General features: G+C 46.6%; 45 protein-coding genes and 1 tRNA gene (2 of these 46 cut by a window edge). 24 read left to right on the top strand and 22 right to left on the bottom strand.

Translation table 11 applies throughout. The annotated features are described in order from the left end of the window. From MHN31_RS05760 to MHN31_RS05735, 6 genes are all read left to right on the top strand, one after another. Positions 1-1833, top strand: partial view of a Hint domain-containing protein gene (locus tag MHN31_RS05760; RefSeq protein ID WP_194868189.1) — the 3' portion only. It extends 216 nt beyond the left edge of the window; the window shows 1833 of its 2049 coding nt (coding positions 217-2049); its start codon lies off the left edge, out of view; its stop codon occupies positions 1831-1833. 48 nt (positions 1834-1881) lie between these two features. Beyond that, a complete protein-coding gene (locus MHN31_RS05755; RefSeq protein ID WP_194868190.1) occupies positions 1882-3129 on the top strand; it encodes a hypothetical protein in 1248 nt (415 codons plus the stop codon). Between the two features lie 9 nt (positions 3130-3138). Further along, entirely contained in the window at positions 3139-3996 is an 858-nt protein-coding gene (locus MHN31_RS05750; RefSeq protein ID WP_228553409.1) for a GEVED domain-containing protein, read from the top strand. A gap of 11 nt (positions 3997-4007) precedes the next feature. Further along, the gene (locus tag MHN31_RS05745) at positions 4008-5486 is read left to right on the top strand and encodes an internalin (protein WP_239443710.1); all 1479 of its coding nucleotides are present in this window, start codon (positions 4008-4010) and stop codon (positions 5484-5486) included. 60 nt (positions 5487-5546) lie between these two features. Continuing rightward, positions 5547-6614, top strand: a complete 1068-nt coding sequence (locus MHN31_RS05740; RefSeq protein ID WP_239443709.1) for a hypothetical protein — start codon at positions 5547-5549, stop codon at positions 6612-6614. Positions 6615-6797: 183 nt separating this feature from the next. Next, positions 6798-9326, top strand: coding sequence for a TonB-dependent receptor (locus MHN31_RS05735; protein ID WP_239443708.1), 2529 nt, complete (start codon positions 6798-6800; stop codon positions 9324-9326). 134 nt (positions 9327-9460) lie between these two features. Here the strand turns inward: MHN31_RS05735 and MHN31_RS05730 are convergent, their stop codons facing one another. Further along, entirely contained in the window at positions 9461-10324 is an 864-nt protein-coding gene (locus tag MHN31_RS05730; protein ID WP_239443707.1) for a hypothetical protein, read from the bottom strand. Positions 10325-11013: 689 nt separating this feature from the next. Here MHN31_RS05730 and MHN31_RS05725 point away from each other — a divergent pair. The 7 genes from MHN31_RS05725 to MHN31_RS05695 all read left to right on the top strand — a co-directional run bounded on the left by MHN31_RS05725 (position 11014) and on the right by MHN31_RS05695 (position 20221). Further along, positions 11014-11736 (top strand): hypothetical protein, encoded by a 723-nt coding sequence (locus MHN31_RS05725; protein WP_239443706.1) that lies wholly within the window; start codon positions 11014-11016, stop codon positions 11734-11736. A gap of 11 nt (positions 11737-11747) precedes the next feature. Next, positions 11748-12482, top strand: a complete 735-nt coding sequence (locus MHN31_RS05720) for a zinc-dependent metalloprotease family protein (protein WP_125562563.1) — start codon at positions 11748-11750, stop codon at positions 12480-12482. 805 nt (positions 12483-13287) lie between these two features. Then, positions 13288-14085 (top strand): dermatopontin-like protein, encoded by a 798-nt coding sequence (locus MHN31_RS05715; RefSeq protein WP_125562561.1) that lies wholly within the window; start codon positions 13288-13290, stop codon positions 14083-14085. Positions 14086-14623: 538 nt separating this feature from the next. Further along, positions 14624-15202, top strand: a complete 579-nt coding sequence (locus MHN31_RS05710; protein ID WP_239443705.1) for a TetR/AcrR family transcriptional regulator — start codon at positions 14624-14626, stop codon at positions 15200-15202. 266 nt (positions 15203-15468) lie between these two features. Further along, positions 15469-16068 carry a hypothetical protein gene (locus MHN31_RS05705; protein WP_239443704.1) on the top strand — a complete coding sequence of 200 codons (600 nt, stop codon included), beginning with the start codon at positions 15469-15471 and terminating at the stop codon, positions 16066-16068. Between the two features lie 2 nt (positions 16069-16070). Then, positions 16071-16961, top strand: a complete 891-nt coding sequence (locus MHN31_RS05700; protein ID WP_239443703.1) for a sterol desaturase family protein — start codon at positions 16071-16073, stop codon at positions 16959-16961. A 404-nt stretch (positions 16962-17365) separates the two neighbouring features. Next, entirely contained in the window at positions 17366-20221 is a 2856-nt protein-coding gene (locus tag MHN31_RS05695; RefSeq protein ID WP_239443702.1) for a right-handed parallel beta-helix repeat-containing protein, read from the top strand. Positions 20222-20447: 226 nt separating this feature from the next. Here the strand turns inward: MHN31_RS05695 and MHN31_RS05690 are convergent, their stop codons facing one another. Then, complete coding sequence (locus tag MHN31_RS05690) at positions 20448-20798, bottom strand: hypothetical protein (RefSeq protein WP_194868647.1); 351 nt, start codon at positions 20796-20798, stop codon at positions 20448-20450. 446 nt (positions 20799-21244) lie between these two features. Here MHN31_RS05690 and MHN31_RS05685 point away from each other — a divergent pair, with 446 nt between their 5' ends. Continuing rightward, positions 21245-22780 carry a basic secretory protein-like protein gene (locus MHN31_RS05685; RefSeq protein ID WP_239443701.1) on the top strand — a complete coding sequence of 512 codons (1536 nt, stop codon included), beginning with the start codon at positions 21245-21247 and terminating at the stop codon, positions 22778-22780. A gap of 280 nt (positions 22781-23060) precedes the next feature. Here MHN31_RS05685 and MHN31_RS05680 read toward each other — a convergent pair whose 3' ends face one another. From MHN31_RS05680 to MHN31_RS05655, 6 genes are all read right to left on the bottom strand, one after another. After that, a complete protein-coding gene (locus tag MHN31_RS05680) occupies positions 23061-23510 on the bottom strand; it encodes a hypothetical protein (protein WP_125562547.1) in 450 nt (149 codons plus the stop codon). A 569-nt stretch (positions 23511-24079) separates the two neighbouring features. Further along, a complete protein-coding gene (locus tag MHN31_RS05675; RefSeq protein WP_239443700.1) occupies positions 24080-25351 on the bottom strand; it encodes a HAMP domain-containing sensor histidine kinase in 1272 nt (423 codons plus the stop codon). A 7-nt stretch (positions 25352-25358) separates the two neighbouring features. Beyond that, positions 25359-26054, bottom strand: a complete 696-nt coding sequence (locus MHN31_RS05670) for a response regulator transcription factor (RefSeq protein WP_239443699.1) — start codon at positions 26052-26054, stop codon at positions 25359-25361. A gap of 70 nt (positions 26055-26124) precedes the next feature. Continuing rightward, positions 26125-26544: a hypothetical protein gene (locus MHN31_RS05665; protein WP_239443698.1), complete on the bottom strand. Its 420-nt coding sequence runs from the start codon at positions 26542-26544 to the stop codon at positions 26125-26127. A gap of 543 nt (positions 26545-27087) precedes the next feature. Then, positions 27088-27498, bottom strand: coding sequence for a winged helix-turn-helix domain-containing protein (locus MHN31_RS05660; protein WP_058798786.1), 411 nt, complete (start codon positions 27496-27498; stop codon positions 27088-27090). A gap of 367 nt (positions 27499-27865) precedes the next feature. Beyond that, positions 27866-28984 (bottom strand): type 1 glutamine amidotransferase domain-containing protein, encoded by a 1119-nt coding sequence (locus tag MHN31_RS05655; RefSeq protein WP_239443697.1) that lies wholly within the window; start codon positions 28982-28984, stop codon positions 27866-27868. Positions 28985-29062: 78 nt separating this feature from the next. Here MHN31_RS05655 and MHN31_RS05650 point away from each other — a divergent pair, with 78 nt between their 5' ends. Further along, positions 29063-29533 carry a DUF3293 domain-containing protein gene (locus MHN31_RS05650; RefSeq protein ID WP_239443696.1) on the top strand — a complete coding sequence of 157 codons (471 nt, stop codon included), beginning with the start codon at positions 29063-29065 and terminating at the stop codon, positions 29531-29533. On the opposite strand, the gene MHN31_RS05645 is transcribed toward MHN31_RS05650, so the two are convergent. Both MHN31_RS05645 and MHN31_RS05640 read right to left on the bottom strand, forming a co-directional pair. Then, entirely contained in the window at positions 29530-32331 is a 2802-nt protein-coding gene (locus MHN31_RS05645) for an EAL domain-containing protein (protein ID WP_239443695.1), read from the bottom strand. The genes MHN31_RS05650 and MHN31_RS05645 overlap by 4 nt on opposite strands. A gap of 8 nt (positions 32332-32339) precedes the next feature. Then, on the bottom strand, positions 32340-33275 hold the full coding sequence (locus tag MHN31_RS05640; RefSeq protein ID WP_239443694.1) for a cytochrome c peroxidase: 936 nt from the start codon (positions 33273-33275) through the stop codon (positions 32340-32342). Between the two features lie 237 nt (positions 33276-33512). Between MHN31_RS05640 and MHN31_RS05635 the strand changes: the two genes are divergently transcribed. Next, the gene (locus MHN31_RS05635; protein WP_239443693.1) at positions 33513-35906 is read left to right on the top strand and encodes a response regulator; all 2394 of its coding nucleotides are present in this window, start codon (positions 33513-33515) and stop codon (positions 35904-35906) included. Here MHN31_RS05635 and MHN31_RS05630 read toward each other — a convergent pair. The 3 genes from MHN31_RS05630 to MHN31_RS05620 form a co-directional block, all read right to left on the bottom strand. Next, a complete protein-coding gene (locus MHN31_RS05630) occupies positions 35886-36200 on the bottom strand; it encodes a cupin domain-containing protein (RefSeq protein ID WP_239443692.1) in 315 nt (104 codons plus the stop codon). The genes MHN31_RS05635 and MHN31_RS05630 overlap by 21 nt on opposite strands. A gap of 88 nt (positions 36201-36288) precedes the next feature. Beyond that, a tRNA-Ala gene (locus tag MHN31_RS05625) sits at positions 36289-36364 on the bottom strand. A gap of 161 nt (positions 36365-36525) precedes the next feature. After that, complete coding sequence (locus tag MHN31_RS05620) at positions 36526-37050, bottom strand: NAD(P)H-dependent oxidoreductase (protein WP_239443691.1); 525 nt, start codon at positions 37048-37050, stop codon at positions 36526-36528. A 142-nt stretch (positions 37051-37192) separates the two neighbouring features. Between MHN31_RS05620 and MHN31_RS05615 the strand changes: the two genes are divergently transcribed. The 5 genes from MHN31_RS05615 to MHN31_RS05595 all read left to right on the top strand — a co-directional run bounded on the left by MHN31_RS05615 (position 37193) and on the right by MHN31_RS05595 (position 42514). Beyond that, positions 37193-38113 carry a LysR family transcriptional regulator gene (locus MHN31_RS05615; RefSeq protein WP_239443690.1) on the top strand — a complete coding sequence of 307 codons (921 nt, stop codon included), beginning with the start codon at positions 37193-37195 and terminating at the stop codon, positions 38111-38113. A gap of 199 nt (positions 38114-38312) precedes the next feature. Next, positions 38313-39848, top strand: coding sequence for a YHYH protein (locus MHN31_RS05610; RefSeq protein WP_239443689.1), 1536 nt, complete (start codon positions 38313-38315; stop codon positions 39846-39848). A gap of 16 nt (positions 39849-39864) precedes the next feature. After that, the gene (locus MHN31_RS05605) at positions 39865-40368 is read left to right on the top strand and encodes a hypothetical protein (RefSeq protein WP_194868636.1); all 504 of its coding nucleotides are present in this window, start codon (positions 39865-39867) and stop codon (positions 40366-40368) included. 29 nt (positions 40369-40397) lie between these two features. After that, entirely contained in the window at positions 40398-41837 is a 1440-nt protein-coding gene (locus MHN31_RS05600; RefSeq protein WP_239443688.1) for an ATP-binding protein, read from the top strand. After that, on the top strand, positions 41837-42514 hold the full coding sequence (locus MHN31_RS05595; RefSeq protein WP_239443687.1) for a response regulator: 678 nt from the start codon (positions 41837-41839) through the stop codon (positions 42512-42514). The genes MHN31_RS05600 and MHN31_RS05595 overlap by 1 nt, the downstream gene beginning before the upstream one ends. 14 nt (positions 42515-42528) lie before the next feature. Here the strand turns inward: MHN31_RS05595 and MHN31_RS05590 are convergent, their stop codons facing one another. The 4 genes from MHN31_RS05590 to MHN31_RS05575 form a co-directional block, all read right to left on the bottom strand. Then, entirely contained in the window at positions 42529-43539 is a 1011-nt protein-coding gene (locus MHN31_RS05590; protein WP_239443686.1) for a tetratricopeptide repeat protein, read from the bottom strand. Between the two features lie 65 nt (positions 43540-43604). Continuing rightward, entirely contained in the window at positions 43605-44819 is a 1215-nt protein-coding gene (locus MHN31_RS05585) for a hypothetical protein (RefSeq protein WP_138538451.1), read from the bottom strand. 58 nt (positions 44820-44877) lie between these two features. Further along, positions 44878-46509, bottom strand: coding sequence for a trypsin-like serine protease (locus tag MHN31_RS05580; RefSeq protein ID WP_239443685.1), 1632 nt, complete (start codon positions 46507-46509; stop codon positions 44878-44880). A gap of 373 nt (positions 46510-46882) precedes the next feature. After that, positions 46883-47635 carry a transporter substrate-binding domain-containing protein gene (locus tag MHN31_RS05575; RefSeq protein WP_239443684.1) on the bottom strand — a complete coding sequence of 251 codons (753 nt, stop codon included), beginning with the start codon at positions 47633-47635 and terminating at the stop codon, positions 46883-46885. A gap of 480 nt (positions 47636-48115) precedes the next feature. On the opposite strand from MHN31_RS05575, the gene MHN31_RS05570 reads away from it, so the two are divergent. Continuing rightward, entirely contained in the window at positions 48116-48523 is a 408-nt protein-coding gene (locus tag MHN31_RS05570) for a hypothetical protein (RefSeq protein ID WP_239443683.1), read from the top strand. Positions 48524-48737: 214 nt separating this feature from the next. Continuing rightward, positions 48738-51308, top strand: a complete 2571-nt coding sequence (locus tag MHN31_RS05565) for a reprolysin-like metallopeptidase (RefSeq protein ID WP_275446751.1) — start codon at positions 48738-48740, stop codon at positions 51306-51308. Positions 51309-51374: 66 nt separating this feature from the next. On the opposite strand, the gene MHN31_RS05555 is transcribed toward MHN31_RS05565, so the two are convergent. The 3 genes from MHN31_RS05555 to MHN31_RS05545 form a co-directional block, all read right to left on the bottom strand. Beyond that, positions 51375-52397, bottom strand: coding sequence for a hypothetical protein (locus MHN31_RS05555; protein ID WP_239443682.1), 1023 nt, complete (start codon positions 52395-52397; stop codon positions 51375-51377). A gap of 4 nt (positions 52398-52401) precedes the next feature. Continuing rightward, on the bottom strand, positions 52402-53520 hold the full coding sequence (gene glf, locus MHN31_RS05550; protein WP_239443681.1) for a UDP-galactopyranose mutase: 1119 nt from the start codon (positions 53518-53520) through the stop codon (positions 52402-52404). 276 nt (positions 53521-53796) lie between these two features. Then, positions 53797-54222, bottom strand: a complete 426-nt coding sequence (locus MHN31_RS05545) for a DUF2809 domain-containing protein (protein ID WP_239443680.1) — start codon at positions 54220-54222, stop codon at positions 53797-53799. Between the two features lie 470 nt (positions 54223-54692). Here MHN31_RS05545 and MHN31_RS05540 point away from each other — a divergent pair, with 470 nt between their 5' ends. Next, the gene (locus tag MHN31_RS05540) at positions 54693-55877 is read left to right on the top strand and encodes a cellulase family glycosylhydrolase (protein ID WP_239443679.1); all 1185 of its coding nucleotides are present in this window, start codon (positions 54693-54695) and stop codon (positions 55875-55877) included. A 3-nt stretch (positions 55878-55880) separates the two neighbouring features. Here the strand turns inward: MHN31_RS05540 and MHN31_RS05535 are convergent, their stop codons facing one another. Both MHN31_RS05535 and MHN31_RS05530 read right to left on the bottom strand, forming a co-directional pair. Next, the gene (locus tag MHN31_RS05535) at positions 55881-56252 is read right to left on the bottom strand and encodes a DUF4440 domain-containing protein (RefSeq protein ID WP_239443678.1); all 372 of its coding nucleotides are present in this window, start codon (positions 56250-56252) and stop codon (positions 55881-55883) included. A gap of 106 nt (positions 56253-56358) precedes the next feature. Continuing rightward, a protein-coding gene (locus MHN31_RS05530) for a DPP IV N-terminal domain-containing protein (protein ID WP_239443677.1) crosses the window boundary here: on the bottom strand, positions 56359-57671 show its 3' portion. 976 nt of this gene lie beyond the right edge of the window; the window shows 1313 of its 2289 coding nt (coding positions 977-2289); the start codon falls outside the window, past its right edge; its stop codon occupies positions 56359-56361.

Raw genomic sequence — 57671 nt, 5'->3', positions numbered from 1 at the left:
AATCGTAAAGCCAACCAACCAGCAATGGCCGGTATCATGTCAACGTCGCAGTCCACCGACTGTCAGACAGGCAAGCTGTGCTCATTCTTCAAGCATATGGGCCTTCGCTCAATGACCCGCAAAGATGGTCAGGAATACCTGGTGTTAACCGCGGTCAACAGTGAATTCAGCACTACTTACTACACCTATATCGACCTGACCCTGATGAATGAAAAAGGTGAAGAGCTGGTCATGCCAAGCTTCAACGAGTTTTTTGGCCAGGGCACACCCGACGAACCACAAAAACGCGTAAGCGTTGCTTCCGTTGGTCGTATGGAAGATGTACTGCCCAAGTTGATTAACTCAGAGCGTATTTTCGCTGATGCCTATGTAACCGTGTCATACGAAGGAGCAGATGGCCAGACCGTTACTGAAATTCGGACTTCCGTCATTGAATATTCACCGGAAACTTTGCTGGCTGACCTGGGTGTATACAAAACCAATGGCGCCATGGCGCAAATGGCCACTTTGAACAACGCAGAAGCTGGCTTAGCAACCACTCTGCCTGACGGCTATGCCCGTACCACCACCAGCATTCTGGAAAATGAAATCACACACCCGGTTGACGTCAAAGAGCGTAACGAGGCTGATCCAAGCCTGAACCGCATCAAAGTGTGCCTGAATCGTAAATACGACGACTGCGACTACGAGGCAATGTACGCCCATGGCACACCGAATGACCAGTTAAAGCTCCTTATCCCATTCAGTGGTTTCCGTGAAGTGATGGGTGAAGTCACAAAAATCTACACCCCTGAGTGGAATCAGGTGGCTGTCACCTATGATCCAAATACAGGTGCCGGTACCAAGTCATTAATCAAAGACGCACAGGGCCAACCCATCACCGACAAGCCAGATGGACTGCATTATGGTTCTGAGATTTATATTCAAACACGTGAAGGTGGCGGTGCGTCACGCATCGGAGATGACTACAAAGCGTCTGACGCAATCAATCTGTTCTCTGACTACATCACGCTGCAAAAAGGCGTCAAGAATGTAGGTGGTATTGACTATCCTTATACACGCATGTCCTGGAATATTCCAAGAAATATGGGCGTATTCGGTGATGCTATGTTGTACGGCCGCTACAAAGACGCGCACTGGATCATGAACCTGGCTGTTGAAGTAGAGCAACAACGTGGTCCGCGCGTTATGACACGTCACTTCACCTATGTGATCGGCAGCTCAGATATGCCAGAAAGTAACTGGAAAGACATCAAACATCCACCAATGCAAGTAGTCTATAGCTGTCTGGCCAAAGGTTCATTGATCACGCTGGCCAATGGTAAGCATTTACCCATTGAGCAACTCAGTGTGGGTGATACCGTGCTGGGTGCCAGCCAGTTTGCACCAGATCAGCACATTCCACTTGAGATCGAAGACATTTCAGTTGGGGTTGAGCTGATACCAATGGTTAAGCTGACCACCGCGTCTGGTAAAACACTGCTACTGACCGAATCACATCCCGTTGTCACCGTATCAGGTTTGTCAGCCTGGGCTAACAAAGTAAAAGCGGGTGACCAAATCCGCACCCAAAGTGGTATTGAGATGATCACCGCCATTGAGGAAGTGAAATACAACGACAATGTCTACAACCTCAAGCTAAAACGCACCGATTCAGATGGCACACACGTCACTGGCGAAACCTTTACCATGTTTGCAAACGGCCTACAGGTCGGTGACCTGGCAATGCAAGGAGATAATGAGTTCTCTGACAGTGAGATTACCACTCAGGATGTACTTAACAACCTTCCTGAAGCCTGGCACCAGGATTACTTAAATAGCCTTAAAGACTAAGGTTCAAGCGAATAGAGGCCCTGTGGGCCTCTCATGGAGAGATCAAACATGAACTATGCAAAATTCATTCAAGTCACACTGGCCTGTGCGACTTTGCCTGCGTTTGCCACATCACTCCCTCTGCCGACCAAGCTGAGTGAAATACATGGACAGTCAGCCACATCGAATGTCGTTGACCTGGCACCACTAGGTACAGCCTATCAAAGTAAAGGCGACATCTTGCTGGGGTTAAAGTCAGTGGATGGCCAAACCGTTGAGCACCTTGGTAATACCAACATTGATTTTCGTGTGGGTGTGGACCTGGGCTACGAGCAGGCATTAAAACTGATCGACGGAAAAGTTGACGCGGGCTTCAAATTCCCAGCAGTACGTGTTGATGCTGGTGCCAACTATGCTAAAGACATTAGCGCCGACAGATACACTGGTACCTACACCGTGTATTCATCAGTGAAACCAAAATCCCGGATCCTTATGCCGGTAACCGATGCAGGCTACCAGCCTACACAAGCCGCTTTAGACCTGGCCCAAGCCTATCCGGGTAATAAAGCAGCGAACCTCGGTGATGGGTTTATTCAGGGCTTTGCCTATGGCTCTAATGTGGTGATCAATATGAAAATTGATTATCGCAACGAGAGCGATAAGCGCACCATTGGCGGTTATCTGAGCGTAGACTGGATAGGTAAGGTCAAAGTCGACGGTCAACTTCAGAAACTGGACGATGAGAAGCGTCAGTCAGTCAAAATTACCATCAGTGGCTATCAAAGTGGCGGCGATCCAAACCGTCTGCTGCAAATCATCCCAAATGGGATTATGAGCTGTACTTTGCTTAACCCTGAACCTTGCTTCAACCTGTTTGAATCCGCAGTCAATTATCTAAAGACCGATTATATCAATCAGTTCCAGTCACTTGATGACTACAATGTGACAGACACCTATGTTGCAAGGTACCTGGATTCAGGTTCCAACCTGCAACAATTGATCCCGGCGCAGGGATACGAAGCCATAAACTATCTCACTAAATTAGTGGTCAAAGAGCTGACATCACGCTGGATTGAGGAACGTCTCACCTATCGTCGAGCTAAAAACCTGCAACGCTATTATGCATCTCAGTTTAATGCTGAGCAATTGAATCAACTGTCGGAAATTGAAACAGCGAGTCGGGCTAACGCAAACCTGTTTGCTGACCTGGTCGACTATTGTGAGCGCAACCCAGAGGGCAATTATTGCATCGATTACGAAGCCGCCAACCTGGCTTACTATCGCGATTACAGTGCCTACAGTGATGTTTTGAAGTAAGGATACGCAATGATGAATACGTTATTTAGATTATCTCAGGCTGCTGTGCTTTGTGGCCTCACACTCGCCGCGAGCACTGTATCAGCCAATACGATTGAAGAAGCCAATTTTAACGAACTGGGCGATATGCTAACTGTGGCAGAAGCTAAGGGTCGTTATGACTGGCTGAAAAAATGTTACGACGGGCTACTCGTCGAAATGTGGGAGCAAATGTATGACTCCCGCGAAATCATCAGTAAAGAAGAAAAGCTCAATCAGCTCAAACAACTCTGGCTGTCTGATGCTGCGCTAGCAGCTGGTAATGCGCAATACCCAACCTTCGCCAACGAAGACTTTACGAACCCTTACGGCTGGTATGCCGGCACAAGCCAGGAGCAGGCTTGTACCACTATGCCTCCGGAATACAAAGCGGTTGCACTTAAAACGACCGTGTTAGCAAATAAATATTGCGCCAACAATAGTTACGACAACGAATGGGAATGGATAGAGCAGATTAAAATAGATGACTTTGTTCATGCCTCAGGAAGTACTGCGCATACTCTGGTCTCTGGCAAGGTCCTTAATTTGCGAGCAAATCGCGATGCCAGTGTCGAGATCAAACCGGGTCTTTTGGACCCCAACTACCCAACGCTACTGGCAGCTCGCGTTTGGATTGACTGGAACCACAACGGTCAGTTTGATAGCAATGAACTGGTACACAGCAGCACTACTGGCAATACCGTGAAATTCACCCTATCAGTCCCTGATAACACGCCCGATGGTGTCACTCTGATGCGCGTAGCGCTGGATGCGGGAGGCGGCTCAGACAATGCCTGCACCAACATTCAGTATGGTGAAGTTGAAGACTATATGCTCACAGTTCGTTAAGGAAAGATGATATGAAATCACTCTATTTATCTGTACTTGCAATAGCATTTGCAGGACACAGCATGGCTGATGAGCAAGCTCGTGCTGAAATCTCTAGCTCATCAGTGTCAGGCTCTGTGATCTCAGGCCTGATCAATGATCACGTGGCAATAGGCACTGCCTATGATAGCCAGAAAAAACGCTTTTTAAATGTCCAACCCGTTGCAGGCGTTATTGACGAAAGCTATGGCAATACCGAGCTTAAATTTAAAACCGGCATTGATATGAGCTATGACGATGTGCTCAATACACTCAATGGTAGTGTCGATGTAGATGTAAACTTCCCGGTAGTAAGGGTCTCGGCAGGTGCTTCTTTGGCAAAAGAAATGGCTTCCAGCTCTTACTCAAGCTCGTATACTTTCAGTGCCTCCAGCACGCCGAAAAAGCGCTTGTTTCTGCCTAAAGATCAAAACACGGGTTACGCGTTAAGTGCAGCCGGTCAGGATATCGCGAACAATCATCAAACCAAGCTGCAAACACTGATCGGAGATGAATTTGTCACAGGTATTGAATACGGTGCCAACGTGCTCGTTAACCTGAAGATAGATTACGGTAGTAACCAGGATAAGTCGGACATTGGCGGTTATCTGGATGTTGACTTGTATGGCGGAGTGTTCAACGTCGGTGGTCAGCTCAGATACCTTAAGGATGAAGTCAAATCATCGGTTAAGATCACTGTACGTGCTATCCAGCATGGCGGGGACCCTAAACAGCTCTTGACGATTATCCCCAACAACATTATTACTTGTTCACTTGATAATCCAACGCCTTGTTTTGACATGTTCTATGAGGCTGTGAAGTACGCTAAAAGTGGATTTAATCAGCAGCTTAATTCATTGAGTGATTACAATGTGGTGCGCTACTACACTACTCGCTATGAAAACTCATCGTTGCCTTTACGCGCACTGGTACCTGAGTATCAGATTGTACGCAATGCCACGAAATGGCTGATCAGTGAGCTGGAAGATGACTTCAAACAGGCCATTTTGGATGAGCAACGCGCCCAGAACCTGCTTAACAGCTACTACGCGTATTTACCTGAAGCACAGCGCACAGCCGTCGAGCGGATCAAAGATCTGGCCTACAACAATGCCTGGTTCTTCTTTAACGCCGCTCAATTCTGCCGTGATAACCCTTTTGGTTATGCCTGTGAGAACAAGGTACAGGAAATGAAAACTGCCTGCGAACAACGCGGTAATGCCTGCCCTGCGGCTTACGATGTCACTCAGCTTCAACTACCCAGTAGTGATGAGTTCGACTGGAAGCAATGTGAGCTTGCACGCCAGGAAGCGGTTAGAGCCGGAATGGTCAGTGAAGAAGACAGTGCACGCTTCAGAAACTTACGTTGGGCACCCACTTTCATCGACGTCACAGCGCCCGCCCGTGGGATCCTGAACTGGCGTTTATGTGAGGGCGCATTGACCACTTACGGTACGGCATTTGCGCAATAACCTGCCATACTTAATCGCAATGTGCTTATGCACATTGCGATTTCTATTCAGGGAGCGGATATGAAGAGCTTTTTTACCATACTGGCGCTGAGCTGTACTTTCGCAGCGCATGGCCAGATTTATTACAGTGAGCAAGTCGGGGCAAATGATCTTGGCAGAGCATTTGATCCCGTCATGCACAAAGTTAGCGATGCCTGTCTACAAGGTACACAAGTACAACACTCAGAGCAAAGTGGCAGCCTCGATTACTTCCAACGCGTAGATGAAACCTTTATCAAACGTCGCACGTTTGGGGAGGTACATGGTGGTGTCAATTTATTTATTATCGCGGGCAGTGTATCTACCTCAATGACACACCGAAACGCGACGGATCAACGCACATTGACGTCGCAATTACATCTTAAATTTGAAGAGGGATACAGTACGTTAGAAAACCGCCAAGTAATGCAGGGCGCAGACCTTAAAAACTGTGGCAGCCACTTTGTTTATCAGGTCAACTATGGACGCGATCTGTTCGTCAACACCCGATTACACTTTAGAACAGAGGAAGACTACAAGCGATTTGTCATCAAAATAAAGATCCGTTTGTTGTTCTTTAAAAAAACCATTACCAAGGTCAAAGAAATCGAAAAATATGCCGAAAATGCGGTATTCAGTGTCGATGTCAATTCCAACGGCCCGCTACCCGCTAAACTGCAGCAGCAACTTAATGAGCAACCTACCTACTGCCGGGGCGGCAACATCACTCCTTGTCTGCAAACCCTGGAAAGTCTGGTGGCTTATAGTTTCGACCCGAATGGCCTGATGGTTGATTTAGCTGATTTGGATAAAGTTCCGCGTAGTTTCGTGGTGAAGAGCTATCAGGACTCCGGCCATTACGGCGCAGCTGACTGGCAATCAGTGATGAGCAATACCCTATATGAAGCGAACTGGCGATGGGCTGAACATCAGTATGGTGAAGCAGTCAGGCATCTAGAGCGTACCAAGGCCTTTTTAAGCGTCGCGACTGATGCCGAAAAGCCGGAACTGGAAGCGCAATTTGAGGCCGCTCAATTAGCCCTCAACGATGCCGAAATACTTCGTCAAACCTGTCTGACTTCACCCTGGTTAAGCCAGTGTGGTCAGTAAATCAGACTCCTTTCACTCTGCTTAAGTGGCTAACTCGTTTGGCCACTTTGTCAAAAGTTCCCCTCATACTGAAAAAATCCTATTCGACTTTAGTCCAATCCGATTGCACTCAAAATTGATTTATGTCAACGTCGTGCTCAATAAACAAAAAATAAATAAACAACATCAACAGAGTAGTAAGTGATGACAACAACCATAAAACTTTCGCCAGTTGCACTGGCACTTTTTGCGTGCTCCGCCGCAATGGCAGAACAATCAAACGAACAAAACATCGAGACCATTTCTGTACTGGGCTCTAAAGTTTCAAACCGGACGGCAACCGAGTCCACTTCACCCATTGATATTCTGGATACTGACCAACTCAATAAAGGGGGCTTTACTGAGCTCGGGCAAAGCCTGCAAGCCATCGCACCGTCGTTTAATTTCAGCAGAACTCAGGTTTCTGATGGCTCAGACCTGTTCCGTCCAGCAACATTGAGAGGACTGCAGCCAGACCAAACCCTGGTACTGATCAATGGTAAACGTCGTCATACCCAGGCGATATTTGGCCTATCGGGCACAGTCGGTGCTGGCGCTGCGGGTACAGATATGAACTCTATCCCGATGATGGCATTAAAAAATGTCGAGATCCTAAGAGACGGTGCCGCGGCACGTTATGGTTCTGATGCCATTGCCGGCGTGATCAACTTGTCGCTCAACGACAGTACAGGCGTGACCACGGGATTTGTTCAGGCAGGCTCTACTGGCGAAGGCGATGGTGATACCTATTCACTGGGTCTGAACCGAGGCTTTGAGCTGGGCAGCCAGGGAGGTTTTATCAATGTATCGCTGGAATATCGTGATGCGGATGGAACCAACCGGGCCGAACGCGATACCGGGGGATCCTCTACCATTGCACCGGGCACTTTATCCGATGATGTGCGCTGGAAGCAGGGTAATTCTGATAGTGAGTTTATCTCTGTGTTCTATAACGCTGCGTTGCCTGTAGGCGATAAAGAGCTGTATTCATTTGCCGGCTTCTCAAATCGGACCGCTTTAGGAAACGGCTTTTATCGTGATTTTAACCGTGCAGAGCGCAACGTACCGCAAGTGTATCCGGACGGTTTCCTGCCGAGGATAGACAATGAAGCACAAGACCTGTCGTTTGCAGTCGGCTTAAAAGGCGATATCAATCCAGACTGGGCATTCGATGTATCCAGTGTATACGGCGAAAACCAGTACGACTATTCGTCATCCAACACCATCAATTCATCTTATGCGGCTGAGTACCTGGCGAATAACCCAACAGCTTCAGCGCAAGACATCGCTGATAACGCTGGACCCAGAGGCGGCTACTCTGGTGGCTTCAGGTTCGATCAATGGACCACTAACCTGGATATTAGCGGCATTATTGATATCGAAGGCGGTGAGCCGGTTTACCTGTCTGTAGGTGCAGAGTACCGCAAAGAAAATTATGAAATAGTACCTGGTGAGGTGGCGTCTTATGCGTGCGGCTCATCTAACGCTGACCGCTCGTTTCCTTCAGTGATTGATACAGAAGTGTTTGCCGATTGTGGCTTTCAGGCCTACCAGGGACTCAGACCGGATGCAGCCAACAAAGCAGAGCGTTCAAGTCATGCCCTGTATATTGAAGCTGAAACACTGCTTAATGAAGACTGGCTGATCAGTGCAGCACTGCGCTATGAAGATGTATCAGATTCCAACGATGATACCATCTGGAAACTGGCAACCCGCTATGAACTCACTGAAGACCTGGCAGTGCGCGCTGCAGCATCGACCGGTTTCAGAGCCCCTTCATTACAACAGTCCGGTTATACAGCGTTTACAACAACCTTAGGTGGAGACGGCACGCTGGCAACCTCTTATACAGCAACCGCAGGCTCACCTTTCCCCGCCGCACTGGGCGTAGATGGCCTGAACCTGGAATCTTCAGACAACTATAACCTGGGCCTGGCCTGGGACGTCAGCAGTGATCTCTCCGTTACTTTAGATTTTTATCAGATCAAGATTTACGATCGGATTAACCTGGGTAGCTTCATTGGCGTCGACAGTGATGAACTGGACGCTTTCCCGGCAGCCAACACGGCATTAACCGCGACAGGTGCAGTTCAAGGCAACTTTTTCTCTAACTCATTGGATTCAACCACCCAAGGTGTTGACTTCATCGCTTCTTATTCGACGGCAATCGCCAGTGGAGAGCTGGATATCACCTTTGCTGCTAACAAGAATAAAACAGAAATCGATAAAGTGAACGCTCCACAGGGGATCCCTGAAGGCATCGTCCTTGATCAACAAAGACGCTCATTCCTGACCCATGGTCAGCCAAGAGAACGCGCAACGCTAACCTTTGATTATCAACAGGACGACTGGAATGCTCTGTTGCGCTTTAACTACTTTGGCAAAACCGAGGTCACTTACTTTGCAGGCGGACACATCGAACTGCCTGATTTTCTGTCTCCAACCAACAGCTGGCAGGAAACCAGCGTGGTTGAATCGGCTGTTCTGGTTGACGTTAACATGGGCTATCAGCTAACCGAGCAGATCAATCTGTCTGCCGGTATTGATAACCTGTTCGATGAAACACCAGATGAGCTGGGCGAAGACGAAGTACTGAACTTCATCACCAATGGTGCGATGCGCTACCCACTGCGTGCCTTGCCCTATGGCTTCGATGGCATGACGTATTACGCCAAAGTGAGCTTTAGCTTTTAAACATGAAAAGGGGTGGTCATCACCACCCCTTAGTCTTTTAGCACTGATATGCAGGGGCGCGCTTTGCAGACATCGCTTATGCAGGCTAAAGAATTCTGCATTTACCCATGCTTACCATCACTGAGATGGGCTTATCATCCACCAATATTGGATGAGACCCTCTGGCTCATTTGCATATCTTCCGCAAATTCACTCATACCCGGGCGCTTGTAAAACACTGTGCGGGTGTAATTTGAAATAGCCCAAATCACCCCTTCTCTGTCTACATCAATATTATAAAAGGCACCAAACTTAACTAGTTCACCCTCTTTCAATGTATACACACTCTGCGGGCCGTCATTGCTGCCATACACACTGGCAACGAGATAAACCTGACCGCTTCCTACCGCAATGTCTTTAAGTGTACACAGATTTCCGCACGCAACTGACTGCTGCTCCCAACTTACCCCGTTAAACTTATACAGCCTGTCACTTTCAGTAATCGCCCAAATTACCCCACCCAAAGCAACATCAATTTTAGTAATGACTTCGTTATTGATTCGGTAATGGCCTTCGAAATTTTCCGTTGCATCATTAAATTTCTTTAAAGTACCATCCCCGTTGACACAGTAAACATGATCCACTGTGAATGAGCTCACATCTGTTGCGCCCCAGCAACCCGTCACAGGCTGCCAGTTGTTATCTTGATATCTGAATGCATTACCACTTTCTGAAATACTGAATGTCGCTCCTTCATAGTATGCATAGCCAGGATCTTCTGGCGACGTACCAAAGTGATAATGGAAGTACCCACCAGAAGCCGCCAGCGCTTTTTGTCCATAAGGCAGCGCTTGTTGCTGCCAGGCACCAAATGAGTCGTCTTTTTGCACATAAGGTATGCCCTGATGGTCAATGGCAACACGCACGGGTGAATTGGTATGTCCTTCTGCCAACACCCCTGTCGACGACAAAGTAGTGGTCGCAATGATTAAAGCCTGTGCTATGTGTTTTCTTTTCATTTCCTTACTCCTATAGGTTCAAGCAGACTCAGGTACAAATGAAACCAAAAAGTAGCAATATATTTGCACCCACCATCTAGCCAGTATTATTTTCACAACATTTTTAACAAGTTGAGACTTTTACAACCTTGATTTCAATCAAGAGTAAGAAGCAGTTCCCAAAATTAATACTTACATCAAGATAAGAGGCCATACTGAGAATAAAATATCTCTTGCCGCTACTATTTCAGGGGTTATGATCAGTGGTAATCAGTCAGTGATTGAGACAAATTGCATTAATCACAGATATAATAAAAATGAATAACATATTCCACCAAGCTAGTTTTTAAGCCCATTAATATCTCACATGAGAGTAAATTCCTTGACCCGGGTAAATACTGCTTAACTTCAGCTCGTTAAAAACAGCCACAACAATCGGTACAGATAAATAGGCCGAGCTTCATGGGCATCTTTATAAAAAATAAAAAAGCAATAAATACATGGCATTAGTCAATTCAGCTTGACGCAATAAAGTACTTTCATTGCTTGTTTTTCACGCTGATTTTTGACTAATACTTATTCATTATCGGCAATTATAATTCGTTATATCATAACAAAAAAATCACAAAAAAAGATTTTTGCAACCTAATTGACACATTTGTTAACTTTAATTATATTCACTTTCCTTCCAGCCAACCGAAGAATAAAAAATGAATAAACTGACAATTTCACTTATTTTAATAGGGATATTTATATCATATTGGCTTTTTTCTGGATCTAACCCGGAAATTGCACAAGCCCCCACTGTGCAAAAAGATGCGTTAATAGTGAATAAAAACGTAGTTAAGGCAGATCCTCTAGTTGTTTCAAGTTCACCCAAACCCCAAATAGAAATTGCTTCAAGCACAACAAAAGAAATCACCCAGGACGTGGAGCGAACACCGCTGGATATTGGAGAAATCGCATCAATCTCTGATGACGCCAAAGCAGTATTAATAGAAGCGGGCGTGCTGGTAAAAGATATTAGTGAAGAAGCCTATGTCGAATTCAACCTGGCAGCCATGCAGCAATTGGAAGTTGGAGATACCTTTGATTTAACCATTCCACAGACCACCGAAATGCATCGCGCAGAAGTCACTCAAGTTGATGTATTTCCAAACGGTGACAAAAGTGTTTTTGCAAAAGTAACTGGCTCAGGTAATCGCTTCCATAACTCAGTGATGACAGTGGGCAATGATGCCATTTACGGACAATTCACAGTCCCTTCTGGCAATTATGTATTTGAATCACATGGCAAACATGGCTGGATAGCCGCAAAACGCGATCTATATAAGAATCATGTGGAGCACACGCCTCAAGAGCGTGCGCCTGCAGAAGGGGCTAAAGATCTCTTTTCCCCGCCTATCAACACTCAAACAACAAGTAAGAAGTAAGGAAAATCAATATGAAAAAAGCAATCTTAGCGACGGCGCTCACCTTGGCCTCAGGTTTAACTCAGGCCAACACAATCGATATTGCTATCCTGTATAGTGATGAAGCAGCTGCCAATACATCGAACATCCAAACGAAAATTAACCAGCTGATCTCATTTTCAAATCAGGTTTATAGCCAAAACGAAATTGACTTAAGACTTAACCTGGTTGCTTCAGCTTCTATCGGCAGTGCGCAGGTAACCGCTGACGAAAACTGGTTAAATGCACTGACGGACAGCGCATCCATTGCACAATATCGTGATGCAAATAATGCTGACATGGTTGCATTACTGGGTGTTGGTTCATCTGCAGGCAGCAACCTAATTAGCTGTGGTATCGCCTGGGTTGGTCAGGGCAGCAATGGTAATTTGTACTCGTCTCAGGTCAATAAGATGTACTCCATTACTGCTGTAGACTGCGGTGCAACTACCTTTGTGCATGAGTTAGGACACAATCAGGGTTTAACGCATGCTCGCAGGCAGGGTGACACATCTGGTGGTGTATACAACGATGGCATGGGACATGGTGTATATAATGTATTTACCAGCATCATGGCGTATCCACATGTCTTTGGTAGCGCAACTCAGTATGACTACTTCTCAAACCCTAACTGGACAGCGAACGGCTATCCTTTCGGTGTTGTAGGCGAGTCGTACGCCTGGAAAACAGTGAATGCAACAAAAGACGACATTGCTAACATGAAATAGCAAACAGCCTGCACTATTATCAGGCAAATGAAACGAGAGCGCTCGGCGAGCGCTCTTTTTGTTTTTTGGTTGAAATGCGGTTACAGGCTAACAAGCTATTGCCAGAGATCAACAGGGCTCGTATCTATACGTGATGAAACCGTTTAATATGGCAGAGCAAATGTGTGAAAGACCGTCGAGCATCAACAGGTTCATTTAGATATTCAACGAAGACATCGACCTCTTTGCGAATAAAGCAGGTGGGGCAGTAAAGGCCGACTCTGAGAAGGCTAGTTTAAGTCCACATATTACCAAATAAAGCCACGCTGGCGGACTGCATGGCTTACGTTGGCCGCAACTCCATCTGGGCCAGAATGAACACTCCGAACTCACTCGTATCAAACCACGCATTGAGCATGCCCCACTCCTTTTACTTTCTTCACATCGTCGGATCTTACAAAGCCGCACTTTCTTACTTGTGCCTGATGTCACAGTAGCCTTTGAACAGGATATGCATATAACAAAATAGAATAAGCTTATTCAGTTGTTCACTATTTGCGTACAAGCTATCAAGTTATTAATCAAGATAGCAAAATAAACTGCCTCTCATCGGCACTTATTTGCTTATAAAACAGTCGTCACAAAAATATAAAACCAACTATCCTCAACAAAAAACAATTCCACTTTGCAAAATAAAAACAACCATTGAAATAAAACAGAAATTCAACGTTAATAAAAATAAAATTGACAATTTACCAGCCTAAATATCAAATATATCTCGATTCTAATGAATCACCTTAAATTAAACCTTGAAAGGATTATAAAGATGAAAGTTAGTTCTATTGGAAAAATTGCAACCCTGTTTTTATCTTTCACGACTTTAAGCGCGTTTGCTGCACAAGACGCTGCAAATTATATGGAATATAACCTGGGAGACAGCATCTACAGAATTCCTGCGTCACAGGCTAAAAATGTAGATGAGATTATCGAGTTAATCGATAGCCAAAACGACGTATCTGAATATGGCGTTGTTTCATTAAAAGCTGATGTTCCCAATGCTGCGCTGTCAACATCTGACTTCACAATGCAAGCTGGCGGTACGTTACGCCTGTACAGCACGTTCAACGCTGGTTACCTGAACGATTTCGACGCTGTACTTTCTTATACTTGCCCAAACAATATGTTCATCAAGTCAGTTTCAAGCTACCACGATAACCGCCGCGAAGACCGTCGCTTCAACATTGAATGTGGTAAGTACACGACTTCTGCCGGTGCTCGCCTGTATCGCAAATCTCTAAGCTGGACTGGCTATGTAAATTCATATGACCAGGCTTTCAACTACACCTGCCCTGCTGGTAAGTTCCTGGTAGGTATGTACAGCGTGCACAGCAACAGACACGAAGACCGTGTATTCAAATTTGCCTGTGCTGCTATGGCTGAATCTTCAGCAAGCGGTTTCGCTCTGAGTGCAGAGACTTGCTCAACAGTTGGTCCAACTAACTTCGACCAACCATGGCACCTTGGTTCAAACGGCGCGTTAGTTGGTATGTCAAGCCGCCACAGTAACTCTCACGAAGATCGTGAAACATCAGTGTCTTTCTGTACTTCAGTATCTGACTGGTAATATCCGTCACTTTCGCAGGCATTAAGTAGTAGCCTGCTTTTTATTATAACTTTAAAAATTAATATACATTAAATAGAAAACCTAAAATAAAAAACACAAAAAACCAAACCCATTAAAACATAAAAACCAAAATCATTAAAATACAACAACACCAAAAATCACAGTTCAACAAAATCGACATTTAATGGATATATTATCCTTATTATTCTCAGACATAGGGCCAATAAGGGTAAACAAAACATGATGCCGCTACCAGCGCCCAAATCAACATAGTTAACCAGTACATATAAGGTTGCTCTTCTCGTGCATAGGGATGCCAGAGATAAGCCACCCCCCTTATCAGGTCATAAAGCAGCCACAACAATAATCCAAAACCGAGCCAATAGCTCCAGGGCAAACTCATCAACATCAGATGTTTCCTAAACAGTTAATTTTCAATATGACAATTTACAACATAACTTACCCCGCTGTTAATTGTCAACATGACAATTAACAGCGGGGTTGGTATAGTGGCCGAAATAACGAATGAGGAGAAAGCATGGCCAGACCAAGCATGGCTGCGCAGCGTAAAGAAGAAATACTGGATGCGCTCGAAACCTGTATTTTACAATATGGGATCCAGGCAACATCACTCGAAAGTATCGCCGAGGCGGCAGGAGTGAAACGCACCATTTTACGCCACTACATTGGCAACCGTGATGATATTATATGCGCACTGAGTACCCGATTACGCTCCCGTTACTCGCAGCAATGGCAGCAACTGTTATGCTGGCTACCTTCAAAAAACAAAACAGAATCCATTATAGACGCTCTGTTTACTGTAGGTTCTAGCGAGCGGGTCAATGCAACAATTATAGGAGAGGCGATATTCTCAGAAGCAAAACGCCTGCCGCCCGTTAAGCGAGACCAGGAAGCCATCATGGATGAATTCATCACAATTATCTGCCAGGTTTTGCGCGATGAATACGAACACGCGAGTGACGATAAAATTGAGTTGGTTGCGCATGGAATCTATGCCAACTATCTGCTATCCGAGTCTTTTTTACCTCTTACTCTGGTCGATCAGGTCTACAAACTGAAAGCGACTTCTAAACTACTTTGCACAACACTCACATAACTGTGCCAAATTGTAGTGACACACAATCCATTTCAAGGGTTATACCTGCAACAAACTTGTCTCTGAAACAAATCAAACCGAACTAATTTACCGGGCAGTGATTTGCATACTCTTATCAGGTGATCATTGAAATTTCCAGGGTGCAGCATTGAAGGTTAATATGTTTCGGCCGGCATATCACAAACAAGAGTAAATTTTCACATTGACAATTTAAAGTTCAAAACTTAGGCTATGCTTCATTCATCACCGAGTATTTGGATTTAGATATGAAGCTAGCAAGCTCACTTCTCGTCACTGGTATCATCGCCTGTTCACTCTGGGGCGTTGCCTTATTGCAACCTATGCCCGCCCGGGCCATTTCTTCCGCGCAACATACGCCCACAGATAAAACGCCTTCGGAAACAAGTGCTGTACCAGGGGCCATAACAGAATCAACACAACGCGAGAAGCCACTGGTTGCCCTGAATACACTGGTAATTTCCGGTACTACAGCCGTTATGCCAACCAGTCAGGTACAGCAACTTTGGCAGGACTTTAAGGCAGATACGTCATTGAATCGAAAACTGACAAAGCAGCCCAAAGCTGTTTACGTGTTTTATCGTGACTTTTCGGCAAACTTTGAGCAGTCCACCATAACCATAGGTTACTCTGTAGATACGCTGTCCTCCGTAAACCAGTCAGTAACATTGAGCGCGGCAAGATATGAACGCCTGTTACCCAGAAAAAAATATAGCAATCAGGATATTGCACGTGCCTGGCAAAATATAGATTACCGCCGACCAATCAACAGAGTAATTGAGATCCATCACCTGTCTGAACACAGTGCGATAGTAAGTTCAGAGCTGCTGATAGAATATGGAGATTAGCCATGGAGTATTTAACCTTGCCCCTGTCGGCTGACGACGTCTGGTGGCTGGAAGTCTTTATAGATGAGTGGTTTTTAGTGATTGCACTGAGCTTATTTGTCGTCGAAATGTTTCGCTATGCTTTTAAAAAGCAATTCACTAAAAACTTGCTTGGTGACAGTGTTGCTAACTTTGTGATTTTGGGGCTATTCATGTTACTGGTCGCCCTTGTGGCCCTGACTTATGTTGGTGTGTTTTTCTACGTGTACGATAATTTTAGAATTACAGACTTACCCCTTACTCCCTGGACCATATTGTGCTGTATTGTACTGGCCGATCTGGCTTACTACTGGGAACACCGCTTTTTACATAAAAATGGTTTTGCCTGGGCAACACATACCGTCCATCACAGCTCACCACATTTCAATATTTCGGTTGCCTATCGGCATGGCCCTATGGACTGGTTTTTTCCTTTGTTTTTCTACCTGCCACTTGCACTCATGGGCTTTCATCCGTTTATCATCTTTCTGGCCGAAGTGATCGTGCAGGTTTTTCAGACTTTGTTACACACAGAAACCGTTAAGAAGCTACCAAGGCCACTAGAAGCCATTTTCAATACGCCTTCTCATCACAGAGTACATCATGCTACAAACAAACAGTATCTGGACAAAAACTATGCAGGCATTTTCATAATCTGGGACAGGCTCTTTAGCACCTTTGCCAGAGAAGAGGCAGAAGTAAAATATGGCGTTTTTCCACGAATTAACAGCGTAAACCCGCTTACCGTCTTTTTCAGCGGATATACAAAGTTACTCAGGCAACTCATCCACGCACCAAGCTGGTCATACAGGTTTAAATTACTGATAAAGCCGCCTATCTGGGCATGGCAACAAGAGCAGAAAAGCAAAGAATAATCAAAGACCTGTTAGTGAATCTGTTCAGAGTAATGCCGAAACACAGACTCGCTACCCATACCCCCTTCCTCAGGGCTATGGTCCCCTGAGGAAGCCTTATATTTACTTCATTCGTCAGAGCACCTTACTGTTCGCCTTTATATTTCATAGTCTCATGTAAATAACAGGCAACCCCTACATAAAATTAAAACATACTCCTCTGGCGCTGCTCGTTAATTATCCCAATAAACAATATAAAATATTTATTCTCTACTGTTACTCAGGTATAAAATACACGGCCCAATTGCCAGCTCAGGGCTGATTTTTCAGGGACTGATGAAAACTTTCTTAATTAAAGCTTTTGATTATAGAGGCTTTTCCAGTTCTTGCGGACACATCAAACTTGAATTGAAGGACCTAAAACCATGATACAAAAAATAGTAAAGCTCCTGTTTTTCTCTTCTTGTTTAGTGTTTTTATCAAGCATTAAACAAGCTCAAGCGAGTAATCATTGCGAGTCGCCACAGCCTAGCAGCATTGATAGCAATAATACACTGATCTTACACAGTAATTCTTTTTGGGAAACGCAAAACCTGGGAGACTATGGTGATAATGTTGATGCCATTATTACTGATATGCCAGAAGCACTAAAAAACAACGTAAATATGAGTGACTATAATCGAGCCGAGCAACTGCGCTGGGCCATAAGAGTCGCCAATAACATAACGCCAAGGCCTGCACATACTAAGGTTATGGTTGCCTCCTGTGATTATAATTTCAGTGAACAACACAATGCGCATCCTGACACACCGGTTGATGGTATCCACAACGCATTTCTACCTAAATTGTTTATTAAAGCGGACAATATCACCATTGAAGGGGTGTCAGACCAGCCGACTCCAAGACTCTACTATTCAGGTAAAGGCTTTGATGGTCAACATCACGGAAGAGTTGTGTTGATGGTGCCAAGTAAAACGCAAGGAATTACAATCAAAAATTTGTCATTTGAAGGGGATCACCACTGGAACCATATTCAAAATCCCGCTTATACATTGCATGAAAATAATGACAATCTTTACTTTAATGGCAGAGATCGCCGCCTGTGGTCAGGTATGATCATGATTGGCCTGGCTGGCGGAAGTAATGATGTCACAGTCGATAATGTGTCAATTCAGGATCCAGCACGCTCTGGTATTGCTATTGTGGGTAATGCCACAATCCAAAATTCAGTCATCAAAGGCAGTATTCCACTAGCCCATACAGAGAATATGCTGTCTGAACTGCTCAACGCTTCCGGCGCGCTGTCCGCACATCTCAATATTAACTCAGCAGGTATGGGTTTTCATTCAGGCATTGCTCAACAGTTTAGTTATGGACCAATACATGTCAAAAACAACACCATACAAAACTTTGTAGAAGGGGTTAACGGCAATGGACAAGAATGGGTGATCACCGGTAACACCATAAAAGAAATTGCAGATCATGCAATCTATATTCTAAGCAACATGAAACCTTCGATCATTGAGCACAATAAAATTGAAATGATTTTAAGTGCAGCCATTAAGCTTGGTGGAAGAACATGTCTCGATTCCGCTACTCAGTGTATGCTTGCAACCGATCCACTCGCAGAACAAACCCGGGCCGGAGCATACAAAACACGAGTCCAATTTAATACCTTTAAATTGATACCCAGAACATCAGTATTGTTATCAGGTACTTTTAATACAATAGCGAACAATACGATTGTTCCATACAACCCAGCAGATGACACCAGTACCGGTAGTTTTTACAACCCAGCTAAAGACCCAACGAATGTCTATCCAGATTTTTTCTTTTCGACCTCAGGGGGCCAAACTCAAAAAGACAGTCAGGGGCACAATTACTGGACCAATCACTTTGCGTACAACACTGTTGCTTACAATACCAAAGGCAGCGAAGAGCTCTCTGTCTTTATAAGTCAGCGTATGGGACACCGAGATCGCAGTATAGGTATGAATGTCATCAAAGGTCCTGGTCAAAAAGTGTATTTTCACGCACGCAAGGATTCACGTTATGCACCTTTGATTTCGGTCTCTGCAGGTACAACCCTGTATACAGGTGGAAAACCTGATTGCATAGACTGTATTGGCAACCCCGTTGCACAAGGATATCGCAGCAATTTGGAGCCGTTATGGGCTAAAGCAATGACCATGGAAGATTCAAATGGTAGTGGTATCCCTCACCTGCTAGTTAAACTAGATAACACAGAAGAGGATGTATTTCTGATTGGCGAGTCAGGGATCCACGAAAGGATCAACGCAGAAAATCAAGCGTTGGATATCAAAGCAATCGCTGATTTGGATGGCGACGGAATAGATGAAATTTACTTTCAAGACAACAGCACGGGTTTATCTGGTGCAAGGCTGTTTCTCACTGGTTCTGAAGTAGAAAACAGAAAACTGAACGACATAGCAAGCACACGCTGGACCTTTCATAATGCGAATCAGGACGACTTAGTTGCCAGTCAAATCGCATCACTGAAAGGTGCAGAGCCAGATCAACTCATTACAAATTGGGCGGGAAGTAGCGAACTACTTGGCTCCGCTTTTGATGGTCTCGGCAACCCAGTTTCCGGTAACGCAATCTATCATGGCGCACACAATACCTCCGTAAATAAACTACAGGCAGCTGACCTGTCTGGTGTTGGAGAAATATATAGTGCCAATCAGGAACTGTATGTGGCGCTTGATGATAAGAAGGTTATTGGTGTTTACTGGGATGCACACACGTCCAGCTGGAAAAATCAAACGGTCTATTCAGGTACGCAAACACTATCACTCATGGAGCCTGGGCGCCTCAGAAGCACAGAGCCTAAGCAGCGCATGTATCAGCGTTATTCCAGCAATACCATTTATGAAAGCAGGCCAGCCAGTTCAGGATCACTCCCGGCATTTGGATCAGGTAGTTATTTTTATAATGGTTCCGCAACAAGTGACATGTTAGTTGCAGCGGATTTAAACGATGACGGCAAACAAGAAATGATCAGTCACTTTAGTCAAGTCACAAACAAGATCTATTATGGTCAAGAGATGAATGGTGTCCTAAACAGCACACAAGGAACCATCTATGATGGCTTCACCTCCCCTAAACTCATTACACCATATAACAGTGCTGATAAAGTGGAGCGTGTCATTAGCTTATTTAACCAATCCTGGGCTATCTACCTTTCTGAAGGGCTGCGCAGCAATGGCCATAACTATGTAAACTATATTTACAGCAAAGCACTGGCAAACACCCATTAGCATTGCTTAAAAAAAGGCTGGCAATCAAAAAGGCCTACACACTTTGTAGGCCTTTAATCTACAGCAGTACGCCACACCGCCAAACACATGGCTCTGCCGCGGATACTGGCATTTGGGCTATAGTCACTTCCACGCTTTTGCTCGGTTAGAGTGTAAAGAAAACATTCTGCCCAGTTAGAACAACTTGCTCAGGCAATGTGCACCTCAGTTCGGCTCTATTTCATCTTTAGAAAAGGCCAATACGAGAAACAGACGGCTTATTTCTCACATGGTCTAGTGAGGAGGTACCACAACGACTACCCGCAATGGCAATTTTAACATCTTGATTAGACACTTTAGCGGCCAATAAAGCAGAGTATATTGATTTAACATCAGCATTTGCAGCTTCTACCGAGTACAAGCCCGTATCACCGCAGTTTGCCGGGTTAATATGCGTACCCGAAGTTTTAAATAAAAAGTGGCCACCTTTGTAGCCGGTATAAATCTCAACAACTTTAACCTTAGCTGTCCACTGATCTGCTGCCGCATTTGCCAAAGTTGATGTCAGAATCAACGCCGAGCCAAGTAAGTATTTCATTGTAACTCCTTTAATCATTCGTTTTATTTATCATTCACTACGAAAAATAGCGCTCTACAGCGATATAGATTCCGCAGTGTTCCATTTAAAAGCGAATAATAACATAAACTTACTATTTGACGCCAACTTGGGTACATGGCATATAAATAACAATAAATTATTTTCCCAGTTAGCAATTTTCAGAAAGTGGCACCTCATTCTTCTGCAGCCGCTGCACGCCAGCGCCTGTCTGTCTTATAACCAAATTGTACAACTTTAAAACAATTTGGTATTTACATAAATTTGACAATCAATCTTACAAGATCAATATTTAGACCGTTCCAATTAATTTCAAAACCAATAAAGCTAGCTATTAATTTAGGGAGTTAGCTTATAAAAGCCAAACAAATTGGAACGATACAAAATAAAACACAACTAAGATACAACATGTAAAAGAGAGCAACAGGATGAAAAAACACCAAAACCACAGTAAAAGTACGCTTGCATTGTGTCTGAGCGGAGCCCTGCTCGCACCGACCAGCTTTGCCAACACGGATCTGACTCAGCCTGATAGAGGTGTCATTACTGCAAGTGGAGAAAACGGCACAGCCGAAGGACGGACTAAAGCGTTTGACGATTCTCAGTACAGTAAATGGCTGACCTTCTCGCCTACAGGCTGGATAGCCTACCAATTCAACACCCCTCAGGTGGTGTCGGGTTACACATTGACGTCGGCCAACGACGCGGCCAGCCGCGATCCACAAGACTGGCAATTACTGGGCTCAAACGATGGCAATACCTGGTACGAACTTGATACACAAACCAATCAGACCTTTTCTGCACGCTATCAAACTCACCAGTATAATGTCACTAACAGTCAGGCTTATCGCCATTACAAGCTAAATGTCACAGCCAACCAGGGAGCCGGGATTTTACAGCTGGCAGAAATTGAGTTGCTGGGTGGCGTGACGCCGCCACCGGGTGATACTTTACCGCTGACAGACAGCAAGTCACTCAGTAGAGGGAGCTGGCAGCATTATGGGCCGTTCAATGTGGCGGGAAAAGTATCGGCAACCACCACAGGTAGCGGCGATGCCGACCTGTATATCGGCCTGGGCAGTCAGCCAACTACCAGCAATTATCAGTGTGCCAGCACCTCACCCACTGCAACGGAATCATGCCAGGCACAAGGCAATAATCTATATGTCTCTGTATATGGCTGGTCTGCCACCAGTTACACTATTAACATCAAAGAAGAAAGTGACAATGGCGGCGGTAACTGGGACAAGCCGGTCGTTGATTTTGTAGATATGAATCCGGAAACGGCGGGTTCGCAGTTAGTTAAACGCATCATAAGCGACCCGGCTGCCCATATGGCAAACCGCTGTGTGGACGTGGCTCAGGTGCTCTATACAGATCCAAAAGAATCGCAACGCTTCAGACACCTGCGCTTTGAACTCAGAGAAAAAGATGCCTGGGGCAACGACTTTGTAGCCTATAAACTTGGCCAGGATGGGTCCGGCGAAATGACCATTGCCGTCAGCACCAAGCATCTGGAAAAAGTCTACCGGGAAGGAAATAACGACGATAACGCTATCCGCGATGAAATCGACGGCATTTTATTCCATGAGGTGACGCATGGTTACAACAACTCTCCAATCACACAAGATGGCTACGGTGACGGCGGTCCATACTGGGCCTATACCGAAGGCCTGGCAGATGCCGTGCGGATTGGCGCGGGTTTTCATAAAACCAGACAGCCGGATATCAGCAACCCCAAAAAGTGGCTGGGCGGATACACCACCACCGGCTTCTTCCTGCATTACATTAAACAGGAAAAAGACCCGCTGTTTATCCGCAAGTTTAACCAGTCAGCAGTGGATTACACCAACTACACCTGGTCATTCGACCGTGTCTTCACCGATATACTGGGCATAGGCGTAGAGCAAGCCTGGCAGGATTACGTGCAGTTTATTCAAAACGGTGGGCAGCTTCAGTACTAGCAGATAGTAAAAAGCCCGAAGCCGGGATAGGCTTCGGGCTTAGGTTATTTTTCAGCATTGTTACTGTTGAACTGTAACACTGCGTGTCCTAGCGTTTAATTATTGCACCGACCTGTAAGTGCACCATCCAAGACGTATATCAAATGGGTGTCTTTCTAAATTTCGTACTTCGTTTCACTGGCGTAGTGCACCGAGCCAAGATTAGCGACGAATGAGCGCAAGCCTGTTGTTTTGTGCCCTTGGTTTAACGACCTTGTTATATATACTTTGCACCACGCTATCAATGTACTTTCCTAGGCTCTGGTGGTGGAGGTATTACCTCAGGAGGACTTTTGACCTCCAACAACTTAGATATATTGAGTTTAATAATTTGGCCTCCACACATAACAAGATCACCATCTTCAGTTGTGGAATAATTTAAGTAAATATCGTAACTTTTTACTAAATCAGGATGTATAGCTATATCAGCAGCTTTATAACCAGGATACACAAAAGCATCGGTGAACTTTACGCTAATATGCTGCTCATTTTTTTTGTACATATAGATAGACGTTAAAAAGTATTCACCATTTTTTTCAGGTACAAAAATTTGATACAGCCTAAGTTCTTCTAGTTTATACTTTTCATCAAGTTTGGCAAAAGGTACATTTTCGCTTTCCTTGCCATCGCCACACGCATAAGATGGTAATGAGAGAAGTATAAAAAGAAACAAAGATAGTAGTTTTTGCACGGACTTCCTTACACGCATAACGTTTTAATATTTATGCGTACACAGTACGCATAATCGCTTGTTGAACCGGGCTGCTACCTACACGCTGTATCTGGCAGGTGTGGTTTGTGCTATGGGATTCGTATTTGACGAGTAACTTTTGTTTTGAACCGTCTGTGACTTAAACCGTTACAACGTGACTCATTCCCTGCCTGAACAACATTATTTATGCATGTCATTAGACCCACTTTTTTACTATTTGGCAAGGTGTGGTGATTTCGACGCAGCCTGACTTACTTCCGCGCATATTGCATTGGCGGAGTGGCCTCACCACTTTATTCATTTGTCAGGAATCTATAGTGACCTATTCTCATAAACCCTATTGGCAGTACATGTGACACATAACGCTGGGTAAACTCCTCATTACTACACTTAACAGATGACAGAGTGGTTTGTAGGGATCTTCTGCAATACGGCACTGCAGCATAGTGTTTAGGTAGATCCCAGCTCGCACGTGTCCGGGATGACGATTGAGACTATCAGCCTTACATTTCGAACCACTCCAATCTTGCGGGTAAATAAAGACTCAGCTATTGGTTAATCTGGTTGTCTCCATCAGGAAACTTCAGACAAAACACACTACCCGCTTCTGAGCTGGAAACACTCAGCTCAATGTTCAGCTTTTCACACAAGCGCTTGACCATAGACAGGCCCATGCCCATGCCATTGCTATCCGGGCCTTTCACGCCCGGTTCAAACAGTGTCTCTAACTGCTCTGGGGCTATTCCGCCGCCGGTATCTGCAACAGTAATGGAATGCGTGCTGGCACTGATCGAGACTACACCACTGTGAATATGGGTAAACGCATTGCCGACCAGATTATTCAGCAACAGTTGTAACGCACTTGGGGCAATAGGTAACGCAAGTTTTGCTGGAACTTCTACCTCAACTTCAATCTCTTTACCCGCTATTTTCTCAGCCTGAGTTAAGATAACCTGCTCTACCACAGGTAAAACACGTACACTGTCATGCGCCAGAGTTTCTTCACGGGCCAGTGCCAGTAATACCTCAAGACTTTGCGTGATTTGATGCTGTGCATCTGCAATTCGGCCAACCAGCTCAGCCTGTTTATCGCTCAGAGGCGTCTGTTTGAGCAAGGTCAGAGAGCTTTGCGTAATGGCCACTGGCGTTCTTAGTTCATGGGAAACATCTCTAGTGAACGCCTGCTCACGGTGGATAAAGCGCCGTATTCTTGCCAAAGCCTGTTCCAGTGTCCTGGCAAATGCGCCAATTTCATCATTCACAAACTGTCCTGAGAAGTTCTGTGGTAAACGCTCAACAGGTGCATCTTCGACTATTTTAACTAAGGTATCCAAGGGTTTAACCAGGCGCTTAGCCATAATCAATGAAACAAAGGCCAGCACCAAAGCAAGCACCAATACGCCCCCTGACAACACCAGAATAAATTTCAGCATCCCGCCTTTGATTTTACGCACCACCAGCTGCTCACTAACCTCCGCCAGTAAGTACCCGGTAGGCAATTTTTTGAGGTGGTAATGAGCAACACCCTCACCGCTAAATTCGATACGGTGCGGCTCTGCTTTAAGCGCTTCGCGCACAACTCCGGGTAAATCCGCGTGTGCCGGGTAATAGCGAATAAAATCCAATCGTGGCCTTGGCTGCTGACCCGTTTCAAGTTGAATAGCGATGGTCTGAGCTTCATCATCGAGCAAAGAGACAAAGAACCGGTCTTCAATGTTGTAAGCGAACAAGAAGCTCGCAGCACCAAACAGTGCACTGATAAACAGGGCAATGCCAACAAAAAAAACGACAATACGATTGCGTAGCTGAGTCGCTCTCACAGGCAATTTATCCTTCTATATCAAGTGCAAAGCCAATACCATGAATGGTTTTGATGATCGGGCTGGAAAATGGCTTATCGATAGCCTTGCGTAACTGGTAGATATGAGAGCGCAGTGCATCTGAATCCGTCGGCTCATCACCCCAAATTCTGTCGCACAACTCGCTGCGGCTCAGTGCCCTGGGATGGTGCTCCATGAGCAAACGCAGAATTTTAAACGGGATTGGTTGTAGCGTTAATGGTGACCCGGCACGCTCAATGTGCTGGGTTTGATTGTTCAGCGACAACGCCTTATCACCTTCCCCCAGGCGCAGTGTGTGCTCACTATTAAGTAAATGCCTTCTTGCCAGCGCATTACAGCGGACCCACAACTCTTCAAGCGCAAACGGTTTAGTCAGATAGTCATCTACCCCAAGAGAAAAGCCGCTGAGCTTGTCATCCAGCGTATCTCGGGCAGTCAGCATAATGATGGGAATATGGCGATTGGCCTCTGTGCGCAGTTGCTGACAGACAGCCAATCCATCCATTTTGGGTAGCATCACATCTAAGACCACACAATCATAAAATTGTTCCAGTGCGAGTTGCACACCCAGCTCTCCGGTGTGTGCAAAATCCACCACAGCACCATGTGATTCGATATACTCGCCGATATTGCGGCTCAGATCCTGATTATCTTCAATTAAAAGTACTTTTACTTGCGCCATCCTGGTCACCAAACTAACAATCATGTAATCACACTAGCGCGACATTCGTGAAAGCAGTGTGAAATTTAACTCAGCTGGCCTGCAACCAGCGGCGTAAATATTCTAACGATAGGTAAGCTCGCTTCAACTCTAGCCAGGATTCACGTGATTGCTGCCAGTGCCACTGTTCGTCTGCAATTTTCCTGAGCGAGTCACCATCCTGTGCACGGCTATAAAAAAGCAGATCGCCGGCGTTGGCCAGCCTTGGCAGTGCATCGGTCTGTAACGCCATCGTATGCTCAACCTGTGTGCGTAGATTGAGCACTAAGGTAATCAGACTGACTTTAGTAGCCTGGCTGGCAAGCAGCCTCAGCAAGGTTTGCTCTTTGCTGGCAGTCGGCACCTCATTGAGTTCAACAAAAACGGGGCTGAGAGATTCAGTCAGCACCTGTTTTTGGCTTTGAGGCAAAGTACAAAACCAGCGAGTGAATTGTTGGAGTGGCGGTGCCATAATAATACCCGGTTAGTCCTTTGATTTGGGGAAAGTTTATCACACCACGCATTTATCGTAAAAACGCGCTCTTACTTTTAACTGTTCTGAGAAGGCTTAGCAAACACGGAACAAACCCGTTCTCACCTGTTAGAAAGCGAAAGCAACGCACACAGGCACACAGGCACACAGGCACAGCCTAGATTATACCAATTTGCTTAACTTAAGTGTTCTATTTAGGGACGAGAAAACAAAGGCAAAAACACGGGCGATTTTTCTATTCATTTGTTTTAATTGAAAAGTTTTTAATATCATTAGCGTCATATATGCTTCTTAAAATTGAGCTGGTATTGAGTGAAATTGATATTATTTTGGCAAAAAGATCAGCGGTGTTCTGGTGCAGGCAGGCAAATCATAGAAATTAGCCCGCCACGAGCACGGAGGTTAGATTAGATACAGGTTTAGTACACTTTCTTCACTAAACCAATACAAAGAGATTAAGCACGATCGGCCGAGCGACGCCTGCCCAGCGGGCTTTAACAGAAAAGCCAGATGTTTTACTGATCACTGTTCTTTGCATGGTACAGCCTGATGAAACCACTTAGCTATCCAACGAAACGGGTTTGGTCTGGGGTCCAGTTCAACCATCAGATTGAAACTGTAGCCCTTGCGGTAATGCGTTCTGATCACGTCAACCCCAAGTTTATGTTTGGAAACACAGCGCCGTAATTCGGAAACAGCCCGATTTATAGCATTGTTGTCGACATACTCCTGTTGCCAGATCTCCCGGCACAATTCATCCCGGCCAATCACTCTATCTCTATGGCAGATAAAATATTCTAATAAGTCATAGATAAGAGGTTCAAGGCGCACGCTTTCACCACAATATGTTAACAACCTTTTCCTTTTGTGTAGCTCATAGGGCCCAAATACTGCACGGCTAAAGTCAGCATCATATTTATCATTTAACTTCATGATGATAGATACACTTCCTTTGACGTTTTGAGTTATCAAGCAAGCTTAGTGTAGCGTCTGACAGGACTTTTTAAAATCCGAATTGCGATGAAAGTACATGACTTTTGTTAATAGAAAAAATAATAAGTTGACCCAGCCCGGGTGCAAGGATTTATTCACATTGTACAAGTAGAAAACAAATATAAAACAAAAATGATACATATGGTGGTTTCAGATTGCTCTGGGCAAATTTTTCCCCACCCTTTATACCGTTATTAGTTACAATGGACATAAAACAACCAGCCATTCAGCTATTAGTAAATTTCATAGTTAATGCGACAAGGGCTCAGATCACGCCGCTGCCGCACTTTTTTCGTCCGAAAGCGCATTACAGCCTGGCCAGCATAGCCTTAATTTTTGCATCATCAGGGTACGTTTTTTGCGCTCGTAGCAGGCTGGATTTTGCCCCTGCCTGGTTATTTTGTCTGATGTATGCCTTAGCAATGGTCAGCTCAATCATAGGGTGGTTAAACTTAGATTGCGCAAAGGTCATCAACTCAATTGCATTGTGTAGTTGTAATTGAGTTTTGGCAAACCGGGCCTGATAGACACCTATCATAGCTAACATCTGCACATCATATTGCTCTGGCGATTGCTGAAATTTTGCCATAGCAGCAGCTTTGTCTCTGAACAGCAGTTCAGCCAGCTTAACACTCCGATCGTCCTTATATACAGGCTCATTGACCTCTTCAATCCCCATGGCTCGTACCATGGCCACCGCCGTATCTGCGGTAGAAAAAGGGTTCTGACCTGTGATCAAACGACCGTCTATCGTAACCTGATTCAACATCAGTCCGTCTTGTTCAAACAAACCACCGCGCTCTTTAAGCTTGTCTTCCAGTAAAAACTCAAACTGGGGGCGCCACTTTTTACCAAAAGCCGTCTCTTCCAGGTTGGTAAAGCCATTTACTCTTTTACCATCAACCAGATATGCACCACTGCTCAGCTTCACATCAACCAGGGCTGCCGGACCGTGACACACAGCCCCCACTATGCCCTGCTGCTCGTAAACTTCCCGGATCAGGCGTTGTAACTCACTATCCTGGTGCAAATCAAACATGGGTCCTTTGCCACCAACGATAAACACGCCGTCAAACGATTGCCCATCGAGACTGGCAAGCTTAACGGTATCAGACAAGGCACTCATCGCCTGTGGATCACTCAAAAACGCCTTGTTGTAGGATTTATCCTGGTTATATTCATCTGCCAGTGGCTGCCCACCCTTCGGTGAGGCCAGCGTGATCTGAATGCCATTGTCGCTGAATACCTGGTAGGCCTTGCTGAGTTCGTCAAATTCGAAACCCGGTTGGGTTGTTTCTCCGTCAACCTGTTTACCATAACTACTTAACACCATCAGCACATGCGGCTCGTCCGCGGCATTGGCTGTGTTGATCGCATTAATGCTCACCAACGACCATAAAGATGCAACCATCAATTGTCTTTTCATTATCGAGTCTCCTTTGTTTGGACAGACTCACCGTAACGCTGATACTGTGAAGCCACTGTGAAGTGGCTCAGGAAAAACATGCACCGTCAAATTGAAAATGAATTGTGGCAGCTCTACCAGAATGTTTGGTTTAGACCTTGTGCCGCGCTCCCGGCAGCTCCGAATGGCGCAATCGTCAGTTTGTGGAATCCATGGGGCATAAAACGAACACTTGCTGAAAACCGCCGGTTTCAACGCCTGCTCTATCCGGCATTAAAGCGCAAGGGCTACAAAATGCACCCGCTTTGGGGAACCAGTGCCAGTCTTGACTATCGGGAATTCAGTTTATTGATTGTATGCTCAGAGCAAGCAGCCACCCGGCTGGCGGCATTGTGTTATCAAAAAGCGTATTATTTCGTCCAACAAGACCAGGTTTGGTTGCACAACACCCATCACTCTCAGCAACGAGTGCAGCTTAACGCGTCATTTCAGGCACGCATAACTTATCGTGCACTCCCCGCACATAATGCTGCCATTCAGGGCCTGAACCATTTACCTTTGCACGTCTAGGCCAGATCCTGAAGGTGATTTTGAGAAAAGGTCTTACACCAGATCTCAAGTTCACTGAGTGACATAGGTTTAGCATACACATAGCCCTGCACCAGATCACAATCCATTTCCTTGAGGCCTTCGAGCTGTGCGACATGCTCCACGCCTTCAGCAATGACAGACAAGCCAAGGCTGGCTGCCATTGATAGTATGGCACGCACCAGATTTTGTGAGTCCGGAGCATGTGCGAACTCATGAATGAAGCTCTTATCAATCTTAATGGTGTTAATGGGAAAACGACGCAAATAACTCAACGAAGAGTAACCAGTACCAAAATCATCTATCGATAAATGTGCCCCCGTCGCTCTGAGCCCTTCAAGCCAGGCGAGGATGGCCTCATCATCATCCAGCAAAATACTCTCCGTGATCTCAAGCGCCAGATTGGCTGGCTTGAATCCGGTCTGAACCAGAATATGCCGTAAGGTTGTGGCATTGAAGCCCAGCCGGTATTGCTGACTGGAAATATTCGCCGATAAACAGCAATCCAGATCGAGCGTACGATTTAAAGCCGCAATGTCTGATGTGGCGCGCATCAGCATCCACTCCCCCAGCTCAGAGATCAGGCCACTTTCTTCTGCAACCGGAATAAACTCGTCCGGTGCAATGTATTGCCCCTGATGTGACCAGCGAGTCAGGGCTTCAAAGCCATGTAACTGACCCGTTTTAAGCTCAATGATGGGTTGATAAAATACCTCCAGTTCGTTGCTTGTTATGGCTCTGCGCAGCAATTGTTCCAGCTCTACGCGCCGGTTAACCTGTTGCTGCATTGAAGGGGCAAAATAATGATACTGATTACGACCGCTTTCTTTTGCTTTATACATAGCCAGGTCAGCCCGGCGTAGGATCTCCTGTTGCTCACGGGCATCATCAGGCATGATGGCAATGCCAATACTGGCGCCACTGATCACTTCAAACCCGTTGATAGTGAAGGGCTGAGCCAAAGAAGTGAGGATCTTTTCCGCGACTTTTGCAGCATCCTCAACCTCGCTGATCTGACTAAGTAACAACACAAACTCATCGCCACCAAAACGGGCCAGAGTGTCAGTACGTCGCACCAGGTGATTCAGCCGGTTGGCCACTTCTAGCAGCAAGTTATCACCCGCGTCATGCCCCATTGCATCGTTAATGCGCTTAAAGCGATCCAGGTCGATAAATAATAAAGCACTCAGATGAGGTTGACGCTCAATTTGTTTCAGGTCCTGACAGATCCTGTCCAGCAACAAACGTCGGTTTGGCAATCCGGTAAGCGCATCATACATCGCCTGATAGGCAATTTTGGCTTCCTGTTCCTTGCGCTCTGTCATATCGGATAGCACCGCAATGTATTGCTGGACCTGACCCTGCTCATCCTGAACGGCACTGATGGCGAGCCATTCAGGGTAAACCGTGCCATCTTTACGGCGATTCCAGATCTCAGCCGCCCACTCACCTTTGGTTTGCAGGGTTTGCCACATATGCTCATAAAAACGCTTATCGTGACGGCCTGAGCTGAGCAAGTTAGGTTTTTTGCCCAAAACTTCCTGCTCCTGATATCCGGTAATGCGTGTGAAAGCCGGATTCACCGCCATGATCTCCAGCTCAGCATTGGTGGTCATGATCCCTTCCTGAGTCGCCTGGTAAACCGCCGCCGCGGTCTTAAGCTCCGCTTCAACTTCTTTAAACTCAGTTACATCCACACTGATGTAGACATATCCCCCTTCAGCCGTACGCGCATGGCGAATTTGCAACCAGCGTCCGTGTGTTGTCCTTTGCAGTCGTTGCGGTGTGTCACTTTGTTCATGAACAAACTCCGACTGGCGTTGTTGCCACTCACTCAGCGTTTGCGGAAACTCTGACCTGGATGTCACCCCGTAGTGTCGCAACCAGCACTGATTTGTCAGCATCAGTGTTCCCTCGCTGTCATAGAGTGCAAACCCCTCTTGCAGACGTTCAATGGCATCATGCAATAACTGGCTGGCTTGCAAGGCATGGTTTTTGGCTTTGTTTAACCGCTGTAAGATAAATAACAAAGTCAGTAACAGCACCACCGCCAGCCCAAACAACTGTTCGCTCAAAGTCCGGGTTTGCCTCAACTGCGAACCATGCAAGTCCATTTGTGCACCATAGAGACGAGCAAAGGCCTGTTTGCTGTTGATGGCCAGGTAGTCCTGGCGTGTCGCATGGACCTGACGATAGTATTCAACGGCAACCTGGATATGATTGACAAATCGACGACTGAGTAAAGCATGGCTTTGCGATACGACAGTCGCCTCAGCTAAAGTCCGAATGCGGGTATCCAGCAACAGTTCATCCAGTGGCTGGCCAGAAGTTACCAGACTGGCGAGTATGGTACTGCCAAGTAATGCCTGAGGATGCTGCGTGACAATCATTTCATCCAATACCACAGGCAAATAAGTCAGGCCATTGCGCATCCCCACGGCCTGGGTTTTCAATTGCTCCATCAGTGCCATCTTGTGTCTGAGCAGCCTTAGATAGGCGAGAAACTCCATACTAATGTGACGATTTTGCTGCTTATTTGTCAGCTGCTGCAATGCCCTGTCCAGTTGCTGTAACTCATCAAAATGGCGCAAACTACCCACGCTGAGTTCAAGTGCAAATTTATCCAGTTTGGCATCGATGGATTTGGCATCAAACAAATGAGATACCTGCTCATGTTGGCGCTCTCCGGTCGCAATATGAGCGCGAAAGAAGTACACCATCAAAGCCGTCAGCAGCATTACCAACAGGCACTGACCAATAACAGGGAAGTTAAGTTTCATTGAAGGCTTCATTGTGTCATTTCCTGATGCTGACCAACCAGACTTTCCAGAAAAGCTTCAATTGCCTCTAACTCTGACTGGCTGAGTGAGCGGCCAAGCTGGTAACGGGCCATGGTATTGATAGCGCCGGTCAGGCTTTGCTCACTACCATCATGAAAAAAGTAAGTTTGTCTCGCGGCCAAACGCAGACCCGGTACTTTAAAAGTAAACTTATCGGCCTCACGACCCGTCACGTTATATCGACCGTAATCGGCAGGTTCTATGGGCGTACCACGATCGCCAAAGTAGTCTCCAAAAGTGCCCATTTTGGCGAACATATTGCCACCCACATTTTTACCCTGATGACAATTAATACAGCCATAGTATTTAAATAAGCGATATCCCTCCTGCGCTTGCTCAGACAAACTCCCCTTGCCTTGTAGCCACAGATCAAAAGGCGCATTAAGGGTAATTAAACTGCGCTCATAGTGAGCAATAGCATCACTAATGGCATCACTCGACAGCCCATCTTTATAAACCTGTGTAAAGGCGCTCACAAAGGCTTTATCCTCATTGAGGGTTGCGATCAACACAGGCCAGGTGGTGTCAAATTCTTTGGGGTTTTCTACTGGAAGCGTGACCTGAGCTTTTAAATCAATGGCTTTGCCATCCCAGGCCTGACGAATATTGAATACTGAGTTATAGACGGTAGGTGCTCTCACGTCACCAAGCCGCCCCGCAACTCCTTTAGAGCGGGCAGTGTTGTCAGCGCCATGCGTTGTCAATTGATGGCAAGAAGCACAGCTTACTTCGTTACTGCGAGACAGCCGGGTATCAAAAAATAACTGCCGACCTAATGCAACCTTGCGAGCATCCGTTGCGACACTGTGCAGTGGTAAAATGGGCTCAGCTGCGACCCATACCGAGCCAAACAACAACGCCCAAATCAGAAATTTCAGTATCACGCTTTAGTACCACTCATAGGGGCTAAACACCTTACTAATGTAGCAGTCCTTAATCCTGGCTGACTTGATATGGAATAAAGAATGGACGATCTCAGCAAAGCACTAATCGGCTGAGGTCAACCTCCCGGTGACCCGCCACTTTATATCTTTAGGCTGAGGAGAAAAATTTCAATAACGAGAGGTGTAAGCCAAAATATTGTCTAAACTTGTGAGATAAGAAGCTTTTTAATCTGATATATGCAATTAAAAACGCGCCTGACGGTGATCCTGGGATTAACAGCACTGGCTCCAATGCTGGTGATATTCTTACTGGCCATGTTGCACAGTACCGAGCAGGCAAAACGTCTGAGCATCTCAGCTGCTCAGGCCAAAGTTTATAATGCAGCCGCCATTTTCGACCGCTATTTCGCTAAACGCAAAAGCGAAGTGGCGACTCTGGCGCGCCAACCAACCTTAAAAGCCATGGACTTTGCGCACATCTCCCCCATTTTGCAAACAGAAAAAGCCGCCCATGACCAGACTTACGAAAAGTTCATTATCGGTCGGCCCGACGGCAGCTTTCACAATACCGAAGGCGGAAACCCCTTTCAAAATATGCTGCGCACCTTCGATGATAAGTCTCCAGAAGCACGTAAAAGAACCATTTCGCGTCGCGATTATTGGCAACAAACCATAGGCCGAAATGTTGAACAAAACGCTGAAGTTTACGTGTCCGAGCCGATGATCTCCTACACAACAGGCGTTAAACAAATCGTAGTCGCAGCGACCATACTGGCCAACGATGGTAAAGTAGCTGGTCTACTGGGTGGCAGCATTCCCTGGCGCGAGATAGATAGACTGGTACAGGCTGTTTCCAAACAAGTTGTCCATCAGTTTTACGATAACGCCCGGTTTATGCTGGTATCTCAGGAAGGCATTTACATGTATCACTGGCAGCCAGACAAAATCATTCAACTCAAACGCGAACAGGGGAAATTTGTTGTTAATGACATTGGCGAAAAAATCGCAGTACGCTTAAAGGTCACTGAAGAAGCAGACCCACAACTTAAAGAAATTGGCCTGAAGATGATTGCAGGCTTTAATGGCTATGCGCAGCTGGCTCAAACTCCCACCCGGCCTAAATCTTATATTTTCTATGCGCCTGTCAAGTCCTCAGGGTACAGCATCGCGTTAACTTTACCCGAACATGTGGTGTTCGCCCCGGTGTATGAACTGCGTCAACAGTTGTTGATTATTCTGGCATTTGCCATTGCCATTTCTTTGCTGGTTGCCTGGCGCTTCTCGAACAGCATATATCAGCCCATTGCCAAACTCACTAAAGCCGCACAGGCGCTGACTCAAGGCAACTTTAATGTGTCTTTGTCTACCCGGGGCAAAGATGAACTGGCCAAGCTCAGCCGGGCGTTTGCGCAGATGCGCGACAAGGTATTCCAGCGCGAATCTGAGCTGGAACACAGAGTGGAAGAGCGGACTCAGGCACTCGAACTGGCGAAACTCGCCGCAGAAGAAGCGGCTAATGCCAAAAGCCGCTTTCTGGCTAACATGAGCCATGAGATCCGCACACCCATGAATGGTATTCTGGGTACCCTCCAGTTACTCAATCAACAAAATAGCTTTAATGCAGAGCAAACTACCCTGATCCGGGTTGCCAATGAGTCAGGACAGAGCCTGCTAACCCTGATCAATGACATTCTGGATATTTCTAAGTTAGATCAGGGCGAAGTATCTCTGTATTTTGAGCCCTTTGACTTATATGCGGTATTGCACCACCTGGAGCAGATATTCAGTGAAAAAGTCATTGAAAAACGGCTGAGATTTCAGCTGGTAATTGGCGATACGGTGCCCAAAGAGGTGGTCAGTGATAAACATCGTTTACAACAGGTTTTACTCAACCTGCTCAATAATGCCATCAAGTTTACCCACGAAGGGTTTATCCGTCTGGAAGTAGAAAACATTGGCAACATGGAGCAGGTAATGCTCAGGTTTACCGTATCTGACAGCGGCATAGGTATCGCAGAAGACAAGCTCCCGCAAATTTTTAATCCGTTTTATCAGGAAGATGAAAGTACTACCCGGCGCTATGGGGGATCCGGGCTGGGCCTGTGTATCTGTCAGCATATTATTGACTTGTGCGGTGGCCATCTCAATTGTCAATCGGTGCAAGAGGAAGGCTCTCAGTTTGACTTTAACTGGCCAGTAACCACGTGCTGCCTGATTTATTCAGAAGACAGCGATCAAGTGACGCTGGGAGAGTTACATGGCCATATTTTGTTAGCGGAAGATAATGCGGTCAATCAGATTGTCACTAAGGCCATTTTAGAAAAGCTGGGCCTCAGCGTCACCATTGTCACCGATGGCCAGCAAGCCTTGCAGCAGCTGGAAAAAGAACATTATGATCTGGTGCTGATGGATATGCACATGCCCAATATGGACGGCATTGAAGCGACAAAAGCAATCCGTAGCATGCCTCAGCACATGCAGCTCACTATCATCGCGTTGACTGCCAATGTATTGATCAAAGATATAGAGGCCTGTTTTGCCGCAGGTATGGATGATTACATCAGCAAACCCATTGCTCTGGACAAGCTCCAGACCGTGCTGGATAAATGGTTATCGATAAAAAATGGCTAACCAGACTGTCTCCTGCTCAGGGTCGGTCCAGCTGACTTTATGCTTACAATGGGCCGGGATATTGATGTAATCGCCCGCAGCCAGGCGCTCAACCCGACCGTCTTCAAATGTCAGCTCACCTTCGCCCTGCAGCACCAACACCCACTCATGTTCATTTTGGTCGTACCACCCCTGAGACGGAGAAGTGTGCCCTTTAGAAACGATGCGCTCGACTTTTAGCTGCTCATGAGACAAGAGTGTTTGAAAGACTTCATCGCTGAGATCAGCTGGCAAGTTAGCAAATAAATTGTTCATTCATGACCCGAAAAATTAACATTGATTACGAAAACTGTATCGTAACTAAGGCGGAATAAAAACAACAACATGGGAAGGATAAGAGATTTGGTGGAGCTAGGCGGGATCGAACCGCCGACCTCTTGCATGCCATGCAAGCGCTCTCCCAGCTGAGCTATAGCCCCAAATCGACGACAAAGATACTAGAAGATTTTTTTGTCTTTGAAAACCCCCAAAGGTAACTTTTTTAAAGTAATTAGGCTGTTAGAATAAAAATCAAACAGGCCGGACAATATTTTGTATCATCCGACCTGAATTAATAAGGTGCTCAAGCGCTCAAATTAGCTTAGTGCAACAACTTTAGGGCAGCTTCAAGCTCCTGTTTAATCTCAGTATTTTTAAGTTCACCTGCTTCTAAATCAAAATTATCAAAGAAGCTAGGTACAGACAGACTGGCTTTAACATCAGCAGCAAAATAAGGGGCAGAACCCACAGCCGATGCCAATACACTTTTTGCTCCACCTGGACCCGGAGACGTGGCCATCATCAGCATAGGTGTATTCTGGTATACCTTCATATCGATGCGTGATGTCCAGTCAAACAAGTTTTTGTAGGCCGCTGTATAACTGCCATTGTGCTCAGCAAAAGAAACAATAATTGCATCCGCAGCACCAATTTTAGCGAAGAAGCGCTGTGCCTCGTCTGGTATGCCACCGTCTGTTTCACGTTCAATGCTGTAAATTGGCATTTCATAATCATTCAGGTCTAACACTTCGACCTCTGCATTGGGGATCAACGAGGCAGCATAGCTTGCAAGTTGCTGGTTAATAGATTGACGGCTGTTGCTGGCTGCAAATACTAATACTTTCATGGGATTACCCTCTCAAAATAAGACTAACTTAGGTTTGTATAGGTGCTCACTTCAATAAGCGTTCACCTCAAGCTGATGACAACCAGTGTATATTAGGTTTTAATAATGATTAATAGGGTAAAAGTAAAGTTACTATTTCCATATGAATAACAATCTTTTTGAAGGCATAGAAATCTTCACCGAAGTCGTCGCGAGTAAGAGTTTTATTGCCGCAGCACAAAAGCTGGGTCATTCTCCCTCGCATGTCAGCAAAATGGTTGCAAGGCTTGAAGAAAGGCTGGGTGTGAGACTGCTGAACCGCACCACCCGCACATTGGCATTAACCCCGGAGGGCGAGTCTTACTACCAAAATTGCACCCAACTGATCCAGGATGCTCAGGCCGCAGCACAACAGCTAAATGTGACTGATGACATCCCCAGAGGCACGCTTAAAATTACCTGCCCGGTGGCGTTCAGTGCCGACTACCTGCAACCAGTGTTAGCTGAATACCTAAACCGCTATCCGAATGTTTCGCTAGAATGGGACCTTGAAGACAAAGCGGTTGATGTGATTAGTGATGGCTATGATCTGGCTGTGCGAGCGACACCACAACTGGAAGAATCCAGCCTAATCTGCAAACGTGTTTATCAATGCAAAACCTACGTTGTTGCCAGTCCGGGTTATCTCAGTCGGTTTGGGCAACCACATCACCCAAAAGAGTTAGAAAAGCATCACAGCATTTGTTACAGCAATCATAAAACTCCGGATCGCTGGGAGTTCAAAGACAAACAAGGCAACCCCTTTCATGTAGATGTGCGACAGCGGATCTTGTGCAACAACGGTCATATGCAAACTGCCATGGCTCGTGACGGGATAGGGATCGCGCGCCTGCCTGCATTTTATGTCGACACTTCCATTGCGCAACAGCAACTTGTTACCCTGTTTCCTGAGTACCCACAACCAGATGTAAACGTCTATGTGGTTTATCCAAGCCGCCGTCACCTTTCACCCAAAGTGCGGCATTTTATCGACCTGTTATCGGAGCATTTTGAGCACATTGTACAATCGCAACCGGTATTTTGAATCATACATACTTTGTAACCAGGATTATTTTTATCCTGGTAAACAAACCACACAGTTTCCACACATTTACGCACTAAGCATGTTGCTATGAACGTAACCAATTAATTTATAAACACTAAAAAAATTCTAATTACACTATTTTATCCCCACATTTGCCATCTAGACTAAGTAATAGAACAACAGCCACTTTGAGGTTTGCATGAAACAACTATTCTTAATCATATTATGTAGCCTGCTGGCAGCCTGTGGTTCAGGTTCATCGGACTCAGCTGAAACAACGCAAACCGATACATCATCGGATACCACTAATAATGCGCAAAACGACACAAATGACAGCCAAGGCGACACAAGTGACAACCAAGGCGACACAAGTGGCGACTCAGCTGATGACACAACACAGCCCTCCACATTCAGTCTGACCAGCCCGGCGTTCAACAACCAAGAGGCCTTGCCGACCAGCTACACCTGTGATGGTGATAACCTGTCACCACCACTGAACTGGACAGGCGCACCAGCCAATACGCAAGAGTACGCTATCAGCATGGCCACTGCAGCAAACGAGCAACATTGGTTGGTTTACAATATCAATGGCGATATACAAACGATGGCAGCCGGTGCCTCAATCGGTACCCTTGGCAATAACAGTGTGAATAACGAGCAAGCTTACGCTCCGCCCTGTCCGCAAGCTCCGGGCCAGCACTTCTTCACTTTTACTCTGTACGCACTGTCTGACAGCCCATCTCTGGCTCAGAATATAACGGTAGACAGGGACACTTTTCTAAACGCCATCGATTCTCTGACTCTGGATACGGCTACTTTAACGGTAAGCGTAAACCGCTTTCCTGATGTCGCACTCAGCGCCTGTGAGCAGGTACAACAGTCTGTCAGCAACGCAGGATTCAACGATGTTGCTGTCACCTGTGACAATGAGTATGCCTATATCACATCCGATACTTACCCGGATCATGATCTTATGAATGGCATCACTGGCAGCAATGAACAGATCCCTGTGCCAGCGCCCGGGTATGCAGCACCCATTCCGCTTGACCGGCAATTAAGTGGCACTCCCACCACTATCGATGCGGCACTCGGAGTCGCGGTAAACGGAGTGCCTATTTATGATTATTCAGCTCAAGGCGAGCTAGACCTGTATCAGTACGACCCTAAAGTAGATACCAAGGCACTTGGGCAGCTCGACAACTGTGGTGGCCACGCCGGGCGTGGGGATGACTACCACTACCATGCGGCGCCGACCTGTATGATTGCCGCTATGCAAAACCAGGGCGATGATGCCATTCTGGGCTGGGGCTATGATGGCTACCCTTTGTTTGGGCATAACAATCCGGACGGCAGTGAAATTGCCGAAGGTACGCTGGATTTATGTCATGGCCAGACAGATAGTGAATATGGTTACCGATATCATACGTCAGATCAGGCTCCCTATGTATTTCAATGTTTAATGGGTGAAGTGAATACCCAGATCCTTCCGCGTGTTGCTCCTTTAAGTAGCGATAACCCCCAGATGCGCGCAAATCTGACGCCACCACAAGGCGGTGTCAGTAACCTGCAACATACCATTCTGGCGGATGGTACTCGAAGCATGACCTATACGCATCAAGGCACACAGTACTATGTCAACTACACCCCAATCAGTGGACAGGAAAACTGTTATCTGTTTGAACAAAAAACGGTCAGCAATGGCGGGATCGTTGAAACTGGCACCTTGTGCCGATAAAAAGAGGTAACCCCATATGAAATACCTATTCTGCCTGCTATTAATGGGTGTGCTGAGTCAGATCGACGCTGCTATTGCACACAATATAGACAGCAATAAAGCCAGGCTCACCCTGAGAGATGGTCAGGCAGAGCTGCGTTTACACATTGATATGCAGCACTGGTTTCAGGCCCTTCAGGACCCGGCAGCCTGGATGCTGGGTGACACCAATGCGGTGATGGCAACCAACCTGACCCCTCCACAGCAACAGGCCTTTATTAAAAGCCTGATTGAAAACAACACAGTGTTGCACCTCAACAACACCATAGTTGCCTTGCAGCTGAAAAGCCTGCACACTCTGGCTCACCATACAGGGCAGACAGAGTTGGTTCTGGAAGGTCTGCACCGCAGCAAAGGTCTGGAAATTGAACAGGTAAGCCTGACACTCCCCCCCTCACTGGGTACGGTTCATCTCAACGTAACAAGACCACAATATCGCATGCTGGCAGCCGGAAAAACGGCACTCATTACCTTTAATTGACGACGCACATAGGATTACAGGAGCCACATTTGAACCTTTTTGCCAAACTGTTTCTGGCCATCGTGCTCACCAACCTGGCAATCATTGCAATCCAGCTGGGATTAACGGCAGGCAGCCTGACCAGCGACTTTGCGACCCTGGTTGAGCGCAGTGAACAAAGTCATGTTGAGCAAACCCGTACCCGCTTGCTGGCTTTTTATCAGCGTGAAGGCAGCTGGCAAAATTTACGCCACAATCGTCGTTTGTGGCAGCAGCTGATGAAACCGGAACAGGTACGACAAAACCGTGATGGTCGCCGTGATAAGATATTTAATCCAGCCCAACATAGTGACCGCCGCTACTTCGACACGGGCCGACGGATCAGCCTGTATGACCACAACAAACAACGCATTGAAGGTAAGCCCACATTACAAAGCAATCGCTACCAGCAAGCTCTGAAGCTCGATGGCCAGCTCATTGGCTGGCTTGGCTGGGACCCTGCCCACGTCAGTGAGACAACGGCCAGTAAACAGATAAGCAACGACGAGTTTATTTTCCAGCAACTCAACAATTATCTGTGGATTGCCTTATCGGCACTGCTACTGGCACTCCTGATGGCGTGGTTTGTCTCAAAACAACTCAGCAAACCCATTCAACGACTGATGAAGTGCACAGATAAACTGATGCAGGGAGACTTCAGCAGCAGGGCGAATCAAATGGGTAGTGATGAACTGGCGATACTGGCAAGGCGCATTGATAAGCTGGCACAGATCCTCGAAGATAATGAGAAAAGTCGACGTCAATGGATGTCCGATACTTCCCATGAGTTACGCACACCACTAACCGTACTGAAAACTCAACTGACAGCTATCGAAGATGGCGTCTTTACCATGGATGCCGATAAAACAGCACTGTTACTAAGCGAGGTCGATAACCTCAGTCGGCTGGTTGACGATCTCTATCAGCTGACCAGTGCAGATGTTGGCGGTTATCGCTACACCATGGCCGCGATTGATCCTCTGCCGCTTCTTATGCAAACTATTCAGGGGCTTGAGAGTAAAATTGCAGAACGCGCTATCACTTTGGATACGACCGCACTGACACACGCCATGACGCTCTCACCTCGAGAAGTCATTGCAGATAAAGAGCGCCTGTGCCAGCTATTCTCTAACCTGATAGAAAATGCCCGCCGCTACACGGATAGCGGTGGGCAGATAAGGATAGTCATAGCCCATGAGGCCAGCCGGGTGATCATCCGTATCGAAGATTCGGCTCCGGGTGTTTCTGACGAGCAAAAAGTCAGGTTATTTGAGCGCTTCTATCGGGTCGAACCATCACGAAGCCGCCTGTATGGTGGTAGCGGACTCGGACTAGCTTTATGCAAAACCATAATAGAAGCGCACCAGGGTAACATTGCACTGAGTGATTCATCGCTGGGCGGGCTCTGTGTCACCCTCAGCTTGCCCTGTCAACCACAAGAGAACCCATAATGAACAAGTTGCATTTGCTGATTGTAGAAGACGAAGCCAATATTGCCGAGGTACTTATCGCCTATGCCAGAGCCGCAGGATATAACGTCACGCACCTGGAACGTGGTGATGGTGTGGTCGCATTCCTGCAACACAATCAGGTCGATCTTGTGCTGCTGGATCTGATGTTACCAGGTGAAGACGGGCTGAGTATTTGTCGTCAGGTCCGTCAATTCAGCGACATACCTATGATCATGATCACCGCCAAAAAAGATGAAATTGATCGATTGCTCGGCCTGGAGTTGGGGGCAGATGACTATATCTGCAAACCTTTCAGCCCCCGGGAGGTTATGGCAAGAGTTAAGGCGGTACTGCGTCGCTTTTCACCTAAACAACAAGACGAGCTCAAAGTGGGAGACTTCATTATCAGCCCAGCTCAGTTCACTGCCAGTTATCGGGCTCAGCCGCTGGAGTTGACTCCCAGCGAGTTTAAGTTATTGACTTTGCTGCTTAGTCATCCACAACAGGTCTTTTCTCGTGCCCAGCTTATTGAACAGCTTTACCCCAATAGTGACGATATTGTCGACCGCAACATAGATACCCATGTCAAAAATATTCGAAAAAAACTCAGCACCATTGCACCCGACCAGACCCCCATCACATCTGTCTATGGTGTAGGGTATAAATTTGCGGGGTAATGCCAGTGGCATGCTTACCAGTCACAAGCTTTAACCACGTCATACCAGCTACGCTCGAACTGTCTGACGACCACCGGCTTGGGCAGATTAACATCAACACCCAGTGGCTTTGCCAGGTGCTGGAATACCAGACGGCGTATATTATCATCCTGAAGCTGGGTATATGCCAATTTAAGACTGTTTTTACTCTGCTGACTAACCGGGTGACCTTCTAGTTGCATAAACCGGGCATTAACCCACAGTAACATGGCCTGCTTAGTTTCGTTGGGGAAGGATGCGGTCAGCCTGGAGGTAGGTCCGTATAAACGCTGATAATTCAACAATTGCTCCTGGATAATAAAAGCAAATAACAAATTTACACCCGCGGAGATCTGCCCGGATCGTTTATCTATTTCCTGATAACTGGCAAGCGCTTTTCGAAACTGCACCTCTGCTTCAGTAACCTCACCCAGCTCTAACGCTATGATCCCTAGGTTATTATTGATAATGCCATTTTTTGATGTAATGCCGGCCTTATCTGCAATATTCATGGCTCTGCCATACAACCGTCTTGCTTTGGCATAATCGCCAAGCTGACGAGAAACCAATGCCAAACTATTAGTAAGTACCAGCTTCTGCTGTTCTGACTGGGCATATTTATAGGCGCATTCCAGGCTTTGTCTCGCATCATTAAGGTAATTATGGCGACGCAACCAAATCCCCAATGCACTCAATGCGGTGGGTAGTTTTTCGATAAAATAGGGGTGACTATGGTGGGAAAAAACAGCCTCCAGGGAATATTCCATCTGTGCCAATTGATGGGTCGGCACGGCGGCACGCATGCGAATAAAGTGCCAACGTAAAAACAAAGAGGTAGGAAGTTGCTGAGCATTATCAACCTGCTCCAGTAGCACTAAGGTAGTTGCCGGGTCTACCGTCAAGTAGTCTTCGGCTTCTTGAAGTTTATCAATCACCTCACTGGGTGTAGCAGCCCATAATGCCACCGGGAACAGCATCATCCACAGGCCAATCATCGCTCGTAACATCACCCGTTCCGCTTTTGCCTATCTCCTGAAACTATAGAATGCACCCAGCAATTGTTCAAAGTCACTCACTGATGTTCGAAGTAAATACGATAAGTGCTGGACCAGATTGGATAATCCACTTCCATCAGATAACATCGGTAGTTGCTAGGATCCAAGCTGGCGTAGCGAAATAGATAGTCGAGCTTTTGCTGTTGTACAGTATCCCAGTGTAATGCCTGCGCACCGGCATTTAAGTCAATCAAGCGTAGTTCTGGAAATTCTGGCAGACGTTCGGTCCACATGTCTTCCACACTGAGCTTCCCTTCTTCCACTTTTTGGTTGCCATGATAACAACCGACATTCACGCAACTGTGGCGATCCAGCTGCTTTTCTATCAACACAAGTAAGCGCAACTTTTTGGCCGGATTTTTAATCGAAATACTGGTGGAGCTACATTGACTGTCATGACTTAACGGGTCAACCAGCTCATCAGGGTTATTAAAAATAAAGGTTGCATCAAAGCGGTCATGGCCCGCAACAGGGTCAAATACCAACCCGCTGTTACCGGGTGAATAGCTGGCAAATGCCTGGTGTAACCCAGGTGTTGATAGCTCTTGCGCAATGCCGATACTAAAGCGCTTTGATTCAACACGACAATTGGCGTCTATGTTCAAAGGGGCGATGAAATCATCATTGTGAGGATGCGTGTAAAACTGAACGAAAGGTGCGGCACCGGTCTCACGCTTGATCTGCGATTTGCTGATCATAGCTACTTCCTGCAAAAAACCCTCGCGGCCCTTGCCTCGGGTTAGTACATAGGCACAGAAAATCTCCTCCATACTCATACCAAGCAGCGACTTGGCCGCATAATACAGCTGAGCCCGCTTGTCCTGACCAGAGAGATTGACATCCCGTGCTTTCACTTTGTCCTCTTGCCGGTTATCCAGTAGTCGTTTTAGTTCTGCATGACTTCTTGCATACTGAGGAATGGTTGCAGAAAAGCGCTCACTCACCTGACGCCACTGCACTATCAAATCACAGGGAATGTGCCCTGATAGCTGCTCACCCAGCAGGCTCAGCGCCTGTTGCCCGGGTAAATGGTAGAGCACCTGTTCGCCAGACTTGGCCTTGTATGCATTAAATAAACGCTGGCTGGTTGAGCGATGACACCCAATATGACGAGCAAATCCGCCGATGGTTTGTGCTTGTGCGGGCATCGCCCGCATTATCGCCGTGAGCACTTTTTTTACACGCTCGCCCAGCCTGCGTAGTTCGCTATGCGCCTGATGACTCAGTCCCATGATCTTCTGTTTACCGTTTAATTTCTGATAGATTACCCGGGACTGAGCAAAAAAGCGACTAGTTACAGGTGCCTACAGATTTCCATGGACCCCAGGGACCTGACTGGGCTGGATCTTCACCCTGCACCCACCACTGGGCTTCATATACCTGACCACCTTTAGCAACCAGATCACCTGTGTTGTACACTGTGCTAGGACTCCAGCTAGGAATACCCTGACAGTTGCTGTCACCGCCAACCGTCACCTCTTTTGAAAGGGTGCTGCTTTGACCCTGATCATCTGTCACAGTCAGGCGGATTGTGTAGGTGCCCGCTGCCGCATAGGTGTGCGTTACCGAAGGTTGTGATGCGCTCTGACCATCGCCAAACTGCCACTGATTTGACACGATTTGTCCGTTATCTGTACTGGTATTAGTCAAAGTAACACTCAGGCCTGACTTAGCCACAGTAAAGCCTGCAACCGGTGCCGGATCGCCATTACCACCGCAACTATCCAATTTCTTCCAGACATTCGGGTATAGGTCTGGTTGGGCACCAGAAGACCACCAGATAGCCTCATAGATATTGCCCTGATAAGACACTTTCTCACCTAAAGCATAAGAAGTAGCGCGATCCCAGGGAGATACGTCACAAACAGGCGGCTCGCCAACAGACACGACCTGAGACACAGTAGCTGTTTGCTGCGCAGTATCTGTCACGGTAAGCGTCACATTGTAACTACCATCAGCGGCATAGGTATGACGTGGGTTTGCTGCGCTTGAGCGATTGCCATCACCAAAGTTCCAGTCATAAGCTGTGATGCTATTGTCATCCGTCGCGCGATTCGCAAAGCTCACTGTCATGCCAGAAACCGACGCACTGAAATCAGCAACTGGTTTTTCATCCGTCGGATTATCCGGGCTCAAACCCGTTTTACGCTCAATCCAGTCCAGGTAGCTGGTTGTACGAGTAAATGCCGTCGCACCAGAGCAGGCAATACCCCAGCTCACAGTACCTATGCTGTAGAAATCGTTGCCAACACGGACCGCATAAGGGCCACCACTGTCACCATTACAGGCTGAACGACCGCCTTCGCCGCCACCACAAATGACGGAGCCAGGGATGTTAAAGTTCAGCTGGCTGCTACAACTTGCGTTAGAAATCACAGGTAGCTGAGCTTCGCGCAGCACATCGCTCGGACGACCACGATTAGAGGTTAATCCCCAACCTGATACCGTCGGGTAAGCGCCAACGCCGGCATACTGATCCGCAATGGACTGTGTTGGTAACTTAGCCGGGGTGTATTTGCTTGCGGCTGGCGTTGCCAGGCGCAGTACCGCAATATCATAACCGGAGCGAATGCCGTTCGCACCACGCCAGTTCTCATGCATGATAATCTGAGATACACGCAAAGTATCGCCATCGCCGCGACTGATTGAATGCGCACCAACACGGACAGTCAGGCTAGCTGTTGAAGCATTGTCCAGACAGTGTGCCGCGGTCAGTACCCAATTTTCACTCAACAGTGTACCACCACAGCCCTGACGGCCATTCATCAATAATGCAACTTGATATGGCCTTGAATAAGCTGGAGTTTCAATGCCACCCACGACACTAGGAGTGATATCAGGCAGGCCCGATTGTTGTGTATTCGCAGAGACGGCGGTTGCTGAAAGTGACAATACAGCAGCAGCCAAAAGTGTAATTTTCATGTTGTATCCTTGTATGGTTATTGCTCAAAAAGCAATCTAGAAATAATCTGAGATACACACAAAGATCAATGCCCATGATGAAAAAAACAACTGGATGGACCAGTTAAAAATTTAGTCACTTCCTCATCATTAGTTTGTATTTTAAACACTTAAATGTAACAGATGTTTTACAGTTAAACGCGAAATTTATTTCATAATTATTTAGGAAAAAGCACTTCAGTAAGTTTGGAACGTTTTAAATAACAAAGACTTAAACTAGAAAAACACGGACTGATTGACTTAATTTTGACATAAATTCACCATGAGCAAGACGAAACAGTCCCAGGAGTGTCATTTACATATGTACCCAAAGATAGAGGCCGATAAATATGAGTCAGAAAGGCAGCATGTTGATGCCGTATTTACGGTAAATTTGGCTGATTTCGCCTTGCTCCATCATGAACTTCAGTGCCTGATCAAGTTCTTGCTTTAGCTCAGCATGTTTTGGCTGAATGCGCATAGCAACCGGCAACTTGCTTATCTCGTAGACTTCCTTAAAGCCTCGGTAAGCCGGGATTGATGCAATATAGTAGGCCGCTGTTACATCGCCAATCATGATATAATCCAGCCGGGTATGAGCCAGCTGCACCAATAGCTCTCGCTCAGAAATATTGTCATATACCGCGATTTTCCCAGCCCCAAAATGACGCTCAAACGGCCCATACCGATAACCGCGTACGCGTCCCATCACTTTGCCGTAAAAAGACTCGGGTTGCTTATAAGCGCGTGCTTCTGAACGACCCAGCACCACCTCTCGAGAAAACGCATAGTCAATACTATAAATACCCGGTACTCGGGAGCTTTTTCGCCAACTGGGGTTTACCCCCGGCTCAATATCAATTTCACCCGACTCAAACGATTTATGCCCGCGCGCAACAGACAGTGGCACAAACTCAAACTCGTGCCCAGTCAGTTCACCAAGGCGGGTAAACATGTCCTTAAATATACCGGCCTGCTCTCTGCCATCCAGATAGTTATAAGGAGGATTCGCGCCGTGGTACACCAGAACAGAATACCGCGCAGCCTGTGCGCCTGCGCTCAGTACAATACATAAAATCAGCACAACACAGTGGTTGACTCTAGGCATCACAACCAGCCGGATTCAGTACCTGATTATTTTGATTGACATCTTTATTCATCATTTACGCTTTCGCTCAAAACAGATCTTAAGCTTAGTTAAGCAACACGCTTAGGCAAAGGAATATAAACAAATTGTTATCCAAACATCGGATATTTAAGTTATCTGAATAAGAAAAAAGAACTAGCAATATGAAAATATTCATACATATAAAACAAAACAATAGTGAGTACACGCTTACTTTCAGAAAAAATCAATAATCGAGGTTAATTTGAATGGAATTTGCACAAAAATAAAAATATATAAATAAAACTTTCTTTATTTCGTCTATTTATCGAAACATAAGTTTCATGATAATGTACCACCATGAGTTCAAAGGCGCGGTGATAAGCACCGCGTCATTGTCATCTGCTGTGATCTAAGGCAAAAGGTTACCCTAAATTTATTACGTCTGATCTCAGCGCTTTATAGCAAAAAGGAAGTTTATTTATGAAAAATGCGTTACTTGTTTCTTTACTCTCTCTGGCCAGCACAACTGCACTTGCAAATGCCACCTCCTCTGTTGTCCAAACAGAACATGCACCGACCCGGGCTGGATACAGCAGCGTTGATGAAGTTATTGAATATGGCCGTCAGTATCAGGAGATCAAAGGTCAGCTTCTGGATGCAGGATACGAACTTCAGTCATGCAACCAGCATGTACTGAACTACTTTGTACAGCCTGCGTCCTCTGTGTATCTGTACGCACAAGCTGAATGCACCTTCTCACGTTCAGTAGGCGGTGATTACTCACTGGAAACCGACTATGCCATGGTTAAAATCGACGTAGAATATCATCAGTTCAACCAGCTCTTTCACGAAGGAACAGTCAACGTCAATTATGTCACTGTGTACTAAGGCATAAAGGCCAAACAGCGTTACGCTTTCACTCAGTAATCCAGCAAGGAAAGCGGGATTCTGATTCAGACTTCAGGCCGCAGACGTGCGGCCTTGTTCGTTTACGTACCAAGCACTATGTATCAGCCCGGATACAAAAGGCAGACAATCAGATACCCAGCCACCAGCAACAAAACGCTACAGTCCTATTGGAATTCATCAATGGGATACGATTATGAAAAAACACCTAATTGCACTGGCCCTGTCACACGTCGCCTGTACGTATGCAATCGCGGATTCTCCGATTTGGCAAAGCGTTGACCAACACCATGCCAAACCACACAATCATCAAAGCCAATACCAGTTGGATCAAAGTGCGCTGCACGCGCAGCTCAGTTCATTGAGTGGCACACAAACAACCTCTCTGATGCTCCCTCTGCCAGATGGCAAGCTGGTTGAGTTTGTGCTCAAGCCAAACCAAGTCATGGCGCCAGAACTGGCAAGCAGGTTCCCACAGATCAAAACATTCAGCGGTCATCAAAAGGACAACCCGATGCACTACGGACGATTTGATCTGGGGCCAAACGGCTTCTTTGGTGTCTTCAACTATCAGGGGCAACGTGTCTACCTGGACCCTCAACCACGCGCAGGACAACACCACTACCGCAGCTACACTGGCAGCAGTCAGCCCACAGGCAAAAAGACACTGAAACAACACGCTCCACGTAAACAACATCGACATACTCAGATGCATGACCGCCTGGCACAGCTCGCACAGAACAATGATGCCGACACGCTGCCAAACTCTCAGATAACCTATCGCATTGCTATCGCTACCACAGGTGAATACGCCCGTTTTCATGGCGGTAGCAAAGAAACAACATTGGCGGCCATCGTCACTATGGTCAATCGGATTAACGACGTTTACGAGCGCGATCTGGCGATTAAATTTGAACTGGTTGGCGACAATGACAAATTGCTTTTTATCGACCCGAATACAGATCCTTTCAACAATACAGACGAAGACATAGATAAAATAAGTGAGCAAATCAATACCCTGATTGGTGCCGATAGCTATGACATTGGTCACCTGGTTGGTACAGGGGGTGGCGGTCTTGCCGGATTCGAAGTTGTTTGCACCGAACTCAAAGCGGAAGGGATCACCGGCAGCGAGGAGCCCACCAATGACGCCTTTCATATCGACTATGTTGCGCACGAAATAGGCCACCAACTGGGCGCCGATCACACCTTTAATGGCGAGGCGGGTGCTTGTGGTGGCAACCGCGCTCCAGGCAGTGCCTATGAACCGGCCAGTGGATCAACCATCATGGGTTACACTGGCATTTGCGATGAGCAGGATCTGCAAGCCAATTCCGATCCTTATTTCCATATCCATTCTCTGGACCAAATGAATCGCTATGCCCGGCTATCATCGGGTAAAAGCTGTGGGGTTCATAGTGAGCGCGACAATGCCAAACCACAAGTGAACGCCGGCGCAGATCGCACTATTCCGGCACGTACTCCCTTTACTTTAAGCGGCACAGCAACAGACAAAGAGCAGGACACTCTCAGCTACAGTTGGCAACAATTTGACCTAGGTGAAGCTTCTGCTGACAAAGCTCAGGACAGCATTGATGATGGTAATAGGCCGCTGTTCAGGACCTTTAACCCAAACAGCACGCCACAACGCACATTGCCAAAAATGGCAGATATATTGTCAGGTCACCCAAGTTTTGGCGAAGCCTATGCCACCACGACCAGAGCGCTTAACTTTCGTCTGGTTGTCAGAGATGGCCATGGCGGCGTAAGTGATGATGCCGTCAAAATCGCCGTAATTGGCAATGAAAAAGGCTTTGCCGTGACCTTACCAGACGGGTCAAGCCAATGGCGAGGCAACACACAGTTGGTGAAATGGCACACTGCCGACACAGAAAATGCCCCGGTTGCCTGCAAAAACGTGGATATTTTACTTTCCGCAGATGGCGGCCAGACATTTGCCACCGAGCTGGCTAAGCAAGTACCTAACTCTGGTCAGTATGAAGTAAAGCTCGGCAATATTCGCACCGAGCAAGCCCGCATTCAGGTCAAATGTCATGACAACATCTTCTTCGCAATCAACCAGGGTGACTTCAGTATCAATACTGAGTCCGCCGGTGACACAACGCCTGAGATCACAGGGCAAAAGTCGCTCAGCCTTGACGAAGATGGCAGCTTGCAGATAAAACCGGATGATCTGATCCTGGCGCAAACAATGACCATAGACGCAATCACTCTGGCTGATGGTGAAAACTATCAGGTCACCGGTACCACACTCGCCCCCACAGCCCACTTCCATGGCGAACTCAGTGTGCCGGTAACGGTAACCAGCGGCACACTCACCAGTGCGCCTTACACACTCACAGTCACAGTAATGCCTGTCAATGATGCACCTGAGGCTAATAGCGATACATACAGCGTTGACTTTGCATCGAAAAATAATGCGTTCACTGTACTCGACAACGACCGGGATGTGGATGGTGATGCGCTGAAGATAAGCAGCGTGGATTATCGTGGTGCAGGCCAGGTGACCATAAGCAATAATCAGTTAGTGTATACACCACAAGATGATTTTTCCGGCACTGAAGTCTTTCGCTATGATATCGCAGATGGACAAGGGGGCAGCGACTATGCAAGCGTAACAGTGACCGTTAAAGCGGATCCCAATCCGGATAATGGAGACGATGATAAAGACGATGGCAGCTCAGGCTCATTCAGCCCTTGGGCACTACTGAGTGGATTGTTGCTGCTGCGCAGACGACGCCGCTAAGCATTCAGGCCAGGGGCTGGCACAGTAAGCCTGCCACCTGGCCATGGTTATGAGCCGGAACGTCCGTTAAACCAGCCTGTCCAAAGCACGAGTCAGATACTGACCCGACTGCACATCCGCTTTAACTCTTTGAACATTCTCCTTCATCTGATCGATTTGCTCTGGTGTCAGCTCCGCAAGGCGGGTTTTAATGTCACGCAACGAACTGACTTTAAAACCTATCCCCTGCTCCTCAACAAAATCAGCCATTGCTGCTTTGTCCCAGATGATGATCGGCATATCACACAACAAATACAGAGACAATTTATGCGGATTGTTGTACTTAAGGTACTGACCCGTCACACCATCACAGGTATCCAGTGTATTGCCATACCACACCAGGCCAAAGTCCCCATCAATATGATCAATCACTTTGTCTGATGGAAAACAGCCTTTGTAGTCCAGTATCGTATTGTTGATGTTTTTGACTTTCTTCTCATCATAACCAACACCATATAGATCAAACTTGAAGTTGCCGCGCTCCAGCGCATCCAGCTCATACACAAATGGACCCATGTTACCAGCAAACACGACCCGAATTTGCTCATAGTCCGTTGGCGTACGGTGAGCATTCGGGTTATCGGTATGCAGATAGTCAAACGCTTCGATGTTGGCAATATCAGCCTGTATGTTCTGCTCTTCAAACCAGGCCCGCATTTTGTCGTTATGCACGATCAGCTGGTCTGATTTATTCAGCATGTTAATTTCTTTTTCTGAGTGGCCGTACTTACCTTTGAGGCTACGCACGTCGTGCACCAGGGTCAGCACTTTACTGTTTTTCAGTTTTGCGCCCCACAAGCAGTAACCATAAAATTTGTTAAACGGATACTGCAGGCACACCGTGCTACCGGACTTCAGTCTCAACAGCGCCCAACTCACGCCCAGTGCACTGATCAGCGTACCCAGTATTGAATTTGCAATCCAGGTCTGTTTAAAGCCGATATTTTGCCAACCGTTGTTCTGTAGAATGGTCTCACAGTCCATCTTTGCCTTACCGGCCGCATCGAACTTAGAACGGTAGTTTCTTGCGATATAAACTTTACGACTCATGATGTTATGCCAATTCCTTGCTGGTTAATGCCAGTGCTGCTTCTATGGTGTCGTCCATATCATAGTATTTGTAGTCGGCAAGACGACCACCAAAAATAAACTTATCAGCGTAAGGGGCTGTTTTTGCCAACTCCTGATAGCGTGCTAACAGCGCATTATTGGTTTCGTCGTTAATGGGGTAATAAGGTTCGTTGTCTTTACTGAACTCATGCGGATATTCTTTGGTAACAACGGTTTTTTCCTGTGTACCAAATTCAAAATGCTTATGCTCCAGAATACGCGTATAAGGCACATCGCGCTCTGTGTAGTTCACCACAGCATTGCCCTGATAGTTTTCCTCATCCAGCACCTCTGTTTCAAAATGCAGGCTGCGATATTCTAGCTTGCCAAACTGACAGCCAAAGAACTCATCAATTTTACCTGTATACAGCACTTTATCTGCCAGCTTGTTGAGGTTTTCAGCATCTTCAAAGTAGTTCACGCCAGTTCTGACTTCCACACCTTCAAACAAAGCATCAGTCAGGGCATTGTAACCGCCGATGGGGATCCCCTGATAACGGTCATTAAAGTAGTTGTTGTCGAAAGTGAACCTGAACGGCAGACGTTTGATGATAAATGCCGGGATCTCAGTGGCCGGTCGACCCCATTGCTTTTCGGTATACCCTTTAATGAGCTTTTCGTACAGATCGCGTCCACCCAGATATAATGCCTGCTCTTCCAGATTTTGTGGAGTCAGATCAGCATAAGGCGCACGCGCTTCAGCAATTTTCTCTTTTGCCTGTTGTGGTGTAGTAACGCCCCACAACTGATAAAAAGTATTCATATTAAAAGGCAGGTTATAAAGCTTGTCTTCGTGTCTAGCAACGGGCGAGTTGACATAATGATTGAATGTCACATAACGATTTACGTAATCCCACACCTGCTGATTGCTGGTATGAAAAATATGCGCACCGTACTTGTGCACGTTAATCCCTTCAACCTGTTCACAGTAGATATTACCACCGGTATGGTCGCGCTTATCTATCACCAGGACTTTTTTGCCCTGATCAGTTGCTTCTCTAGCGAATACAGCACCAAACAGGCCTGCACCGACAATCAAGTAATCGTATTGAGCTTCATTCATTAAAATTTGCCTTTGTGAATCGTTCATGGCTCTATCGTAAGCGCAAAACTATATCAGAAAAAGTGAAGAAATGATTATTCATCATGGTGTAAAGTAACAAATTAGTGCCCAATACATATGCAACTTAACCTTTTTGACACATCCCGGATGCAAGCGAAAAAGACAAGTAATTTTTTGTTATCCAGTAGCAGAGTAGATAAACAGTATTTCCCCATAAATCGGCTTGTTAAACAAACGTTCCACACGTTCATTTTGATAAGGAAAAAATAGACCTGCTTAACGCATACTTTGTATGCCTGACTTTTGACGATCAAGGATGCATTTATCCATACCGGCTGCCATCAGGATCCCCAGCGCATAACACGCCAGATCACTGACTTTAAAGCCAAAGCCCAGCACCAGTGCGCCGACGCGTGTATGACGGATATCGTTAAGCCACTGCGCCTGATATAGCTGAGAAAATTCAATCGAAAAGGCAAACCCAACAGCCAGCAAAGCAACCACAGTGGTGCGTACAGCTGGCATCACGCAGCAACATAGCCAGAAAACCATCATTGCCCACAAGGTATCACCGGCATACAGAGAGAGCAGCCTGGGCAACTCAATGAGCGAGGACCTGCTGAGCAGGCCGAGCAATATCGTGACTAAGGCTAAGCCTGGATACAAAATAAGACTACGTCTGATAACAACCATAGATGCCATACCTCTTCCAACAATATACGCTAGTGCGCTTCATGCGCTGTTAACTCGCTCATAGCCCAAAACGACCACCGAGTTCAATATGGGTATAACTTATCGCTAGTTCTTCGAGTAACCCGAGCAGTTTCTGGACGTTAAATGACGTCATTCGGCCATCCAGTGCCATGGCAATTCCCTGTTTTTATTATTAAGAATGATGGATAAGAAACGCATTAGTTCCCACCATAGAACCATGTAGTAATATCAGAAAACGATTGAACTGACAAAGCCCCAAAATTACCACCCGTACATGCCTGCGAAATAGCTGATGACACAATTCCATCCAATTACAATACTTAACGATCAAAACTAGACTAAAGTCTAAGCTGCTCCTCCCTTTTTTCCATTATGTTGGATAGGGTCTGTTGGCAATTTTACTGGTTATTTCTCAAAAAGAACGTCAACAGAGCCAACACATGTAAAGGAGCAATATTATGAATCTTAAGCACTTAGTCGCCATTTCACTCACAACCGGACTGGCAGTCAGTCAGGCTCATGCAGCAAGCTGTCAGGGGGTCAATACTTACCCCGACTGGACACAAACAGACTGGCAGGGCAATCCCAGCCACGCCAACACCAATGACAAAATGCAGCATCAGGGCAAACTTTATCGCGCAAACTGGTGGACCCGCTCAGAGCCGGGTAGCAGCTCAGCCTGGCAATATCTTGGTCGCTGCGATACCGGCAATCAAATCACACCGGTTGAACGTTATGGCAAACTCAGCGTATGTGGCACCGGGCTGTGCAGTGAGCAACAACAACAAATCCAGCTGCGTGGCATGAGCAGTCATGGCCTGCAATGGTATGGACTGAACAAATGTTTAACTGGCGCATCCCTGGATGTACTGGCACAAGACTGGCAAGCCGATATTGTCCGCCTTAGCCTGTACGTGCAGGAAGGCGGTTATGAAACTGATCCAGCCGGATTTACCCAACAGATGAACACCCTGATCGACATGGCCAGTCAGCGTGGATTATATGTTCTGGTGGACTGGCATCAGCTAAATCCGGGCGACCCAAACTATAACCTGGACCTGGCTAAGCAGTTCTTTACCGACATAGTCACTGCCAACAAAAACCGCAACAACGTGATTTACGACATCGCCAATGAGCCCAACAATGTCAGCTGGCCTGAAGTGCGCCACTACAGCGAGCAAATCATTCCGGTTATCCGGGCTATCCAGCCCGATGCATTGATCCTGATCGGCACCCATGGCTGGTCTACGTTTGGCGCATCTACTGGTGGCAGTGTGCAGGAGGTACTGAACGATCCGGTACCGTTCGACAACATCATGTACACCTTCCACTTCTACGCGGCATCACACAAAGACTATCACCGCTCTGTACTCGATCAGGCCTCTGATGTACTGCCCGTTTTTGTCAGTGAATGGGGCACTCAAAACTATGATGGCGATGGCCCGAATGATCCAATCAGCTCACAGAAATATATCGACCTGATGAAACGCAAAAAGATCAGCTGGACCAACTGGAACTATTCCGACGATTTCCGCAGCGGAGCAGTCTGGCAACGCGGTACCTGTAACACTCAGAACTTTGTCGACAGCCAGCTCAAAGAGGCCGGCACCTGGGTCAAAGGCTGGATCAGCGAAGGCAGATAATCATTAGACCAACGCAAAGGGCGCGCAGGCCGTGCCCTGATGATATTTAAGCTGCCAGCGCCCCTGCGCCAATACCCAAATGGAGCACCGTTGTGCAAATTCACTGGCTTCTCCATATTGACCAACCAATGCGGATTGATAGCGCAACAGGTATACACCCGGTGCCAGCTTGTCACAGCAGTAATTCTGCGCATGCACACGCAGCTGGGTAGGCGATTCCTCGTCCATCATGGCAACAATGGAATCAAAGGTGTAGCTGGTGCCCGACATGCCGACTTCCGAAAAATCGGCATGTAACAGACGCTCAACAGCCTTTCGGTTTTGCCGAACCTCATACTGATGTAGCTCAGTTTCTTGTGCTATCAAAATATCCATTTTTGCGCTCTTGAGTAATGTGCTGACCATACAGCAACCCGGTCCCACTAAAGTAACGCTGTAAGTGTTATTAAGTCAAAACCCAAGTTGTACAGCGCTCAGGCTCTCATCGGTGTTTGATAGGCTCGCCCCCTTTGAGATGGCGTAAGAAATAATCCCAACGCAGACGCACAAAATGCGGATGCTCATCAAGTACATGACCCATATTGGGGTAAATCATCAGGTCAAACTGCTTATCCGCTTTGATCAGTGCAGAGACCAGCTGCATGGTCGCAGCAGGATGTACATTGGTGTCCAACTCGCCGTGAGCCAATAACAGCTTCCCTTGCAGGTGCTTTGCCCAGGTCAGGTTAGACTGCTCATCCCACTCCGGTGTCACTGGATAACCCATCCAGATTTCGTTCCAGCCCGCTTTATCAACCCGGAAATCATGATTCCCCGACGCCGCGACACCGACCTTGAAGAAATCCGGATATTTAAACAAGGCATGCGCAGTATCATAACCACCTGCACTGAAACCAAAAATCCCAACCCGGTCACTGTCTATAAAAGCATGCCGTTGTGCCAACTGACGAATGGCCGCCACATGATCGTCCGCGCCCCCTCCGAGGTTCTTAAACGAATATTCATGAAATGCCCGACCGCGTTTATTAGTGCCCCGTCCATCCATTTTGATCACCACAAACCCCAGCTCAGCCAGTGCATTAGCCTGGCGTGAATAGGTATTAAAAGATTTAGGCGTAAAGAAGTTGTGCGGTCCGGTATAAATGTCGTCAATAACTGGATAACGCTTGTTAGGGTCAAAGTTAGATGGTAAGTACATCAGGCCATAAAGCGACGTTTTACCGTCCGCAGCCAACACCTCAAATGATTGTGGCGGACGCCAGCCTGTCGCCTGCAAAGCACTGATATCCGCCCGTTGAATTTCTCTTACTACTTTTCCCGTGCGGCTATCTCGCAGCACGGTCACAGGTGCTTGTGACGCCGTTGAATAGGTGTCAATCACATAGTTAAAATCGGGAGATAATCGCGTATCATGTTCAGCAGGCTCAGGCGTGAGCAGAGTCAGGTCGCTGCCATCCAGGTTAACCCGATACAAATGCCGAAAATACGGATCTCTGCCAGACTCTCGTCCGGATGCTTCAAAGTACAGCTGCTTACGCTCAGTATCCACGCCTCGGATCACCCGTATTGTCATCTCACCTTGCGTGATCGGATTCAATAATTCGCCGCTGCTGGCCTGGTACAAATACAGATGCTGATAACCACTGCGTTGCGAGCTCCAGATAAAAGCATCCAGCTCCGGCAATGCCCAATACGTTTGTACCCAGGGATCAATATATTTGTCATCACGCTCTTCAACCAAAGCCCGCACCTGAGCCGTGTGCGGATCCACTTCACGCATAAAGTACTGCTGAT

The organism is Pseudoalteromonas sp. McH1-42 (genome assembly GCF_022347845.1).
Taxonomy (GTDB): domain Bacteria; phylum Pseudomonadota; class Gammaproteobacteria; order Enterobacterales; family Alteromonadaceae; genus Pseudoalteromonas; species Pseudoalteromonas rubra_D.
Note: the sequence above shows the minus strand (reverse complement) of the source record. Positions and strands in the feature narration are given on the sequence as shown.

Bases quoted from the DNA above. Each gene is read 5' to 3' on its own strand.
- MHN31_RS05755 (WP_194868190.1), top strand. From the start codon at position 1,882: ATGAACTATGCAAAATTCATTCAAGTCACACTGGCCTGTGCGACTTTG.
- MHN31_RS05750 (WP_228553409.1), top strand. From the start codon at position 3,139: ATGATGAATACGTTATTTAGATTATCTCAGGCTGCTGTGCTTTGTGGC.
- MHN31_RS05745 (WP_239443710.1), top strand. From the start codon at position 4,008: ATGAAATCACTCTATTTATCTGTACTTGCAATAGCATTTGCAGGACAC.
- MHN31_RS05740 (WP_239443709.1), top strand. From the start codon at position 5,547: ATGAAGAGCTTTTTTACCATACTGGCGCTGAGCTGTACTTTCGCAGCG.
- MHN31_RS05735 (WP_239443708.1), top strand. From the start codon at position 6,798: ATGACAACAACCATAAAACTTTCGCCAGTTGCACTGGCACTTTTTGCG.
- MHN31_RS05730 (WP_239443707.1), bottom strand. From the start codon at position 10,324: ATGAAAAGAAAACACATAGCACAGGCTTTAATCATTGCGACCACTACT.
- MHN31_RS05725 (WP_239443706.1), top strand. From the start codon at position 11,014: ATGAATAAACTGACAATTTCACTTATTTTAATAGGGATATTTATATCA.
- MHN31_RS05720 (WP_125562563.1), top strand. From the start codon at position 11,748: ATGAAAAAAGCAATCTTAGCGACGGCGCTCACCTTGGCCTCAGGTTTA.
- MHN31_RS05715 (WP_125562561.1), top strand. From the start codon at position 13,288: ATGAAAGTTAGTTCTATTGGAAAAATTGCAACCCTGTTTTTATCTTTC.
- MHN31_RS05710 (WP_239443705.1), top strand. From the start codon at position 14,624: ATGGCCAGACCAAGCATGGCTGCGCAGCGTAAAGAAGAAATACTGGAT.
- MHN31_RS05705 (WP_239443704.1), top strand. From the start codon at position 15,469: ATGAAGCTAGCAAGCTCACTTCTCGTCACTGGTATCATCGCCTGTTCA.
- MHN31_RS05700 (WP_239443703.1), top strand. From the start codon at position 16,071: ATGGAGTATTTAACCTTGCCCCTGTCGGCTGACGACGTCTGGTGGCTG.
- MHN31_RS05695 (WP_239443702.1), top strand. From the start codon at position 17,366: ATGATACAAAAAATAGTAAAGCTCCTGTTTTTCTCTTCTTGTTTAGTG.
- MHN31_RS05690 (WP_194868647.1), bottom strand. From the start codon at position 20,798: ATGAAATACTTACTTGGCTCGGCGTTGATTCTGACATCAACTTTGGCA.
- MHN31_RS05685 (WP_239443701.1), top strand. From the start codon at position 21,245: ATGAAAAAACACCAAAACCACAGTAAAAGTACGCTTGCATTGTGTCTG.
- MHN31_RS05670 (WP_239443699.1), bottom strand. From the start codon at position 26,054: ATGGCGCAAGTAAAAGTACTTTTAATTGAAGATAATCAGGATCTGAGC.
- MHN31_RS05665 (WP_239443698.1), bottom strand. From the start codon at position 26,544: ATGGCACCGCCACTCCAACAATTCACTCGCTGGTTTTGTACTTTGCCT.
- MHN31_RS05660 (WP_058798786.1), bottom strand. From the start codon at position 27,498: ATGAAGTTAAATGATAAATATGATGCTGACTTTAGCCGTGCAGTATTT.
- MHN31_RS05655 (WP_239443697.1), bottom strand. From the start codon at position 28,984: ATGAAAAGACAATTGATGGTTGCATCTTTATGGTCGTTGGTGAGCATT.
- MHN31_RS05650 (WP_239443696.1), top strand. From the start codon at position 29,063: ATGCACCGTCAAATTGAAAATGAATTGTGGCAGCTCTACCAGAATGTT.
- MHN31_RS05645 (WP_239443695.1), bottom strand. From the start codon at position 32,331: ATGAAACTTAACTTCCCTGTTATTGGTCAGTGCCTGTTGGTAATGCTG.
- MHN31_RS05635 (WP_239443693.1), top strand. From the start codon at position 33,513: ATGCAATTAAAAACGCGCCTGACGGTGATCCTGGGATTAACAGCACTG.
- MHN31_RS05630 (WP_239443692.1), bottom strand. From the start codon at position 36,200: ATGAACAATTTATTTGCTAACTTGCCAGCTGATCTCAGCGATGAAGTC.
- MHN31_RS05620 (WP_239443691.1), bottom strand. From the start codon at position 37,050: ATGAAAGTATTAGTATTTGCAGCCAGCAACAGCCGTCAATCTATTAAC.
- MHN31_RS05615 (WP_239443690.1), top strand. From the start codon at position 37,193: ATGAATAACAATCTTTTTGAAGGCATAGAAATCTTCACCGAAGTCGTC.
- MHN31_RS05610 (WP_239443689.1), top strand. From the start codon at position 38,313: ATGAAACAACTATTCTTAATCATATTATGTAGCCTGCTGGCAGCCTGT.
- MHN31_RS05605 (WP_194868636.1), top strand. From the start codon at position 39,865: ATGAAATACCTATTCTGCCTGCTATTAATGGGTGTGCTGAGTCAGATC.
- MHN31_RS05595 (WP_239443687.1), top strand. From the start codon at position 41,837: ATGAACAAGTTGCATTTGCTGATTGTAGAAGACGAAGCCAATATTGCC.
- MHN31_RS05590 (WP_239443686.1), bottom strand. From the start codon at position 43,539: ATGTTACGAGCGATGATTGGCCTGTGGATGATGCTGTTCCCGGTGGCA.
- MHN31_RS05585 (WP_138538451.1), bottom strand. From the start codon at position 44,819: ATGGGACTGAGTCATCAGGCGCATAGCGAACTACGCAGGCTGGGCGAG.
- MHN31_RS05580 (WP_239443685.1), bottom strand. From the start codon at position 46,509: ATGAAAATTACACTTTTGGCTGCTGCTGTATTGTCACTTTCAGCAACC.
- MHN31_RS05575 (WP_239443684.1), bottom strand. From the start codon at position 47,635: ATGCCTAGAGTCAACCACTGTGTTGTGCTGATTTTATGTATTGTACTG.
- MHN31_RS05570 (WP_239443683.1), top strand. From the start codon at position 48,116: ATGAAAAATGCGTTACTTGTTTCTTTACTCTCTCTGGCCAGCACAACT.
- MHN31_RS05565 (WP_275446751.1), top strand. From the start codon at position 48,738: ATGAAAAAACACCTAATTGCACTGGCCCTGTCACACGTCGCCTGTACG.
- MHN31_RS05555 (WP_239443682.1), bottom strand. From the start codon at position 52,397: ATGAGTCGTAAAGTTTATATCGCAAGAAACTACCGTTCTAAGTTCGAT.
- glf (WP_239443681.1), bottom strand. From the start codon at position 53,520: ATGAATGAAGCTCAATACGATTACTTGATTGTCGGTGCAGGCCTGTTT.
- MHN31_RS05545 (WP_239443680.1), bottom strand. From the start codon at position 54,222: ATGGCATCTATGGTTGTTATCAGACGTAGTCTTATTTTGTATCCAGGC.
- MHN31_RS05540 (WP_239443679.1), top strand. From the start codon at position 54,693: ATGAATCTTAAGCACTTAGTCGCCATTTCACTCACAACCGGACTGGCA.
- MHN31_RS05535 (WP_239443678.1), bottom strand. From the start codon at position 56,252: ATGGATATTTTGATAGCACAAGAAACTGAGCTACATCAGTATGAGGTT.